The organism is Agrobacterium sp. 16-172Ci (genome assembly GCF_053522725.1).
Window position 1 is genome coordinate 55,625 of sequence record NZ_JBNWBW010000021.1, and the last position, 47,723, is coordinate 103,347.

Below are 47,723 nucleotides of genomic sequence, written 5' to 3' on the forward strand. Positions count from 1 at the left end.
ACAGGAATCAGTTGACCGGTGTATGGCGCGTAATCGAGGGGTTGGCAGGATATGGCTGATAGGATGTCATCGAAAACGATAGTCGATGTCGAGGACCTTTCGGGCGATGCCGTGGACCTGACCGAAATTACCGGCGTCGTGAAGTGGTTCGATGTCGCCAAGGGTTTCGGCTTCATCGTGCCCGACAACGGCACGCAGGATGTGCTGCTGCACGTCTCCTGCCTGCGCCGCGACGGTTACCAGACAATTCTTGAAGGCACGCGCATCGTCGCCCTCATCCAGCGGCGCGACCGCGGTTTCCAGGCCTTCCGCATCCTGTCCATGGACCAGTCGACCGCCGTTCACCCCTCGCAGCTGCCGCCGGTGCGAACCCATGTGCAGGTAACGCCTTCGAGCGGGCTTGAGCGCGCCATCGTCAAGTGGTTCAACCGCACAAAGGGTTTCGGCTTCCTGACGCGCGGCGAAGGAACGGAAGATATTTTCGTGCATATGGAAACCCTGCGCCGTTTCGGCCTGACGGAGCTTCGCCCAGGCCAGGTGGTGCTGGTGCGTTACGGCGATGGCGACAAGGGCCTGATGGCGGCGGAAATTCACCCCGACAACCCGGTTTCCATCGGGATGTCGCATTGATGCCCGCCCTGCCCCATATGGTGAAAAGCGCCGTTATGGCGCTTCTTTTTTTCACGCTGGCCGCCGCCGCCCAGGCTCAGCAACAGCAGACATTCACCTCCGAACCGCTGCAGATTGAAACCGCCGGGGGAAAGAGCCACGCTTTCACTGCCGAACTGGCGCTGAACAACGCCCAGCGCGAACAAGGCCTGATGTTTCGCAAGAGCATGCCGCTTGAAAACGGCATGCTGTTCGACTTTGGTGAGCCACGTGACGTCGCTATGTGGATGCGGAACACGCTTATTCCGCTCGACATGCTTTTCATTGGCCGTGACGGCCGCATTACCCATATTCACGAAAACGCGGTTCCGCATTCGGAAGCGATCATCAGCTCCCGCGGGCCAGTAAAATTTGTGCTTGAACTGAATGGCGGCACTGCGAAGCGCTATGGCATCAAGCCGGGCGATATGGTTCGCAGCGCGCAAATCGGCAACCGGAAATGACGTTGCCGCGTTATTGCGTCTGAAGGAGCCGGACGAGGTTTCGTCCGGCTGGCGCAATATTCAGTAGACCGGCTCGATATGGCTCAGAATCCTGCAATTGGAAATGGAAGCGGCAAGGTTGATGGCGATGTCGATCGCCTCGACCGAATCGGCAGTGCCTTCCAGATAGATCACATCATTTTCGACGGTTGCGGAAATGCGCGACTTCTCGAGACCAGATTCGAAAGCCAGAGCCGATGTGATTGCCTGGCATACGCCGGCCATGCGGTCTCCGAAGAAGCTTTCCTGAATGCCTGACAAATTGAACATATGCGTTCTCCTTCTTATGGACATAACAACGCCCTGAGGGCGGTTTTGTTCATCTCCGGTTCATCTATTTGTTCATCTTCCATTCATCTTGGAAAATTGGAACCCCCTGATCGATCACATTTTAGGTGATCGGGAACCATTTCGTGAGGCGGGCATTTCGCGCATGGGAGTGTGAAAGGCCTTCAAGGCAGGTAAAACAGGGAGGAGAATGACATGCTGATTAACAGAACGGAGCCGTGTCACCACGCCTCGTGGATGAAGCCGGTGGCAATCCACCTGCCGCTGTGCGTAGCCGTGGAAATCTACAGCCCGCTGGTGGCGCTGGACATGCTGATGTATCGTTGGCCCGAGGAACACGGGCCGGAATATGAAGAGGCGCGCAGGAACTGCCTCGATGCCATCGCCGGCAGATGCGACATCGAGAAAGCACGGGAATCGTTTCTCATAGCAAGCAGTCATGCCCATATCCTGAACGTCCACTAAAATTCATCGACCGTCATGACGATTGGGCCCTTCCATGCGGAGGGCTTTTTCTCTTGCGCGCGGCCTCTGCGACGCCTCCATGCACGGCGCAGCCTGCACACCGGCCGATGATGACATGTAACTGTCACGCAAACGTTATAATCGGCAGAGACGAATTCCATGGAATCGATTGGCGCGCAGACCGCCAAAAGCTTGGGAGTGGAACTGGCCAGCATGGAAACTGTCTTTGCCCTTTGCGCAATTCTGCTCCTCGGCTTCAATCTTCTCGGCATCGTTCTGGCCGGCTGGCGACTGACGAGACGGGACGCGGAAAACGATCTTGTCCGGCAAAAGCCGCCTGTCTCGCTTGTGGTGCCGCTGCGCGGCGTGGAGAACTTCACGCCCCTGACGCTGTCGCGCGCCTTCGAGCTCAACTGGCCCGATTATGAGCTGCTGTTCTGCGTCGCCGATGAATTCGATCCGGTGATCGAGGAGGTTCGCAAAGCGCAAGCCGCCTTCCCCTCGGTTTCCATGCAATTGCTCATTGGCGATGACCGCATCAGCGCCAATCCGAAACTGAACAATTGCGTCAAGGGCTGGCGGGCCGCCCGGCATGAGTGGGTAATTCTGGCCGATTCGAACGTGCTGATGCCAAAATCCTATATTGCCACGATGATGTCGGCCTGGCGGCAGGATAGCGGGCTCGTCTGCTCGCCGCCGCTCGGCTCAAGGCCTGCGGGTTTCTGGGCGCATGTGGAATGCGCCTTCCTCAACGGCTCGCAGGGCCGCTGGCAATATGCGGCGGAAGCCATCGGCATGGGTTTCGCACAGGGCAAGTCGATGTTGTGGAACAAGCCGTTTCTGGAAGACAATGGCGGCATTCGCGCACTGGCCGCTGAAATCGCCGAAGACGCCGCTTCGACGAAGCTGGTGCGAAGCACCGGGCGCAAGGTGCATCTGGTCAGCGCCCCCTTCGAACAGCCGCTCGGCCAGCGTCATGCCGGCGAGATCTGGTCGCGCCAGACCCGCTGGGCGCGGCTGCGACGCGTGACCTTCCCGCAATATTTCGCGCCGGAAATCCTCACCGGCGCGCTTCCCCCGCTTGTCTTCGCGCTCGCTGCCGCCGTCATGATGGATGTGAACCTCCCCGCAACCGCCTTTACCGTCCTCGCCCTCATGTACGTGCCGGAACTTGCGCTCGCGGCCCTCAACCGCTGGCCGATATCGCTCCATACGCTGCCGGCGATGATCGCCCGGGACATGATCATGCCCGTCGTCTGGGCGCGAAGCTGGATCGGCAGCGCGGTGGCATGGCGCGGCAATGTCATGACGATCGGCACGGCAGAGAGCACCCTGGCCGGTCCGTCCGCGGAATAAATCAGAGCTATTTGGAAGAAGTTACGCCGGAAAGCTGATGTTTTGCTTTAAAATGGTCGGAGTGGAGAGATTCGAACTCCCGACCCTCTGGTCCCAAACCAGATGCGCTACCAGACTGCGCTACACTCCGCCGAGGCGATGGCTGGGGAATACACGGTTCACCCGCAGTCCGCAACAGGGAAATTCATCTTTGTTCAGCCACGACCCCTATGAGCAAAACGTAACCTCGAAACGGCGGCGCAGGATCGGACGGCAAGGGGATAATCGTCTTGACTCTCACCTGAAGTCAGTCCATTTCAAATTCAACGTTCCTGACACGATTTGGTTATTCTATTCAGGTACGTGATGAATAATTCGGGGCGTTTCGCCCCGCTGTCCAACCGGAGCAGTTTCGACATGTCTGCGAAGATTTACCGCCCTGCAAAAACCGCCATGCAATCCGGCAAGGCGAAGACCAATGTCTGGGTTCTGGAATTCGACGCCGAGGTTCCGCGCAAGATCGATCCGATCATGGGCTACACTTCCAGTTCCGACATGAAGCAGCAGCTCAAGCTGACATTCGAAACGCAGGAACAGGCCGAAGCCTATGCCCAGCGCAAGGGCATCGAATACCGCGTCATCCAGCCGAAGGAAGCGACCCGCAAGGTGGTTTCCTACACCGACAATTTCCGTTTCAACCGCACCCAGCCCTGGACGCACTGAAACACGACGATCAAAGTTTTTGCCGGAGCATCGATTGCCCGGCATGACGGCCCCTTAGCTCAACTGGATAGAGCAACTGCCTTCTAAGCAGTAGGTCGCAGGTTCGAGTCCTGCAGGGGTCGCCATCTTTTCTGCAACGCCAGATACGTCCGGAATATCTCAAGGACCCCGAAACTCAGCGTCTGGCGCCTCTGGACTCATTCGGTTTGCAATAAGCCCCTCATCAGGAGGTCCGACACCTGTCGCAAGGGTGAGGATCAGCTACGCTTCGCTAACAGATTTGGCGCGGCTGCCACAGCCAGTCCCAATGCGGCGGAGATGAAGCCGATAAAGTCGGAGATCGTTTTCAGCTCACCTTCGAAACCCATCCCCTGCAGCAATAGGCTTGTTCCGTAAAATAGGGGCAAGACGAACCCAAAGACAGTTATCAGGAATAACGCAACTCTCTGGACAGCCAGCGTCGTCGGACGCGTTGGTTCCCACCGAAGCAGCAGGATGATGACGGCCAGAGCAGAAATGCTCAAGAAAGCGTCGATCACCAACTGAGCGTTCACGTTTATCAGGCTGTCATTCGTCCAGAAGTTTATTCCGGAGACAGATACGAGAAGAAAAAACACGATCGAAACCACGATCGCCTCTGTCTTGCTGGACATGCCTGGGTCAAAGACGAGAGCTCCGCAGACGATGCCTACGGTCATGGACAACGGCAAGAGAAGCATTCGCCCCCATTCTCCCGTGTTCGTGTTTTTGGTCACACCGGATACGGTTGGGGCAATTGCGTCTAAGAACCACCAGCCAACCCCAACGCCTAACAGGCTAAGCACCATAAACGCGCCGAGACTTACCAAAACTCCCACTGCGATAGCCCAAACCGCCCGCCCCATTTTGTCCCCCCGACCGTGGCGCTAATGCTATGCCGAACAATACTGTGGAATCGATCAAGATTAAATGACCGTGCTGAGGCGGCTCTATTCAATAACCGACGATAACTGGCGGCATCAATTGTCGCAAAGCGCCCAGATGCAGGAGGTGACTACGCTTCCGGTCGTGCAGATTCGCGGTTCATGCGCTCTCGAAAGACGCGCCTACCCCTGCCCAATCAACGTGAAATACCCCCACACCGCCACAAAAAACGCAATGACAGCCGCAATCGTCAGAGCCTTCTTCGCTTTCGGCCCTAACGGTTCGCGTGGCTTCTTCGGCGGCACCGGTTTGCGGAACTTCACCACATTGTCGTTCATTCTATCTTCGTCCTGACTATCGCTGCTGAAAGCTCAGCCGCGTTTATGGCATCGATCTTCCCGGATTTATCTCTAGCAGACCAGAGCTATCATAAATATTACCAAGTTTTCACTTCACCCTTGGGGAAAGCTATGTCACTTCCCACAATCAGAGGAATACAACGGCGACAGATGGACGGACAAACCGGAGAGCGGCGGCAACCCTCTGTGGTATTTTGAACTTTGCGGGTGACGAGAATGAATGACGCCAATAAGAGTGGCAGCGATACCGAAAACAGCCAGCCCGATCTGCGCGAGATTCTGGGAGCAAACAGAAACGGCCGCAAGAAAAAGTCGCGTCGGTATCTCTATGCCGCAGCAGCCCTTGTGCTGATTGGCGGGGGCCTTGGTTATTATTACCAGTCACGTGCGGCAGGCGTCGCCTATAGCTATACCACGGAAGCGGCGCGTCAGGGCGATCTCTCGGTCATCGTCACCTCTACCGGCTCGGTTCAACCAACGGATCAGGTCGATATATCGAGCGAACTCTCCGGCACCGTGCGCAAGGTCAACGTCACCTATAATACCCCGGTCAAGGCCGGAGACGTATTGGCGGAGCTGGATACCAACAAGCTGGAAGCCGATGTGCAAAGCGCCCGCGCCAAACTCGCCTCTGCCAAAGCCAATGTGCTGAAGGCGCGCGCCGATCTCGGCTCGGCAAAGACGTCCATGGAGCGCCTGCGATCGCTGGTGCAGAACCGTGTGTCCAGCCAGCAGGATCTGGATGCGGCACAGTTCACCCACGATGCCGCCGCTGCGACGCTGGAGGTGAATGAAGCAACCGTGCTTTCGGCGGAAGCGGATCTGAGGCTCGCCGAAGTCAATCTCGGCAAGGCGAAGATCGTCTCCCCCATCGATGGCGTCATCCTCACCCGCAGCGTCGATCCGGGCGCCACCGTCGCCTCCTCGCTCAACGCCCCGGTGCTGTTCACCATCGCAGGCGATCTGCGCCATATGGAATTGCAGGTGTCCGTGGATGAGGCCGATGTCGGCAAGGTCGAGACAGGGCAGAAGGCCACGTTTAATGTCGATGCCTATCCCGACCGCAGTTTCCCGGCCGAGATCGAGACCGTGCGTTTCGCTTCCGAGACCGTGTCGAATGTGGTCACCTACAAGGGCATATTGACCGTCGACAATGAAGAGCTGCTATTGCGCCCCGGCATGACGGCGACCGCCAATATCGTCGTCGAAGAGATCAAGGATACGCTGCTGGTCCCGAATTCCGCGCTTCGTTATACGCCGCCGCGCGAATCCGCCTCCCGTGGCGGCGGGCTGATGAGCCTGTTCCGCCCGCCGCGCATGGGCCGCTCGCAGAACCGCGATGCCGGCCAAGCCGCGCAGGCCAAAAGGACGGTCTGGGTGCTGCGCAACAACACGCCAGTCTCCGTCGCCATCGAAACCGGTTCCACCGACGGCCAGCATACCGTGGTGAAATCGGGCGAGTTGAAAGCCGACGATCAGGTGATTACCGACGCAACGGCCCGCAACGCCGGCTGACGGAGGACAAGCCCATGCAACAGCCGCCGCTTATCGAATTTCGCGATGTCGTCAAGCAATATGGCCGCGGCGAAGCGACCATCCGCGCGCTCGATGGCGTCAGCCTCTCCATTCATGAGAAGGAATTCGTCGCCATCATGGGGCCGTCCGGCTCCGGCAAATCCACCTCGATGAATATCATCGGCTGTCTGGATGTGCCGACATCAGGCGAATACCTGTTTCAGGGCGTGCAGACCAGCGGCTTCGATAATGAGCATCTGACGCTGCTGCGCCGGCATATGCTGGGCTTCGTGTTTCAGGGCTTCAACCTTCTCTCGCGCACCTCGGCGGTGGAGAATGTCGAGCTACCGTTGATCTATCGCGGCATGAAGGCCTCGGAGCGGCGCGCGCGCGCCATGGAGGCGCTGGCGCAGGTGGGCCTGAAAGGCCGCGAGGACCACACCACGCAGGAGCTTTCCGGCGGCCAGCAGCAGCGCGTGGCCATTGCCCGCGCCATCGTCACCCGCCCCGCTTTGCTTCTGGCCGACGAACCGACCGGCAATCTCGATACGAAGACCAGCATCGAAATCATGGAACTGATTACCGCGCTCAACCGCGACAGGGGCATCACGGTGGTCATGGTCACCCATGAAGAAGATATCGCCGCCCATGCCGGACGCCTCCTGCGTTTCGTCGATGGCCACCTCGCCTCCGACAGCGCGACGGACAAAAAGGAGACCGCCGATGTTCTTTGAAACGTCGCGTCTTGCGCTGCGCGCCATCAGTCGCAACCTGCTGCGCTCCTTCCTCACCGTGCTCGGTGTCGTCATCGGCGTGGCCGCCGTCATCGCCATGGTCACCATCGGCAACGGCACGACCGAACAGGTGAAATCGGAACTCTCGCGGCTCGGCACCAACATGCTGTTCGTTCGCCCCGGCCAGTTCGGCCCCGGAAGGGCCAGCACCGAAGCCAAGCGCTTCGATGACCGCGATGTCGAGGCCATCCGCAACCAGATAAGCGGCATCCGCGCTGTCGCTCCGCAAAACCGCAGCTCTGCCGCAACCGTCATCTTCGGCGGCAAGAACCACCAGACGAGCGTCATCGGCACCACCAACGATTACCTGATCGCGCAGGACTGGACTATCGCGCTCGGCCGCGATTTCCAGCCCGCCGAAGATCGCGGCGGCCAGATCGGCTGCATCATCGGCGAAACGGTGCGGCAGGAACTGTTCGGTGCGGAAAACCCGGTGGGGCAGACGATCCGCGTCAGCAACATCTCCTGCCCCGTTATCGGTGTGCTGGGCAGGAAAGGCCAGTCCGGCCTCGGCGACGATCAGGACGACACGATCATCATGCCGCTGAAAATCCATCAGCGGCGCATCGGCGGCACCACCACCATTTCCTCGATCATGGTCTCGGCGCAGGACGGCGTATCGACTGCCAAGGTGCAGAGCGACCTGCAAAACCTGCTGCGCGAGCGCCGCCGCATCGGCATCGGCCGCGAGGACGATTTCACCGTCAACGACATGACACAGATCGCCTCGGCCATGACCGGTACGACGACGCTGCTGACCGGTCTTCTGGGTGCCGTCGCAGCCGTCAGCCTGTTGGTCGGCGGCATCGGTATCATGAATATCATGCTGGTTTCGGTGACGGAGCGCACCCGCGAGATCGGCATTCGCCTTGCCATTGGTGCGCTGGAAAAACAGGTGCTGACGCAGTTTCTGGTGGAAGCCGTCATGCTGTCGGCCTTCGGCGGCCTTGTCGGCATCCTCACCGGCCTCGGCCTTGCCTATGCCGTCGTCGGTTATCTCAACGTGCCCTTCGTCACCAGCCCGTCGATCATCTTCCTCGCCTTCGCCTTTTCGGCGGCCATCGGGGTGATTTTCGGCTATTTCCCGGCACGACGGGCGGCGAGCCTGAGCCCGATAGAAGCCTTGCGGCATGAATGAAAGCCGGCGTTCAAACCGCAACCTGCTTTGTCTCTTCCCGGAGATTGACCCGATCCGCTTTAGTCGCTCACCGGGCAGCGTGCACTATCCACCCACTCTTCGAGCGCGCGCGCGATGTCGTCCTGACAGGACGGCAGGTTTTCCTTCTCGCTGATGGCGCGGAGATACATTTCCACGGCATTCCGTTGCAGCGGGGTCAGTAAGGAAAATTTCTCCTGACATCCGCGCAAATAGGGTGCGAATTCGTGCCTGTAGTCGCCATCGAGATCGGCGATCATATAGGCGGGCAAATGAAATCGCGTCCCTTCAGCATCAAGGAAGGCGGGGCTGCCGGAATGTCTGTTGATGTCCTTCAGCGGGATCGCGGACCAATCACTCTTCTCATCGCCAGCACGACATGCGGCGCGAACCTCATTGTTCGCATAATCGTCAAGCGCCTGCGCCTCGGAGAGGCCGACGCCGCCACCCAGTGTAACACCCGCGAATGCCTCTCGCACCGCGGCTTTCGCATTCGAAATATTATCGGGTTCCGGCTGCATCAAATCGTCTGCCTGTTCAATGATGGGCTCCCCCACTCCCGTCACCATGCGCTGTCGGCCAGTCTCCACCCTCGGTCCGTTCGAGCGGGGGGCTGTTCAACGCATCACCCTTGGATACCGCAGATCCCTTTATCTCCTCCCGGTAAAACGCAAGGCAAACAATACCGGCAATCAGCGTCAGGCCAGCCACGACGCTGGCGACGATCAGCCCTATCGTCCAGATATCAATCGAGGCGCTACTGATGTCCATTCCGGTTCACTCCCCACGATCAATCCCGCCGGCGATCCGAACGCCTTCCAGCATGGGCGGCGGGCGGTTCCGCACCTACCGCCAAACCTCGCAGAATATCCGATATCCGCGCTGACCTTGCGTCAGGGCGTCAATCGGATAGGCTCGCCCTCAAGTTTACCGGATGGAGTTTGGATGTTCAAATCGGTATCGGACAGCGCCGCTGCCGCAGACGGCGGCTCGCTCGCCCTCTTCGTCGAACGGATTGACGGACAGACGGAGCTGTTTGTGATCAATCGCTCCCTCGCGTCACGCGGGACGCCCGACTACAACAAGATCACTTCGAGCCTTCGGCCGCTTGCCAAGGAGGATTGCGCAATGATCGCGGCCGCTCTTGAGCCGCTGTTGACAACGACACCATCGATTCATCCGCTGGCGGATTTTATCGATACGCTGAAACAGCAATCATCCCGCTGATCGGAAATGCAGTGCGGCTAATCAAACGTTGGCCTCTGCCTCACGCTGCTTCGCCAGCGCCGCCAGATCGGCAGGCTTCAGCTCGACCGATTCACCGCAGCCGCAGGCGGATGTCTGGTTCGGATTATTGAAGGTGAAACCGGAGCGCATCTTGGTCACTTCGAAATCCATCTGGGTGCCGAGCAGATAAAGCACGGCGGAAGGCTGAACCCAGACCTTCGCGCCTTCGAACTCCACCAGATCGTCCTTCGCATCCGGCTCGGTCACGAGGTCGATGGTATATTCCATGCCCGCGCAGCCGCCCTTTTTGATGCCGACACGCACGCCCCTGGCATCCGGTCCGGAATTTTCGACGATTGCTTTAACGCGCGAGGCAGCAGCCCCGGTAATGGTCATGATTGCAAAGCCCATGTGCCCATTCTCCTTCGACAATCGAGTTCAAGGCTCGATGCTTATGGATTTCAATCTAATAGCGCCTGGGAGTGTCATCAAGGGATGACACCCGTCAAAATCACGTCAGTACCAGCCGACGGCGACCTGTGCTTCTTCCGACATGCGGTCCGGCGTCCACGGCGGATCGAAGGTCATTTCGACCACGACACCGGAAACACCTTCGACGGCGCCGACGGCATTTTCCACCCAGCCCGGCATTTCACCGGCCACCGGGCAGCCGGGGGCCGTCAGCGTCATGACAATTTTGACCATCCGGTCATCTTCGATATCGATCTTGTAGACGAGACCGAGTTCGAAGATATCCGCCGGAATTTCCGGGTCGTAGACGGTCTTAAGCGCCGCGATTACGTCATCGCTGAGGCGTGCAAGCTCGTCCGGCGGAATGGTGGACACCTTTTCCTGAGCTTCGGTCGCATCCTGGGTCTTTGCAGTGGCATCGGCAGTCATGGTCTTAAACCTCAATCCTGATTTCAAGCTGCGATATCAGGCGAAAAATTTGCGCGCATATTCCAGCGCCTCGACAAGAGAGTCTACTTCGGCGCGGGTATTGTAAAGGCCGAACGATGCCCGGCATGTGGAGGTGACGCCGAAGCGTTTCAAGAGCGGCATGGCGCAATGGGTGCCCGCACGTACCGCAACGCCGCGCCGGTCGATCACCATCGAGACATCATGGGCATGGATGCCCTCAAGTTCGAAGGAGAAGATGCCACCCTTGTCAGGCGCATTGCCGATGATGCGCAACGAATTGATCTCGCGCAGCCGCTCGGCGGCGTAAGCGGCAAGATCAGCCTCGTGTGCTGCAATCGCGGCGCGGCCGAGATTGTTCATGTAATCCAGCGCGTAACCAAGACCGATGGCCTGCACGATGGGTGGTGTGCCGGCTTCGAAACGGTGCGGCGGCTCGTTATAGGTGACATTGTCTTCGGTAACGTCGAGGATCATCTCCCCGCCGCCCTGGAACGGCCGCATCTCGCGCAGCCGGTCGGCCTTGCCATAGAGCACGCCGATGCCCGAGGGACCGTAAAGCTTGTGGCCGGTCATCACATACCAGTCGCAATCGATATCGCGCACATCGACCGGCATGTGAACCGCACCCTGCGATCCATCAATCAGCACCGGAATGCCGCGCTCATGCGCAATGCGGCAGATTTCCTTGACCGGAACGATAGTGCCGAGCGCATTCGACATATGGGTGATGGCAACGAGCTTGGTGCGCTCCGTCAGGCTCTTTTCGAAAGCCTCGATATGAAACGCGCCGTCATCATCCACAGGCACCCAGACGAGCTTCGCACCCTGCCGCTCGCGGATGAAATGCCACGGCACGATGTTGGAATGATGCTCCATGATCGAAATGACGATCTCGTCGCCCTCGCCGATCTTCGGCATGCCATAACCGTAAGCAACCGTATTGATCGCCTCGGTCGAGGATTTGGTGAAGATGATCTCGTCCACCGAACCGGCATTCAGGAAACGGCGCACCTTTTCGCGCGCCGCCTCATAGGCGTCGGTTGCGGCATTGGAGAGGAAATGCAGGCCGCGATGCACATTCGCATACTCATTGGCATAGGCATGCGAAACGGCGTCGATCACCACCTGCGGTTTTTGAGCGGACGCGCCGTTGTCGAGATAGACCAGCGGCTTGCCGTAGACCTCGCGCGACAGGATCGGAAAATCCTTGCGCACGGCTTCGATGTCATAAGGGGCCGCCAATGCGGCGCGTTCGCTCTCAGGCATGATGTTCCAGCCAGCCGGAGATGATCGTCTCCAGCGCCTCTACCAGATTTTCTTCTTCCAGTTCCTCGACGATCTCGGCGACGAAGGCGTTGACGAGCATCGCCCGTGCCTTCGCCCGCGGAACGCCGCGTGCCATCAGGTAGTAGAGATGGTTGTCGCTGATATCGGCAACCGTCGCACCATGGCCGCACTGAACGTCATCTGCGAAGATTTCCAGTTCCGGCTTTGCCGAGAACTCGCCATCGTCAGACATCAGCAGCGTATTGCAGGCCATCTTTGCGTCGGTCTTCTGCGCATCGGGTGCCACCCGGATCATGCCCTGGAAAATGCCCTTTGCACGGTCGAACACCACGTTGCGGAACACTTCCGTCGAGGTCGTGTTCGGCACGTTGTGGCCGAGAACCATCGTCACATCGGTATGGGTTTCACCACCCAGAAGGTTGACGCCGCGAACGATGAGGTCAGTGCCCTCGCCTTCCACATTGATGCGCAGTTCCTGCCGCACCAGCTTGCCGCCGGCATTGACAATGAACAGGCGAATCTTGGCGTCCGCGCCGATTTTCATGCGCAGCTGGCCAAGATGGATATCGGCTGCACCCTGTTGCTGCAGGATGATCCAGGTCACTTCCGCGCCATCCTCAACGACGATGTCGCTGACGGAGGAAACAAAGGCCGCGTCCGCAGTCACCGAAAGGTGACGCTCGATGACGGTTGCCTTGGAACCCTTGCCGAAACGGACCGGGAAGCGGCTGTGAACTTGGCCTGCGCCATGGATCGCCTGCAATTCGATCGGCTTCTCGATCTCGGCATCGGCCGGGATCTCGAGCACCAGGCCATCGCGCACGAAGCTGCCATTGATGCGGCCAATCGCGTCATCCTTGCTGGCTTCAGCGAGGCCGGCGGCAGCGGAACCGTCGAGCAGGCTTTCTGCAAAGCGCGAAACACGGACGTCCTCGATCTTGCCGATATCGGCCGCGCCATGCTGCACATAGGCAACCAGAGAACCGGCAACCGTCGGCGCCTGCTTCTCGATAACCGGCGCGGGCCGGTCTTCCGGGACGGCGCGCAGCAGGCTCTTCAGATCGGTATAGTGCCACGCCTCGATGCGGCGGGTCGGAAGACCGCCGGTCTTCAGATCGTCGAACAGCACGTCACGGGCGGCAACAACAGCGCCGTCGCCCGGCAATTCGCTGAACTTGGCGGTGTAAGCGTCGACCAGCGCGGTTTCCGCTGGCGTCAGCCGGTTGGTAGCTTGAATGTTCATGGACATCACCTCCTGGCCTTTGACTTAGGCCGCTTCACCGATGATGTCGGCGTAACCGTTGTTTTCCAGTTCCAGCGCAAGAGCCTTGTCACCCGAGCGGATGATCTTGCCCTTGTAGAGAACGTGAACGCTGTCAGGCACGATATAATCGAGCAGGCGCTGATAGTGGGTGATGACCACGGTGGCGCGATCCGGCGACTTCAGCGCGTTGACGCCGTCAGCCACGATCTTCAGGGCGTCGATGTCGAGGCCGCTATCGGTTTCGTCGAGAACGCAGAGCTTCGGCTCCAAGAGCGCCATCTGCAGGATTTCGGCGCGCTTCTTCTCACCGCCGGAGAAGCCGACGTTCAGCGGACGCTTCAGCATCTCCATGTCGATCTTCAGATCGCCGGCCGCTTCCTTGACGCGGCGGATGAAGTCCGGCGTCGTCAGCTCGGACTCGCCGCGCGCCTTGCGCTGCTCATTCATCGCAACCTTCAGAAACTGCATGGTGGCGACACCAGGAATTTCGACCGGATACTGGAAAGCAAGGAAAATGCCCTTGGCGGCGCGCTCGGCGGCATCCAGTTCCAGAATGCTTTCGCCGTTATAGAGAATGTCACCGGAGGTGACTTCATAATCTTCGCGGCCCGACAGGATGTAGGACAGCGTCGACTTGCCGGAACCGTTCGGCCCCATGATGGCAGCAACCTCACCGGCGGCAACCTTCAGGTTGAGACCCTTGATGATCTCGGTTTCGGTATCGGCGATCTTTGCGTGCAGGTCGATGATTTCAAGCATGGTATTGTTCCTGTTCATGGTGCGGTTTCAAGGACCGCCTCGTAGACCCTGTTTGCGGGTCGCTCTCAATTCTCACATCCGTCATCCTCGGGCTTGTCCCGAGGATCTAATCCGTTAATTGTAGTCGCCCCACTTCCGCGTATTTTCGTGCGGCCGATAGGCGTTGTCGATTTCGTTGATGCGCTCGTAAAGGTCCATCCAGGTTGGATTTAGCTCTTCTATCAACCGAATTTTCCATTCGCGCACGTAACGCTTCAACGATTTCTCCCGCTGGATAGCCAGCACGATATTTGGATGGGTTTCGAACCAGACGAGGTTCTTTGCCCTGTATTTCTCGGTATAACCCTTCTGCGACGCGGTGCGATGTTCATATATCCTTCCCGGCAGGTCGCTGGTGACACCGGTGTAGATCACACCTCGCGGCTTTTCGGACATCATATAGACGAAACCGCTCATCGCCGCATCCCACGTAGCAGATCCTCGGGACAAGCCCGAGGATGACGTCGAGCAAGAGTTAACCCACGGACCCTTCCAGCGAAATGCCGATCAGCTTCTGCGCTTCCACGGCAAATTCCATCGGCAGTTCCTGAATGACTTCCTTGACGAAACCGTTGACGATCAGTGCGATGGCCGCTTCTTCGGGAATGCCGCGCTGCAGGCAATAGAACAGCTGGTCTTCGGAAATCTTCGACGTCGTCGCCTCGTGCTCGAAATGCGCGGAGGAGTTCTTCGCCTCGATATAGGGCACCGTATGCGCACCGCACTTGTCGCCGATCAAAAGCGAGTCGCACTGCGTGAAGTTACGCGTGTTGGTCGCCTTGCGGTGGGCCGAAACCTGGCCGCGATAGACGTTTTCCGAAAAGCCGGCGGCGATGCCCTTGGCGATGATGCGGCTCGACGTGTTCTTGCCGAGATGGATCATCTTGGTGCCGCTATCGATCTGCTGATGGCCGTTGGAAACCGCGATCGAATAGAACTCGCCGCGGCTGTCGTCACCGCGCAGGATGCAGGATGGGTATTTCCAAGTAATCGCCGAACCGGTTTCCACCTGCGTCCACGAAATCTTCGAACGGTTGCCGCGGCAATCGCCACGCTTGGTCACGAAGTTGTAGATGCCGCCCTTGCCGTCCTTGTCGCCCGGATACCAGTTCTGAACGGTGGAATATTTGATTTCGGCATCATCAAGCGCCACGAGTTCAACCACGGCCGCGTGAAGCTGGTTCTCGTCGCGCTGCGGCGCGGTGCAGCCTTCCAGATAGGAGACGTAAGCACCCTCTTCGGCGATGATCAGCGTGCGCTCGAACTGGCCGGTGTTCTTCTCGTTAATGCGGAAATAGGTGGAAAGCTCCATCGGGCACCGCACACCCTTCGGCACGAAGACGAAGGAACCGTCGGTGAAGACGGCCGAGTTCAGCGTTGCGTAGAAATTGTCCGTCGTCGGAACGACAGAGCCCAGATATTTCTTCACCAGTTCCGGATGCTCGCGCACGGCTTCCGAAATCGACATGAAAATCACGCCGGCTTTCGCCAGTTCCGCCTTGAAGGTGGTGACGACCGAGACGCTGTCGAACACGGCATCCACGGCGACCTGGCGCTTTTCGACGCCGGCGAGGATTTCCTGTTCTTTCAGCGGAATACCGAGCTTCTCATAGACCTTCAAAAGCTCCGGGTCGACTTCATCGAGCGACTTCGGGCCGGGCGCGGTCTTCGGCGCGGCATAATAATAGAGATCGTTGAAGTCGATCTTGGGGTAGCTGACGCGCGCCCAGGTCGGCTCTTCCATCGTCAGCCAGCGCTTGTAAGCCTCAAGACGCCATTCCAGCATCCATTCCGGCTCCTGCTTCTTGGCCGAGATGAAACGGATCACCTCTTCCGAAAGGCCCTTCGGGGCCTTGTCGACTTCGATATTGGTTTCGAAGCCGTATTTATACTGGTCCACATCGATCTGGCGGACCTGATCGATCGTTTCCTGAACCGCTGCCATGTCGTTCTCCAATCTCGCCGGAGCCAAGGTCCGGTGGCTTGTCAACGTATCAAGGCGGAAAGCCGCCTTATCCATCTTCGGGCAATGTCACCGCGCCGTTAAGCGGGGCGGAGCTTATACCCATGTAAGTGCGGGATGGCGCTTTTCACACATCCCGGCAAGCGGAAAATTGCTATTCCGCAATTCTTTGCCGCATTTTAAGCGGCCTGACCGGAAAGCCTGCGCCGCCCGGCAATTTTCGCAAACGCCGCAAGCGTCCGTTCGATGTCCGCCTCGTCCGTCGCATGGCCAAGGGAAATCCGGAGCGCGCCAAGCTTGGGATCACGCCCCATAGCCGTCAGCACATGGCTTTCCCCCACCTTGCCGGATGAGCAGGCCGAACCGGCCGACAGCGCAATACCTTCGATATCGAAAGCGATCTGCCCCGTTTCCGCCTTCAGGCCCGGCAGGGTAAAAAACGTGGTATTACCGACGCGGGCAACGTCTTCGCCGTGGATGATCACATCCGGCGCGCGCGCTCGCATGCCGTCTTCCAGCCGCGCCCGCAGAGCGGCAAGACGCGCCGCTTCAACCTCGAGATTCTTGGCAGCAACAGCGGCAGCGGCGCCAAAACCGATAACCGACAGGGTATTTTCCGTACCGGAACGATGCCCCTTTTCCTGCCCGCCGCCATGAATAAGCGGCTTCGGCATCATCACCTCGCCGCGCGAGATGAGAGCGCCAGCCCCCTTGGGGCCACCGAGCTTGTGGGACGAGACAACAAGGAAATCGGCATCGAGAGCGTTGATATCGAGCGGAACCCTGCCTGCCGCCTGCACGGCGTCGATGACCATCAATCCACCCGCCGCATGCACCAGCCGCGCCGCTTCCGCCACCGGCTGGAGGATGCCGGTCTCATTGTTTACCAGCATGCAGGCAACCATCGGCAGGCCGGCGGAAGCATCGTGCGAAGACAGCAGCGTCTGAAGTGCCGCAAGATCGATGACGCCCGCTGACGTAACGGGAATTTCCGTAACGTCAGCCTTGCCGAACCGGCCGCCTTCGCGAAAGGCAGGATGCTCGATGGCTGAAACATAAAGATGGCCATAGCGCACTGGAGCGCGCCCCATCCTGAAATCCGGTGTCAGCACCAGATTGGCGGCTTCCGTCGCGCCGCTGGTAAAGGTGACATGGGCAGCCTCAGCGCCAACAAGTGCCGCAACCTCGCGGCGGGCGCCCTCAACGGCGGCGCGGGCGGCACGCCCTTCCCGGTGGACGGAAGACGGATTGCCGGCAAGATCGAGCGCGGAGACGAGAACATCGCGCACGGCGGGCAAAAGCGGCGCCGTCGCGTTCCAGTCCATATATGTCCGCGTCAAAACCGTCATGACGATGAGGCTTCATCCAATCTTCAATGCGCCAAAACGCATTTTTCTTGAAATTACAGTTGCGCTTGCCTTATGACACCACCCGAGTGCTTTAGCACACGCAAAGTTTCGAATTATTCTAAACTGCGTTCTAGAAAAGATGACACAGTTCGTCAAGTCTTCTCATCGGAAGAATGCGGTTGGAGAATGAAAAAACACGACCGGAGTACCAATGCCCGAAGTCATCTTTAACGGCCCTGCGGGTCGCCTCGAAGGCCGTTATCAACCCTCCAAGGAAAAGAGCGCGCCGATCGCGATCATCCTTCATCCGCACCCGCAGTTTGGCGGCACGATGAACAACCAGATCGTCTATCAGCTCTTTTATCTTTTCCAGAAGCGCGGCTTCACGACGCTCCGGTTCAATTTCCGCTCCATTGGCCGCAGCCAGGGCGAATTCGACCATGGCGCCGGCGAGCTTTCCGACGCCGCTTCCGCGCTCGACTGGGTGCAGAGCCTGCATCCCGATTCGAAAAGCTGCTGGGTCGCGGGTTACTCCTTTGGCGCCTGGATTGGCATGCAGCTTCTGATGCGCCGCCCGGAAATCGAAGGTTTCATGTCGATTGCGCCGCAGCCCAACACCTACGACTTCTCCTTCCTCGCCCCCTGCCCGTCGTCGGGCCTCATCATCAACGGCGATTCCGACAAGGTCGCGCCTGAGAAGGATGTGAACGGTCTGGTGGAGAAGCTGAAGACCCAGAAGGGCATCCTCATCACCCACCGCACCGTTCCCGGCGCCAACCACTTCTTCAACGGCAAGGTGGACGACCTGATGGGCGAATGCGAGGACTATCTCGACCGCCGCCTCAATGGCGAACTGGTGCCGGAACCGGCGGCCAAGCGCATTCGGTGATTGGCCGAGCATTGGCAGGGTAGGTTTTGATCTAAAGACAATGATCGATGGTGGGTGTGGCTTACCCCCCTCTGCCCTGCCGGGCATCTCCCCCTCAAGGGGGGAGATCAGCTAGACGCCTGCTCCTCGCCCAAGTTTCTACGTCGAAAATGACCGGAAGGTCGCCACGATTCGATCTCCCCCCTTGAGGGGGAGATGCCCGGCAGGGCAGAGGGGGGTGAGCCAAGCCCTCCGTTCTATACTATGATCGTCATTCCGATCGCACCAACACCCCCCCAGTCACCGGCTCCTTCACCCCCGTCGTACCGGGATAGGTCAGCGGCAAACCATTGACCGACCGAACCGCCAGATAGGCCCAGGCCTCCGCCTCCATCGCGCCGCCATCGAACCCCGCCTCTTCCGCCGCAATCACACGTGCGCCGACCTTGGCGGCAAGGTTACCAAACTCCTCCATGATCACCGGGTTCAACCGCCCACCACCACAGACCACGTAGGTCCTCGCCGCCTCCGGCAGATAACTTGCCGACTTCAGAATGGCAGCCCCTGTCAGATGAGCCAGCGTCCGCGCCCCATCCACCAGCGAGACCTCCCCCTTTTTCGGCGGCACGAAATCGCTGCGGTCCAGCGACCGACGGATATTGGCTGAAAAAAACGGGCTTTCCATATAACGCGCCACCAGCGACGCGACGACGCTGCCGCCCGCCGCCGTCTTGCCGCCCTTGTCGAAAGCCTTGCCCGTATGCGCCTCGATCCACTGGTCGATCAGCATATTGCCCGGCCCGCTGTCGAAAGCGGCAAGCCGCCCCGCCTCACCGATATAGGTGAGATTGGAAATGCCGCCGATATTGACGAAGACGGCCGGCGTTTCGAACCCATCGGGCAGATTGGCGGAAAGCGCCATGTGATAGGCCGGGATCAGCGGCGCGCCCTGCCCGCCATGGACCATGTCGTTTGCCCGCATGTCGTAGACCACATCGATGCCGGTCTCGGAGGCCAGAAGCGCGCCGTCGCCGATTTGCACGGTCAGCGCCTCGTCCGGGCGGTGCAGCACCGTCTGACCGTGAAAGCCGATCACATCGATATCGCCGGGCTGGAGGCGGTGACGATGGAGGAAGGATTTGACCGCCGCCGCATGGGCAAGCGTCAGCTTGCGCTCGGCTTCCGTCAGATCACCGGGACGTTCGCGCCGTTCACGAATGGCTTTGGCTGTGACCAATGCCTTCTGCCAGATGGCGCGCAGGCCCGGATCATAGGGGAAATACCCACTCGGCCCATGCCGAACCACGCTTTCGCCATCCGTGCGCAACAGGGCGATATCGATGCCGTCCATCGATGTGCCGCTCATCAGCCCGATTGCCGTTTTGACCTCGCCCACCTGCCGCTCCCCTGCAATCACGAATCATCATGGAGTGAATCCCGACATTCATGGCCGAAACGGGTGCACATTTCAAAAAACAATGATAAAGCCGCGACGGTCATTGGTTTTCGATGGCCGCAAAGATCAAACCAGAAAGTAAAAGGTTATGTCCAGGTTCAAGTCCGATTTCCTCCGCACGCTCGATGAGCGCGGCTTCATTCACCAGATCTCCGATGAGGCAGGTCTCGACGAACTGTTCGCCAAGGAAACCGTGACCGCCTATATCGGCTATGACCCGACGGCTTCGAGTTTGCATGTCGGCCACCTCACCCAGATCATGATGCTGCACTGGATGCAGAAGACCGGCCACCAGCCAATCTCGCTGATGGGTGGCGGCACCGGCATGGTCGGCGATCCCTCCTTCAAGGAAGAGGCCCGCAAGCTGATGACCATCGACATGATCGAAGACAACATCACCTCGCTCAAGCATGTCTTCGCCAACTACCTCGATTACGATCGCGCCGAGAACCCGGCGCTGATGATCAACAATGCCGACTGGCTGCGTGGTCTGAACTACCTCGAATTCCTGCGCGATGTCGGCCGCCATTTCTCGGTCAACCGCATGCTGTCCTTCGACAGCGTCAAAACGCGCCTCGACCGCGAACAGTCCCTGTCCTTCCTCGAATTCAACTACATGATCCTGCAGGCCTACGATTTCGTGGAGCTGAACCAGCGCACCGGCTGCCGCCTGCAGATGGGCGGTTCCGACCAGTGGGGCAACATCATCAACGGCATCGATCTCGGTCACCGCATGGGGACACCGCAGCTCTACGCCCTGACCTCGCCGCTTCTGACCACCTCCTCCGGTGCGAAAATGGGCAAGTCGGCTTCCGGCGCGGTGTGGCTGAACAAGGACCTGCTGCCGGTCTATGATTTCTGGCAATACTGGCGCAACACGGAAGATGCGGACGTGGTTCGCTTTGCGAAACTCTTCACCACGCTGCCGATGGATGAGATCGCCCGGCTCGCCGCCCTTGGCGGATCGGAGATCAACGAGGCGAAGAAAATCCTCGCGACCGAAGTGACGGCTATCCTGCATGGCCGCGCAGCGGCAGAAGAAGCGGCCGAGACGGCGCGCAAGACCTTCGAAGAAGGTGCGCTCGCCGAAAACCTGCCCTCCATCGAGGTTCCGGCATCCGAACTCGATGCCGGCCTCGGCGTTCTCTCGCTCATCGTCCGCGCCGGTCTCGCCGGCTCGAACGGCGAGGCCCGCCGCCATGTTCAGGGCGGTGCGGTAAAGATCAACGACATTGGCGTTTCGGATGAGCGCCAGACGGTCGGTTCCGGTGAAATCACCGGCGACGGCGTCATCAAGCTGTCGGTCGGCAAGAAGAAGCACGTTCTGGTTCGCCCGGCGTAACACCCGCGCCAGACCCGTTACCAAGGGCCGCGAAAGCGGCCCTTTTTTATTGGAACTCGAAAATCTGCCGGAAGACGCCCGGCGCGATCAGCGACAGCGGATTGATCGTCAGCTTCGGCTGGTCCGTCTGGCCGGAGAGCTTGAAGGTGATGCCGAGCAAGCCCCGGTCGCGGCCATTGCCGAGGAAGATGCCGATGAAGGGTAGCTCGCCGAACAGCCGGTTCAGGCCGTAGGCGGGCATGAAGGTGCCGGTCATGTCCATGCGGCCGCTCTGGTCCTTCAAAAGCCCCTGGAAAGTCGCACCGATCTGCTCGCCGCGCACGACGCCGTTTTCCACCGCCACCGAACCGTTGACGTAAACGACCCGGGCAAAACCGCGCTGGAATTTTTCCGAGCTGACATCGATATTGCGGCGCACCGCATTGTTGAGGCTCCTGCCGTCCTCGCCCGTCGGCGTGGCGACGATGTCCTGCAGCTTGGCTTCGTTGACGACGGCAAAATTGCGCAGGTCGAGCGATCCGCTCCAGTCGCTGCCATTGGAGGTCGTCAGCGCAAGGTTGAGAAGGCCGCCACGAATGCGGCTGTAGATATTGGCGAAACGGGCAAGCGAACCCGCATCGCTGCTGGTCAGCGTCACGGTTCCCGTCGCCCCGCGATTGACGGTCTGCGCCACCACCGCCTGGCCATTGCCGGTGACGCCACGGAAATCGATGGAGCGAACCTTGCCATCCCGCACGCTGACATCGGAACTGACATTGGCAAGGATTTCATCGTTGAACCCGTAGACCTTGTCGAATTGCGTCTTGATGGCAAGGGATGGCTGCGAACGCGACGTCCCGTCGCCGCTGCCGGAAGAGCTGCGAAGCTTCGAGAGGAAAGGCCTGACATCGGCGGATTTCCCCGATGCATTGATGATATAGCCGTTCTTCGAAGCGGCGACCGAAACGGCGTAATTATCGGAGGGCGAAAGCTGCACGCGGCTGAGATCGGCGGAAATCAGCCCGTTCTTGCTGAAGGCGATATCGCCGGCAGCGCCGAAGCCGTCGCCGTCGAGCGAGAAGTCGCTGATCGTCGTGCGCCCGTCTCCCATTTCCATGGTGAAGGCGGCGCTGGCGGGAATGCCGATGCCCTTGCTCCAGCCAAGCCCCGGCAGAATGATCGACGCCTTGGTCAGATCGAGCCGGATATCCTGGCGTTTCGGGTCGGCGCCGTCGATTTCAATCGCCGTCGTGCCGCCGAGGACCGTGGAAAGTTCCGGAGCGAGCTTGGCAACCTGCGTTTCGTTCAGGCTTGCCTTCAGCGACAGCGTCGGCGCGATATCGCTGTTCTTACTCACCGGCTCCGTCATCACGATGTCCATCGGGACGTCGTCCACGCGGCCCCTGCCCTCCAGTTTGAGCTGGCGGTCGTCCAGCGTCATGAAACCGTCGAGCGCAGTCACCTTGTGGCCCGCAAAGGGCTTGGTCAGCGACAGGTTCTTCAGATCGAGATCGGCCGTCCACACCGGCGGAGGCGGGTTATGGCTGGAAAGCAGGCCAACGGTCAGGTTAGCATGGGCTTTGACATCGCCGGTGAAATCCTCCGGCTTGAACTGCGTATTCTTGAGCGCATTGATGGGTTTGAGCGCCGCAAGCTCGGCCACGGCATCGGCCGAGCCCGAAACGTTCAGTTCGAGATTTCCGAGCAGCGGCTTGTCGTAAACAGCGGAAATGAGAAAACGGCTATTTTCCAGCGCAAGCGACCGGTTCGACGGGAAATAGGATGTTCCCCGCTTGATATCGACGGCCATTTTGCCGCCCACGAGATCGAAATGCGCGTCGACATCGCGCAACGGTGGAATGTCGCCGGTGGTATTGAGACGCGTATCGTCTATATCGAAGCGGATCTGCATTTCGCTTTCGCCGAGCACCAGCGGGCAGCCGGGGCCGCACATCCGCCCCTGCGGGATGAAGACAGCGATTGAACCATTGGTGACGGTGCCGCCGTAGAGATTGGAGACCACCCAGTCGCGCGGCTTGTGCGCCATCCAGAACGGCCAGAGCTGCTTGACCGCCGTGGCCTCCATCTTCGGAATCTGCCCGCCGAAACTGATTTCCGGCGACCCCTGGCCGAACCGGATTTTCAGCGATCCCGCCATGTCTCCGAGCGGGCCTGTCACATAAAGCGAGGGAACGTCGAGCTGCTTCGTCGCCGCCGTAAAATGTCCGTCCGCCTTCAGGCTGAAAGGAACCGGGGCCTCGCCCGAAGCTTCGGACGAAGCAACGGCGTTATCGATCCGCAGCGAAAGGCCGAAACCTTCTTCCGTATCGCTGATTTCACCGGCGACCGGAAGAATTGTCCGCCCAAGCTCCAGCCGCGAATTGTCGATGACAAGGGTGCTTTTGGCAAAGTCATAACGCGCGTGGACGTTGCCAGCCGTAAAGGTCTGGGACTCACCGCCGATCATCAGCGTTCCATTGCCGAGGCCGAGCGCAATTTCCAGCTGTGGCTCCTGCCCTTCCATGGCGCGCCGAGCGACAATATTGATACCCGTCTTGACGTTCAGGCCTTCATGGAGATTTCCGTCGGGATCGTATTTCTCAAGAAACGGGCCGATATCGAAACCGTCGATGCGGGCTTCAAAACCGTCTATCCGGCCGCCCGATCCCGAAGTCTGCAGCGACACGCTGGCAATTTCACCGTTGAATAGCGTTTCTCCATCGAGCGAATATCCGCCCTGCTGATCGGGCGTCAGCGACAGTTCACGCACTTCGACGGTGCGCGGCTTGCCCAACTCTCCGGGTGGCAGGTGAATCGAAACGCTGGAAATATCGATTTCCTCGGTTCCGCTGCTCAGAAAAGCCTGAGCGAGCTTGTCGAGCTGCCCGAAGGCCTCCTGCAATTGCTGCGGCACGGCGTCGAGCTTGACGCTGGCGAGATCGAACCCGTTACCCTTGGGCAAAAGCGCCGTATCGAGCTCCATCCCGTCGGCCTCGAGGCTTTCCACCGAGACACGGCCGGTCAGAAGCGCAAGCGGATCGAGCGCCATGCCGATTGCCCGCGCCCGGCTCATATGCTGGCCGGATTCCTTCTCGATGATATCCACGTCCTCCGCCACCAGCGCAAGGCGCAGCCCGGTGGAAAACCTGATCGCCGAAGAACCGATCCGCGCGCTGTAATGGGGGCCGAGCGCCCTTTCCAGCGCCTGCTGCGCCTGGCTGGAAAGCGTCGCGTCGATCGATCCTGTCTCGACGGAAAGAATGATGCCGCCGATGGACAGGAAGGCCAGCACGAAAAGCGCTGCGAAAATCTTGATGAAGGCGCGCACCATGGAGCGCGGCGCCGGGCAATGCACGATGATGGGATCTTCGGCCTGCGCCGAAGGAAGATCGTGCAGCGCAATGATATCGCGTCTGCCGAACTTGACCTTTTCACCCCTGACTTCAGCCATACGCCCGTGTTTGCCCTTGAATAGCTTTGTTTCGCCGCAACACCGAAGCGGGATGGCGAAAAGTGTAAGCGGTTTTCGTCCGGAATCCCGCTTTAATTCTTTAGCCCGGATAACGATTGAGATTTAAGATCGTTCGACCTGAAATCTAAATAGTGATCTGGACGACGCGCGGTTTCGCTATATATCGAATGTGGCGACTTTTCCTCAACATCCCGGCGAAAGAAAGGTAGATTATGACAGACTTGACGATTGGCGGCCCGGCTCCCGATTTTACTTTGCCCCGCAACGGTGAAGGGACGGTGACATTGTCCAAACTGCAAGGCAAGGCCGTCATCCTCTATTTCTATCCGAAGGACGATACTTCCGGCTGCACCGCAGAAGCCATCGACTTCAGCGCGCTGGGCGGCGAATTCGAGGCAGCCAACGCCGTCGTCATCGGCATTTCGCCCGACAGCGTTAAAAGCCACGACAAGTTTGCGGCAAAACATTCGCTATCCGTCATGCTCGCTTCCGACGAGGAGAGGAAGGTTCTGGAAGCCTATGGCGTCTGGAAGGAAAAAAGCATGTATGGCAAAAAATACATGGGTGTCGAACGCACGACCGTCCTCGTTGCCCCGGATGGAAAAATCGCGGAAATCTGGAACAAGGTTAAGGTCGCGGGCCATGCCCAGGCCGTTCTCGAGGCCGTGAAGAAGCTCTGAGGGACCAACCCGTCGTGACGCCCCCGTTCAAAATCATCTCGCTGCGAGGCGGCGCGACGGATGCCATCGTGAGCGCCGATCTCGACAGAAAGACCGCACTCGCGCAGGAAACGGCGACACGCTGGTTCGAGCGCCGTCTGTCGCTGCGCTCGCCTCTCGACCCGCCGCTGCCTGAGCGGCCGGGCAGGCCGCAGAAGCCGGAACTCGTGCCGCCAACCGCCGTGGAACGCCGCTCCCTACACAGCGTCAGGGGCCGCATCGCGCTGCTGCACGCCATAGCCCATATCGAACTCAACGCCGTCGATCTCGCGCTCGATATCGTCGCCCGTTATGCCAGCGAGCCGGTGCCGCATTCCTTTTTCGACGGTTGGATGCAGGTCGCCTTCGAGGAGGCGAAACATTTCCGGCTGGTGCGGGACAGGCTGAGAAGCCTCGGCGCCGACTATGGCGATCTGCCGGCCCATGACGGGCTCTGGCAGGCCGCGCATTCCACCCGCAACGATCTCACTGCACGGCTCGCCGTCGTCCCGCTCATCCTGGAAGCGCGCGGACTGGACGTCACCCCTTCCCTGCAGGCGAAGATGCGTGAGACTGGCGATCTCGAAAGCGCCGCCGTTCTCGATGTCATCTATAATGACGAAAAGGGCCATGTCGCCATCGGCGCGAAATGGTTCCGGTTCCTGTGCGCCCGTGAAAAGAAGGACCCGGCCGCAACCTTCAGGCAGCTGGTGCGCGCGAATTTCCGCGGCCCTTTGAAACCGCCCTTCAACGACATCGCCCGCGCCGAGGCCGGCCTGACGCCTTCCTTTTACCGCTCGCTCACATCCGTCAGCCAATAGCCGACACCGCCAAAAAGCCTCTCCGGCAAAACTTCGTTAACCTTAACGAATTATGATTTCCCTTAAGAAATCGGCCAGTCCGGAGAGAGATTGTGACTGATACGGCGGAAAACCGGGTATTCGGCAAAAAGCGTGAGCCTCACGTGCTCATTCTCGCGCGCGGCGACAGGGTGCGGCACATGACCATCCGTCCGTGGATGGCGGCGCTTGCCGGCTGCACGATCGGCCTTTTCTCGCTCGGTTATCTCGGAGCCACAGGCTATCTCATTTTGCGTGACGACCTGATCGGCGCGACCATGGCCCGCCAGACCCGCATGCAGAACGACTATGAAGACCGCATTGCAGCGCTGAGAGCTCAGGTGGACCGTGTCACCTCCCGGCAATTGCTCGATCAACAGGTCGTTGAAAAGAAAGTGGAAAAGCTGCTGGAACAGCAGGCGGCGCTGACCTCGCGGCACGGCCGAATGAGCGAATTGCTGGAGCGCGCCGAAAATTCCGGCATCGCCGCCTCCCCGGCCGCACCCTCTTCTCTTTCGAACGCCATGGCGCCGGAAAAACGCGCTGACCTCTCCGGCGGCCTTTCAGCCATCGAAAAGCTGATGACGCCACGCAAGCCGCAGGTGGAAAAGCCGGCCACATCGGACAGACGCGCCGCCTATGTACCCGAAGCCGGCGAAACGCCGTCCGACCGGGCCGACCGGGTGTTTTCCAAGGTGACCCTGTCGCTGAAGGATATCGAACGCCAGCAGATATCGCGCATCGCCAGACTAACCAGCGACGCCGAGGACAAAGCGAATGCGATGCAGGACATCATCCGGCAGGCGGGCCTGAAAATCGAAGAGAACGGCAATGACGACATAGGCGGCCCCTATGCCGACCCCGAGCGCGGGGACACCGATCCTTTCAACCTGTCGCTCACCAATCTCGACAATGCGCTGAACCGGCTCGACATCGTCAAGGAAACCGCGACCACCCTGCCCTTCGGCAACCCGGCCCCCGGCCGGGCGATCACCAGCCGATTCGGCAACCGGATGGATCCGTTTCTCGGCCGCCCGGCCCTGCATACCGGCATCGATTTTCGTGCTGAAACCGGTGCTGACGTCAAATCCACCGGCGCGGGCAAGGTGACGGTCGCGGAAAATTCCGGCGGCTACGGCAATATGGTAGAAATCGATCACGGCCAGGGCGTCTCGACGCGATTCGGCCATCTCTCCGCGATTCTGGTGAAAGCCGGCGACAGGGTCGAGGCCGGCGACGTCATCGGCCGCGCCGGCAGCACCGGCCGCTCCACCGGTCCGCATGTGCATTACGAGGTGCGCCGCAACGATACGCCAGTCGATCCGATGCGGTTCCTGATCGCCGGAACGGAACTCAAAACCTATTTAAAATAGCAGCCCGATTTTAATGCTTTTTTTGCGCTTTTTACTATAAATCGCTGAAATCTGCACCAAAGGCCAAGATGCCCCGCCCGAACCCCGCTGTTTCGCGCGCTTTTCCCGTTGTTTCCTTGACTTTCCGGCAATTTGGGCATATCCCCGCGCCAAGTCTTTGCAAGTGCCGTCGCGGCACGCAGGTGTTCTTACCGAACCAGAACGGAAAAAGTTCTTCCTTTGACAACATTCTCTGATCTTGGCCTGAGCCAAAAAGTTCTTTCCGCTATTGCAGATGCCGGCTACACGACGCCGACACCCATTCAGGCTGGCGCCATTCCGCCGGCACTGGAAAAGCGTGATATCTGCGGTATCGCACAGACCGGCACGGGCAAAACCGCGTCCTTCGTTCTGCCGATGCTCACCCTGCTCGAGAAGGGCCGCGCCCGCGCCAGAATGCCGCGCACGCTGATCCTTGAGCCGACCCGTGAGCTGGCAGCGCAGGTGGCGGAGAACTTCGAGAAATACGGCAAGAATCACAAGCTGAACGTCGCGCTCCTGATCGGCGGCGTTTCCTTCGAAGACCAGGACCGCAAGCTTGAGCGCGGCGCCGATGTGCTGATCTGCACCCCCGGCCGCCTTCTCGACCATTGCGAGCGCGGCAAGCTTTTGATGACCGGCGTGGAAATCCTCGTCATCGACGAAGCCGACCGTATGCTGGATATGGGCTTCATTCCCGATATCGAGCGTATCGCCAAGATGATCCCGTTTACCCGGCAGACGCTGTTCTTCTCGGCCACCATGCCGCCGGAAATCCAGAAGCTGGCCGACCGGTTCCTGCAGAACCCCGTTCGTGTCGAGGTCGCCAAGCCCTCCTCCACGGCAAAGACCGTTGCCCAGCGCATCGTTGCCGCGCACAACAAGGACTATGAAAAGCGCGCCGTGCTGCGCGATCTCGTCCGCGCCGAAGAAGCCGAACTGAAGAACGCCATCATCTTCTGCAACCGCAAGAAGGATGTGGCCGACCTCTTCCGTTCGCTCGACCGTCACGGTTTTTCCGTCGGCGCGCTGCATGGCGACATGGACCAGCGTTCGCGCACCACCATGCTGCAGAACTTCAAGGACGGCAATCTGAAGCTGCTCGTCGCCTCCGACGTTGCCGCACGCGGCCTGGACATCCCCGATGTCAGCCACGTCTTCAACTTCGATATTCCCATTCATTCGGAAGACTATGTCCACCGCATCGGCCGTACCGGTCGTGCCGGCCGCTCGGGCAAGGCCTTCACCATCGTCACCAGGAGCGACACGAAGTATCTCGACGCGATCGAAAAGCTGATCGGCGAAAAGATCGAGTGGCAGAACGGTGACCTCTCCACCCTTCCCGCGCCCATGGAAAGCTTTGAAAGCAATTCCGGCCGCCGGGGCAAGGAACGGGGCGGCAGGGGCCGCGACCGCAACCGTCGCGACGCAGCGCCGGTCGAAAACATCAATCAGGGTGCACAATCCGCTGCGGACACGGACATCGCGGCTCATGGAGACGACAAGGTGAAAGCAGAACGCAAGCAGGAAAAGACCCCGCGCAATTCCGACCGCAACAGCCGCAATCCGCTGCACGCCAATGACGACAACCGCGACCGCCGCCGCCATTATCGCGACCATGACGATGGCCCGACACCGGTTGGCTTCGGCGACGACATCCCCGCTTTCATGCTGATCGTGGCCAACGCCAAGGCCTGACCGCGGGAATGGACAGCATGACGCCGACCTCCAGGCCAGGTCTCGATTTTCCGGGTGTCGGCGTCGGCCTCGCCATCATGCGTGACGGCCGCGTGCTTTTATGCCGGCGTCTGAAGGCGCCGGAAGCCGGATACTGGAGCATTCCGGGCGGCAAGGTCGATCACCTTGAAACTTCCCTCGCCGCGGCACGCCGCGAGGCCGAAGAAGAAACCGGGCTCAAGATCGGCAACGTCGAATTCCTCTGCCATAGCGAATTCATCGATCCGGAAGATCGCCACCACTGGGTTTCGCTGATCTTCGTCACCCACGATGCGCAGGGTGAGCCGGCACTGACCGAACCCGACAAGCTTTCCTCCATCGGCTGGTTCGATCCGGATAAGCTTCCCGAACCCATCTCCGCCTTTGCCAGGGACGCCCTGGCCGCCCTGAAATAAAGCCGCACAGACGGCCGACCGAACTCGCTCGCGGGCGAAAATGTCCGTCAACCGGCATATCAAGCAGTTATGTTGATGTGGACTTCGGAGCCGGCTTCGCTCCCTCCGCGCGATATCTTTTCCATAAATTCGAAAATGAAAGAACGTCTTTGCGCAGGAGTTTCCTAATTCAATTTTAAATTGCTTAAATTAGCTCCACGTAAAAAACCGCCCCAGTTTCCCGAAGCGGTTTATACGTAATGAAAAAAATAGAATATGAAACCCAATATAGTCTGGCAGTGCTTATATTCGGAACACTTTCCGAGGCCTATTACAGCCAATTTCAGTCGTCCCCTGAAACAGTTACATCTAAGCTAATCATTTACTTTCCGTCAAGCAAATCTTCTCGCAAATGCGAAAAAACCGCGAGGAAAAACTTGCCCACGCCATGAAGCTTTACATATTTTGAATATATATCAGCAAGTTAGGAAAATGGGAATAAAATGTGCATTTTTGTGGGCTGCACTCTAGAAGGCAGACTTAATAGCTCACGTTTCCCAAATTGCATCTCTACTCCACAAATATAATAGTTTTATAAAGCAATACCGTCGTTCATCCTCGCTGACGTCTTCCCGCCTTGGAAACAGGTAGATGATTAAGATTCTGTGGGAAATCAACGACAACGATCATCTTCAGCCTCCGGCGGTAAAAACAACTTAAAATTGACGCATGTGGCGTTTTTTCCGACGCAGACTCGAGGCTGCACGGAGGCAACATCCCATTGCGATGTTAAATCCCTGAATTCATGCAGTTACAGCTTCGATATAATCAGTCGGATGCCAAGAATGATAAGCCCCCACATTAAAATGGAGACGATTAAAACCAATAATAAAAACCTGCACCTAAAATAAAGTATGATATTTTTGGCAATATTCTCCATTTTCTTTCCATGATGGTACGCCGTTGGCTGCCAAATACATTTGGCGTGGAAGAAATTCCGATCAGTGATGTCTTTCTTCTCTTGGCTTTATCGCGGGGGAAATCACGACCATCGCCATCACGACAATCGCGAACAACAAAATAAATGGGCACAAAACGAGCATTGCAAGGCCCTTAGTCGCCGAACCGAATACTTTGCGTAGCAACCCTGACCTTTCAACGCGCATCGCGGCCGCCTTTTTAGAGATCTGTGTCTCCAGAAATTGTCGTCAACGCTTCACAATCGAATCGTCTTGAAGACCGCGAACGATCATCAAGCATTCAACGGCGAGATATTTGATTCTATGCAATGGAACGAAGCGTGCTCTCTATCTTGCTGATGCCTTTAACACAGTGCTAAATAACCTATTAAAACAAGTGCGTCCTGGCAGACGCGCTCCCAATGGATGACATGCGAACACAGAGAGGATTAAATTACATTTGGATTTTTGTAAACTCCATTTGTGATTTAATTTAAAGGAATTTGGCCAGGAAAGAAGTCGAGCCCAAGACAGCCCTAGGAAAACGCCTCCGCGCTGTGAGGGCGGCGTTCGATATCGATGACCGGGATGTCTTCGCCAACCGACTGGCAATCAGCAAAAGCGGGCTGGCGCATTATGAGCGGGGCGAACGCGTGCCCGATGCCGAACTGCTTTCCGCGTACCACCGGGAATTTGGCGTGAACATATCATGGCTGGTGACGGGACATGGAGATATGTTCGAAGGTGGGCAATCGGCGAGCGCAGACTATAGCTCACATCAGCTTTTAGTGGATCTGATCAATCCTCTCGGAAGATTGATCAACAAAGTTTACCGCGACCATGAGGTGAGGATAACCGACGATCAGCGCTTCGCGGAGTTGACCAGATGGCATAATAATTTGACCCGCCGCGCCGGCTCATCCTTCGATTGGAACGATCTTATGTCCCAGTTGCCGTGGGTAGAGCAAAGCCTTGGAGAGGAGTTGCTCTCCAGGCGCACAAGCCCGGAAACCAGCAAAAGATCGGCGAGCTGATCCTCACAAACAATGCAGACACACGGGGCAATATGATGGTTTTGCGGGAATGTCCGTGAAGCGCGCGTATTTTTCCTTTGGAAAACCGGTTGTTGCCGATAAACATCAAGCCGGGACAACAGGATTTCTATCACGTCATGCTTTCACTTCGCCTGCTAACGATCATCGCCGGTTTTGCCCTTGCGGGCTCAGCAAGCGCGGCATCGATTGGCATTGTTGCGCCCCAGAGCGGTCCTTACGAACTTCTGGGGCAGCAGGTACGGCAGGGCGCGAAGGCGGCGGCGGCAAAGCTCGGGCTGGATGTCGTCGAAATCCATGAAAGCTGCGAAGATGGCAGCGGCGGCGCGATAGCCGATGGCCTCGTGGCCGCCAAGGTCAGCACCGCAATCGGTTTCTTGTGCACCGAAACGCTTCAGGATGTTCTGCCACCGCTGAAAGCGGCCGCCATTCCCGCCATCACGCTTTCCAGCCGCGCGCCGATCCTGATGGAAGACGCCCTGAAGTATGGCTGGCCGCTCTTTCGCCTCGCCCCGTCTGACAGGGCCGAATCGGACAGGATCGCGGAGATCATCCTGCGCGACTGGAAGGGACATTCCATCGGACTTGTGGATGACGGCACGATCTACAGCCGCGAGCTGGTCGACCGCATCCGCTCGTCGCTCGAGGAAAACGGCCTGAAGCCCACCCTTGCCGATACGATGCGTCCCAACCAGGAACAGCAGGTGGCGCTGGTGCGCCGGCTGGCGCGCACCGGCATTTCCCATGTCTTCGTCGGCGCGGAACGCAACGACGTCGCCATCATTGCCAGAGACGCGGGGTCGGAGAACATTCCCCTCACCCTCATGGGCGGCGATGCCATGAATGCGGCCAACAATCCGGTCCCCTTGGCCGCGAATGTGCTGGCGGTCACCCGCCCGGCCTATGATACCCTGCCATCGGCCCAGGCGGTTGCCGGCGAACTGCGCGGCGCCGGCATCGAGCCGGAAGGTTACGTCCTGCCGGCCTATGCGGCAGCGGAACTCACCGCCGCCCTTGCGGAAGCCACACAGGCGCAGTCGAAACCCGCGCCGGAGATACTGGCGGGCGGCACCCTTTTCAAAACCGTTCTCGGCGATCTCGGCTTCAACCCGTCGCATGATCTTTCGGACAATCCCTATCGCCTGCAGCGATGGAACGGCCAGCGCTTCGAACCGGCGGACAAGGCTGAAAGACAATAGGCGAAACCCGCGCCGCCGAAAATTCGAGGAAACGCAGCTGAAAACCGCCGGCAACCGCGCGACCGGCCGTTTCAAACCCCGATACTTGGTGTTAAAGGCAGCTTACGCAACGCGTCGAGAGGAGTTTGCCCCATGTCCCTGCCCATCCGCATAGCCCCGTCCATTCTGGCTGCCGATTTCGCCAAGCTCGGACAGGAAGTCGCCGATGTCACGGAAGCGGGCGCGGACTGGATTCATCTCGATGTGATGGATGGCCATTTCGTCCCCAATATCTCCTTCGGGCCGGATGTCATCAAGGCGCTGCGGCCGCACAGCATGGCGTTCTTCGACTGCCATCTGATGATCGCGCCCGTCGATCCCTATCTCGAAGCCTTCGCCAAGGCGGGCTGCGACAGCATCACCGTGCATGCCGAAGCCGGGCCTCACCTGCACCGCTCGCTGCAGACGATCCGCGGGCTCGGCAGAAAGGCCGGCGTGACGCTCAACCCCGCAACACCGCTTTCAGTTATCGAAAACGTTCTTGATGACGTCGATCTCGTCCTGATCATGAGCGTCAACCCCGGTTTTGGCGGGCAGAAGTTCATTCCGGCCATGCTGGACAAGATCCGCGCGGCAAAGGCCATGATCGGCGACCGGCCCATCGAACTCGAAGTGGATGGCGGCGTGACGGCGGAAACCGCAGGCGCGATCGTTGCCGCCGGTGCGAATGCGCTGGTGGCCGGCTCGGCCATCTTCAAGGGCGACGGCGTTGCCGACTACCGCAAGACGGTCGCGCAACTGCGCCACGCAGCGGAAGCCGCGCGGACATAACCGCCGCCGCCGAAGGGCGCACGGCAAGCCGTTGGGGGATCGGCATGGAAAGCGACAGGCGGGGTTTCCGTGACACGGCTTCGGCAGCGCTGTTTCCGCTGCTCGGCGCGCTTGTCTGGGCCGTCTGTTCCAGCGCCGCCGCCGCTATCGGCCTCTATGTCAGGAACCGGCTGGAAACCGACCATGCCGCCGACATAATCATGCTTTTCTTCGCGGGCGGCCTCTTCGGCTGGCTGCTGGCCATGGCGGCGCTGCACCTTCTCCCTGCTTCAGCCGCCCTGCCGCTGCGTTTCGTGGCGGCCTGTCTTGCCATCGCTTTTTTCACGCTGGCAGTTGCGGCGGCGTTTTTCGCTTTCGAATACCGTATTTTTTATGCGCAATGGCACGCGCCGGCATTCTCCCGCATCTGGTTTTTCCAGCAGCTCTTCACATCGCTCGGCGCGATTTACCAGTTCTGCATTCTCGGCCCTGGCTTATATTTTCCCTTTGCCATCGTTCCGCTCCTGCCTGCGGGCGCGATCCTCTGCCGACGTGCGCAACGAGCAACAGAGGCATGTAGCTTGATAGATTGAGATTACCGGAACACTTTGCTAAACGGGCAGCAAATTTCCTCCACAAAGAAAGTCATTGCCATGATCCCTCGTTATTCCCGGCCGGAAATGGTCGCCATCTGGTCGCCGGAAACAAAGTTCCGCATCTGGTTCGAGATCGAGGCATATGCCTGTGACGCACTTGCCGAACTCGGCGTTATCCCGAAGTCCGCTGCCCAGACCATCTGGGAAAAGGGCGGCAGCGCCACCTTCGACGTCGCCCGCATCGATGAGATCGAAGCCGTCACCAAGCATGACGTCATCGCCTTCCTCACCCATCTTGCCGAATTTGTCGGTCCCGACAGCCGTTTCGTGCATCAGGGCATGACCTCGTCGGACGTGCTCGATACCACGCTCAACATCCAGCTCGTACGCGCCGCCGATCTGCTGCTCGCCGATATGGACCGGGTGCTGGCGGCGCTGAAGACCCGCGCCTTCGAACACAAGAACACGGTGCGCATCGGCCGCAGCCACGGCATCCATGCCGAGCCGACCACCATGGGCCTGACCTTTGCCCGCTTCTATGCCGAGATGTACCGCAACCGTGAGCGCCTCGTTAATGCCCGTGCGGAAATCGCCACGGGTGCGATCTCCGGCGCCGTCGGCACCTTCGCCAATATCGACCCGCGCGTCGAAGAACATGTCTGTGCCAAGCTCGGCCTAATTCCCGAGCCGGTCTCCACGCAGGTCATCCCGCGTGACCGCCACGCCATGTTCTTCGCAACCCTCGGCGTCATCGCTTCGTCGATTGAAAACGTCGCCATCGAAATCCGCCACATGCAGCGCACCGAGGTTCTGGAAGCGGAAGAGTTCTTCTCTCCCGGCCAGAAGGGCTCGTCCGCCATGCCGCACAAGCGCAACCCGGTTCTGACCGAAAACCTGACCGGCCTTGCCCGTCTGGTGCGCATGTCGGTCGTTCCGGCCATGGAAAACGTGGCTCTGTGGCACGAGCGCGATATCAGCCACTCCTCCGTCGAACGCGCCATCGGCCCCGACACCACTGTCACGCTGGATTTCGCGCTGAACCGCCTGGCCGGCGTCATCGAAAAGCTGGTGATCTATCCGGACAACATGCTGAAGAACATGAACAAGTTCCGCGGCCTCGTGCATTCGCAGCGCGTTCTCCTGGCGCTGACGCAGGCCGGCGTATCGCGCGAAGACGCTTACCGTCTGGTACAGCGCAACGCCATGAAGGTCTGGGAACAGGGCGCCGATTTCCTTGAGGAACTGCTGGGTGACGAAGAAGTGCGCGCCGCACTTCCCGAAGAGGTGATCCGCGAAAAGTTCGACCTCGGCTACCACACCAAGCATGTCGACACGATCTTCACCCGCGTCTTCGGCAACGCCTGAGACTTGAGCTGAGTTTGAGACCTTGAAGTTAATGCCGCCGCGACCTTGATCGCGGCGGCATCGCAACACAGATATGGGCGCATGAAAGTTTCAGAAGCAGATATCCTGATCGTCCCCGGTTATACCAATTCCGGCCCCGACCACTGGCAGAGCCGCTGGGAGCGCAAGCTTTCCACCGCCCGCCGCGTCGAGCAGGCCGAATGGTCCAAACCCGTGAAGGAAGACTGGGTCGCCCGGCTGGTGGAAGAGGTCAATGCCTCCACCAAACCCATCGTCCTCGTCGCGCATTCGCTCGGTGTGCCGACCGTCATCCATGCCTTGCCGGAAATCGGCAAGAAGGTGTCCGGCGCGCTGCTCGTCGCGCCGCCCGATGTCGCCAATCCCGATATCCGGCCGAAGCACCTGATGACCTTCGGGCCTTACCCGCGCGATCCGCTGCCTTTCCCGGCGATCACCATCGCCAGCCGCAACGATCCTTTCGGCTCTTATGAACATGCCGATGACATTGCCGCCGCCTGGGGCTCGCTTTTGATCGACGCCGGCATGTCCGGCCATATCAACACCGAGTCGGGCCATGGTCCGTGGCCGGAAGGCGGTATGGTCTTCGCGCAGTTTTTGAGCCGGCTGAAGGCTGTCGAGCCCTGACGGCACCGGCCCTGCGGACCGCCTCCCCTTCGATCAGCCACGGAAGCCTCATTTCAGGGCGCAGCGGTTTCCCCGGCCTGTCACAAGAATTGAAGGGAAATATGCGAGCCGCATTGTAGAATGCACTCTTTTCCTTTATGGGACCGCTTCAAAGACCAAACGCAACGCCACCAGAATCGGCGTCAACCAAGAGACCTGCAATTATGAACCGTCGCCGCCGTATTTACGAAGGCAAGGCCAAGATCCTCTACGAGGGTCCGGAGCCAGGCACGCTTATCCAGTTCTTCAAGGACGATGCGACCGCCTTCAACAAGAAGAAGCATGAAGTCATTGACGGCAAGGGCGTGCTGAACAACCGTATCTGCGAATACGTCTTCACGCATCTGAACAAGATCGGCATTCCCACGCACTTCATCCGCCGCCTCAACATGCGCGAGCAGTTGATCAAGGAAGTGGAGATGATCCCGCTCGAAGTCGTCGTGCGCAATGTCGCTGCCGGCTCGCTGTCGAAGCGCCTCGGTATCGAGGAAGGTGTGGTTCTGCCGCGCTCCATCATCGAATTCTATTACAAGTCGGATGAGCTCGAAGACCCGATGGTCTCCGAAGAGCACATCACGGCTTTCGGCTGGGCCAACCCCGCCGAGCTTGACGACATCATGGCGCTCGCCATCCGCGTCAACGACTTCCTGTCCGGCCTGTTCCTCGGTGTCGGCATCCAGCTCGTCGATTTCAAGATCGAATGCGGCCGCCTTTTCGAAGGCGACATGATGCGCATCATCCTCGCCGACGAGATTTCGCCCGATAGCTGCCGCCTGTGGGACATCGAAACTCAGAAAAAGATGGACAAGGACCTGTTCCGCCGCGACATGGGTGGGCTTCTCGAAGCCTATTCCGAAGTCGCGCGCCGTCTCGGCATCATCAATGAAAACGAACCGATCCGCGGCACCGGCCCTGTCCTCGTGAAGTAATATCGGCCTCGTGAAATAATATCGACACCGCAAGGGTAAAATCAGGAGAAGATCAGGTGATCAAGGCACGGGTGACTGTTACGCTGAAGAACGGCGTTCTCGATCCGCAGGGCAAGGCAATCGAAGGCGCGCTCGGCAGCCTCGGTTTCGGTGGCGTCGGCCATGTCCGTCAGGGCAAGGTCTTCGACCTGGAGCTGGAAGGCGCCGACAAGGCCAAGGCCGAGACCGACCTGAAGGCAATGTGCGAAAAGCTGCTGGCCAACACGGTCATCGAAAACTACGCAATCGCCATCCTCTGAAGCCCAGGAGCCGCCGTCCATGAAATCCGCTGTCGTCCAACTTCCCGGCCTCAACCGCGACCGCGACATGATCGCGGCTCTGACGAAAATCTCCGGTCAGGCGCCCGTCACCATCTGGCAGACGGAAACGGACATTCCCGATGTCGATCTGATCGTCATTCCCGGCGGCTTCTCCTATGGCGACTATCTGCGCTGCGGCGCCATTGCCGCCCGCATGCCGGTCATGCAGGCCATCCGCGAAAAGGCGGAAAAGGGCGTCAAGGTTCTCGGCGTCTGCAATGGCTTCCAGATTCTGGTCGAGGCGGGCATGCTGCCGGGCGCGCTGATGCGCAACGCCTCGCTGAAATTCGTCTGCCGCGAAGTGAAGCTCGAAGTCGCCAATAACGACACGGACTTCACCCGCGCTTACGACAAGGGCCAGATCCTGCGCTGCCCCGTCGCCCATCACGACGGCAACTACTTCCTTGATGCGGATGAGCTGAAGTCGGTTGAAGGCAACGGCCAGGTGGTGTTCCGTTATGCCGAGGGCACCAATCCCAACGGCTCGCTGAACGACATTGCAGGCGTCATCAACACCAAGGGCAACGTTCTCGGCATGATGCCACACCCGGAAAACCTGATCGAAGCCGCCCATGGCGGCAATGACGGCCGCGGCCTCTTCGCTTCGGCGCTTGGCGTCATCGCAGCCTGATAGACCAAGGCGGGTTTCAAGCCCGCCTTTTTTGATGCCGGCTTCCGGCTATGTTTCGGCTCTTCTTCTGGATGACCTGATGCCCCGCATTCTTCGATACGATGCCTATAAAGCCACCGGACTGATCCTCGCTGCCGCCGCACTCGCTGCCTGCCAGCCGAAACCGCAGCCTTCCTCCTCCGTCTCCCGCGCGGCCCTGCCGACCATGGAACGGATCGCGCTTGGCGCGAATGCCTGCTGGTTCAAATCGGGCGACGCGGCGTTCAAGGCCTATCGCCTGGCGCCGGAACTCAACTCCTTCTCCGGCCGTCCGCGCATCCTGCTCGTGCCGCGCAACAGCCCGGAATCGCGCCCCATGCTGGTGGTTCAGGCAGAAGGCAACCCGGCAAAGCTCGATGCTTTCGGCCCCGTGATGAACGAAGCCCTTTCCGGCCGCATCGCAACCGACGTCAAGCGCTGGGCGAACGGCGGCAAGGGCTGCTGATCGACAGGCACCGGCACCCCGTGAGAACGCGGTCGGCATAAAAAAACCCGCCAGCGCCGGTTGGGATTGGCGTGGCGGGTTGCCGAATGGCTGCTTGGCGCCGGGGAAAGAAGGCGCCGCTCTCCGACAAAAAATCAAAGGGGCCGCGGCGGCCAGGAGAAGAGCCGGGATTTTGCCGCCTCCCTCAAGGCTTCATCCCGCGTAACGCCGATATCGTCTAGCAGATCGTCCGAAAGCTCCCGCAGGGCGAAGCGCCCCTGACGTTTCCGCTGCCATGAGGATATGCCCGCAATCAGGCGACCAATAAGCGTGCGGGCGATCTTGGCCGGAAAGGGCGCCGGTGCGACCATGTCGCCGGCATCGCGGAACACGCGTTCCCGTTCGTAGCTATCAGGATAGAGTGTATCCGCTGTCGAAAGGTATTGATCCATCTTGCGCATATTGCACCTATTGTCTCCGTGCGTTTAGCCTCACTCAATGCAGACAATAAATACAATTGACTTGAGGATAGATACAATGCATAAATTGTCACCATGACAAATTGGCTTCCCGACATTACCGAGGGCGATGGCCCGATTTACCTGCGCCTCGCCGACAGTATCGAAGGCGCGATTTCCGACGGCACCCTGCAGGCCGGCTCGAAACTGCCGCCGCAGCGCAATCTTGCTTACGATCTCGGTGTGACAATCGGCACAATCAGCCGGGCCTATGCGCTCATCCACGAGCGCGGGCTCGTCAGCGGTGAGGTCGGACGCGGCACCTATGTCAATGAGCGCAAGACCCCTGCCCCGTCATTGCCCATGGAGTCGGCAACGGCCGCCTTCGGCAGCACGCGCCATGCCGTCGACACCAGCGCCGAATTCCGGTTGAACACCACCGCTGCGCCGGATGTCGGCCAGAGCGTGCTGATCGCCAGACACATCGAGGCGGTAACCAGAGAGCATCTTCAGGACATTACCAATTATGCCCGCTCTTTTCCCGACAACTGGTGCATGGCGGGCGTTCGCTGGCTTTCCCAGAATGGCTGGTCGCCGAAGCCGGAAAACATCGTTTCGACGCTTGGCGCCCATGCGGCGGTGATGAGCGTGATGTCGGCGATGACGGCGCCGGGCGACCGCATCGTCTTCGAACCCGTCACCTATTCCCACATCAGCCGCAGCGCCGCCCTTGCCGGCCGGCGGGTGACGCTGGTGGAGGCGGATGAGAACGGCATTGTCCCTGACGATTTCGAACGCGTCTGCGCCCAGCAGCACCCCAAGATGATCTTCCTGATGTCGGCCGGCCAGAACCCGACCTGCGCCACCCTGCCGGAAGAGCGCCGCCGCGCGATTGCCGATATCGCCCGCCGTTACGGCGTGTGGATCGTCGAGGACAATCTTTATGGCGCGATGACGCGCGATGCGATCCCGCTGATCGCAGAATTTGCGCCCGACATTACCTTCGTCGTCGGCGGCCTGTCGAAATCCGTCGCCGCCGGCGTGCGCGGCGGCTGGGTCGCCTGCCCCGCGCAATATTCCTCGCGCATCCGTATTTCCCACTCGATGATGACGGGCGGCCTGCCCTTCATGCTGGCCGAACTGAATGCGCGCCTCGTCAATAGTGGCGACGCCGACGCCATTCGCAAGGATTGTATCGCCGAGATCAATGAGCGGGAGGCGATTGCCCGGCGGGCCTTCGCCGGACTGGATTTCAATTCGCTGCCCGATATCGCCTTCCTGTGGCTGAGACTGCCCGAACCCTGGCTTTCCGGCACGTTCCGAAACGCGGCGATGAAAGAAGGCGTGCTGATAGATGACGAGGACGAGTTCAAGGCCGGCCGGACGGACAAGGTTTTCCATCGGGTGCGCGTCAGCCTTTCTGGTCCATCGAACCAGCAAGAGTTGACCCATGCCCTCGGCATCCTGCGCCACCTGCTCGACAACGGCTCCGCCGGTTACGAAAGCGTTGCCTAGAGGACGGAGAGTCTTTCCTGCAACACCCGGCCTAATTCAGTAACTTATCATTTACCACGCCGACAAACCTGCCATCCTTTCCGCATTCGAGGTGGGGAATGATTCGATGGCAGCATTCGGTTCCACATGTATGAGGGCGTGTTTCGCGCTGGCGATCCTTCTCGCGACATGTGTCTTCATCGGCATCATGCCCGCCACTGCTGCGGAAGGCACCGTCTTCGACGAATTGCGCTTCGGCGCAACCACCTCGATTTCCAATCGCGACAATGGCGGCGAGGATGGCATCTTCCCGGCCTTCACCGCCTATTTTGATCCCTTCGCCAGTGCATCTGCGGTAACGCTCGGCCAAAAGCTCTCCCGCCCGCGGCTGCATATCGGTGGCGAGATCGGCACTGAGGGCTCGGCGAATACCATTTACGGCGGTGTCAACTGGACCTTCGATCTCAACCCGAAGATCTTTCTCGATTTCGGTTTTGGCGGCCTCTGGCACGATGGCAAGCTGAGAAACAGCGCCGGCGAAACCGGTGCGGAATTCGGCTGCCGGGTGCTTTTCCACGAATATGCGGCGATCGGCTATCGTTTCGATAATAACTGGAATATTTCGACCCAGATCGAGCATGCATCACACGCCAATCTGTGCGACGGCCCGAATGACGGACTGACCCGCGTCGGCCTCATGGTCGGCTATAGGTTCTGAAGAAGCCAAGAAAGCAGCGTTTTGCGGGTAAAACCGCGCATTTTCCTGTCGCACCATCGAGCCTCTTGCGCTAAAGAACCGGAAACTTTCCTCGGCTCGAACCGCGTGAGACCTATGTCTATCTCAAACTCCATCAAGATCACCCCGGAACTCGTTGCATCCCACGGGCTGAAGCCCGACGAATACCAGCGTATCCTCGACCTGATCGGACGGGAGCCGAGCTTTACCGAGCTTGGCATCTTCTCGGCCATGTGGAACGAGCACTGCTCCTACAAGTCCTCCAAGAAGTGGCTGAAGACGCTGCCGACCAAGGGTCCGCGCGTCATTCAGGGCCCCGGCGAGAACGCCGGCGTGGTCGATATCGACGATGGCGACTGCGTCGTCTTCAAGATGGAGAGCCACAACCACCCGTCCTATATCGAGCCCTATCAGGGCGCGGCAACGGGCGTTGGCGGCATTCTTCGTGACGTCTTCACCATGGGCGCTCGCCCCATCGCAGCCATGAACGCCCTGCGTTTCGGCGCGCCTGACCATCCGAAGACCCGCCACCTCGTGGCCGGCGTCGTCGCCGGTGTCGGCGGTTACGGCAATTCCTTCGGCGTGCCGACCGTCGGCGGCGAAGTGGAATTCGACCCGCGTTATAACGGCAACATCCTCGTCAACGCCTTTGCCGCCGGTCTTGCCAAGTCCAACGCGATCTTCCTTTCGGAAGCCAAGGGCGTCGGCCTGCCGGTCGTTTATCTCGGTGCAAAGACCGGCCGCGACGGCGTCGGCGGCGCGACCATGGCGTCCGCCGAATTCGACGAATCCATTGAGGAAAAGCGCCCGACGGTTCAGGTCGGCGACCCCTTCACCGAAAAGTGCCTGTTGGAAGCCTGCCTTGAACTGATGAAGACCGGTGCGGTCATCGCCATTCAGGACATGGGTGCGGCCGGCCTCACCTGCTCGGCTGTTGAAATGGGCGCCAAGGGCGATCTCGGCATCGAGCTTGACTTGAACGCCGTACCGGTGCGCGAAGAGCGCATGACGGCTTATGAAATGATGCTGTCGGAAAGCCAGGAGCGCATGCTCATGGTTCTCGAGCCTTCCAAGGAAGAAGTCGCCAAGGCGATCTTCGTCAAGTGGGGTCTGGACTTCGCCATCGTCGGCAAGACCACCGACGACCTGCGTTTCCGCGTGCTGCACAATGGCGAGGAAGTCGCCAACCTGCCGATCAAGGAACTGGGCGATCAGGCCCCGGAATATGACCGCCCGTGGACGCCCGCCAAGGTGCCTGCGCCGCTTTCGGAAAACGACGTGCCCGCCGCCGATATCGCCGATGCGCTGGTATCGCTGGTCGGTTCGGCCAACAATTCCTCGCGCCGCTGGGTTTACGAGCAGTATGACACGCTGATCCAGGGCAATTCGCTGCAGCTGCCGGGCGGCGATGCCGGCGTTGTTCGTGTCGAAGGTCATGACAAGAAGGCACTCGCCTTCTCCTCCGACGTCACACCGCGTTATGTCGAGGCCGATCCCTTCGAAGGCGGCAAGCAGGCCGTGGCCGAATGCTGGCGCAACATCACCGCCACCGGCGCTCTGCCGCTTGCGGCCACCGACAACCTCAATTTCGGCAATCCGGAAAAGCCCGAGATCATGAGCCAGCTGGTCCATGCCATCAAGGGCATCGGCGAAGCCTGCCGTGTGCTGGAGTTCCCGATCGTTTCCGGCAACGTCTCGCTCTATAACGAGACCAACGGTCAGGCGATCCTGCCCACCCCCACCATCGGCGGTGTCGGCCTGCTGAAGGACTGGGGCCGCATGGCGCGCATCCGTTTCGCCGCCGCTGACGAAGTGGTGCTGCTCGTCGGCGCCCCTGCCGGTCTCGGCACGCATATCGCCCAGTCGGTTTACATGCGTGACATTCATGGCCGAACCGATGGCCCGGCGCCGCATGTCGATCTGGCCGCTGAAAAGAACAACGGCGATTTCGTCCGCAGCCTCATCACCGACGGTCTTGCCACCGCCGTTCACGATTGCTCCTCGGGCGGTCTGGCACTTGCAGTCGCCGAAATGGCGATTTCGTCGGGCATCGGCGCGACCATCGACGCGGTCGAAGGCCACAACCCGGTCCTTACCTTCTATGGCGAAGATCAGGGCCGTTACGTTCTGACGGTCAAAAAGGCCGATCTCGACGAGGTGCAGACTGCAGCGAAGGCGGCGGGCGTTTCCTGCCCGGTCATCGGCGTTACCGGCGGTTCCACCGTAAAGCTGGGCACGGCGCGGGCTGTCGAGATTAAAGAATTGCACTTGGCCTATGAATCGTGGTTCCCTCAATTCATGGACGGCGAAACTTTGCTCGCCGCAGAATGAATTAAGGAGAAACACCATGCCCATGAAACCCGGCGACATTGAAGACATGATTAAGGCGGGAATTCCCGGGGCAAAGGTCACGATCCGCGATCTGGCCGGTGATGGCGATCATTACGCGGCGGAAGTCGTTGCGGAAGCATTCAAGGGCAAGACCCGCGTGCAGCAGCACCAGATGGTCTATGACGCGCTGAAGGGCAATATGGGCGGCGTTCTGCATGCTCTTGCCCTGCAGACCTCGGCTCCCGAATGATAACGCCCGTGAAAGCGGTTCCGGCAACAGACCGTCTCTGTCCCGCCTGCGGCAGAGCGTGAAACCTGCGGAATAAATCAAGGCCCGCGTGATACTCTCACGCGGGCCTTTTTCATGTTCGGCCGAATGGGTCGTCGCCGCTTACAAAACGGGCGGCGTCTGCGAATCCAGAGCGGCGAAGGAGGCCGCAGGCAAAGGTCCTGCCGTCAGCAGGGTAAAATCGTAACCGGATCTGCGGTCCGGCCCCAGAACATATTGCCGATGCATGCGCAGGAAGTTGCGCTTGTTCTTCTTATAACGGTCCGGCGAGAGCGAATGCTTGAAACGGATCGGCACGATCTTCGGCTGCGGCGCATCCCTGTGACCGGTCAGGGCCACGGTATTGCACCGGTAGAGATGAATAGGATCGGTCAGGCACTGGATATCGAACCATGTCACCTCTGGGTGACGAGCAATCGTGCCGACGCTTTGGCGAAGCCGGTCGGCGCTCGACAGGAACGCACATTGCAGCGCCGCCCCGCCCAAGGTCGCAAAGGACAGTTTCCGGCCATCCAGCGCATTCGGCTTCGGCTCCAGCACGCGGCCGATCACGGCGAGCGCAAGGCTGGCACCCATGCTGTGGGAAACCACCAGAACCTCGTCCGAGGGCTGCTCCAGCGCCGTCAGAACAAGTGCCGCCCTCTCCTCGATCCAGTCACGGGCAATCGGCTCATCGCGGCCGACCGCGAGCGCGAACCGCCAGTCCGCATAAAGATGCAGGGTGTGAAACCGCTCCGCAAACGGCAGGAAAGCCTTCACGAAAAACAGGGCGGCGACGGGAAGGCTGATCGCCAAGAGCCAGAGAGGTAGAGCGAAAAGCCACGGCGACAGGGCAATAGCCGCCGCAAGGGCGCCGCCGACAAGCATCAGCAGGAACGGGAAGATGAAGAACAGCCCAAAACGCCAGGCGTGGCGGAAGTAACGCGCCGCACCGCCCTCGGCGATGATGCCGGCTCCGGCCTTGAAACCGAGCCAGATCTGCCGCCAGACGGGCGCATCCCGCAATTGCGATATCACCGCATTATGGTCGTAAACGAAAATGTCGGAGCGGGTCCGCCAGTCGCCCGCCGAGGCCTCAACCGTGAATGTTTCGCCCCCGGCCACATTCTCCAACGGCCCCACGGCATAATCGACATCCCATGTCTTGCCGGAGAGCGCCGCCGCCCGCTGGTAACGCAGATGATGGGCGGCCGCATCGAGCGGATCGAAACCGGGGAAATAAAGAACAAGTCGTGACTTGACGGCTGGCATGCATGAACCTTCGGCCGGAGCATTTCCAGTAAAAGCGCAATCGCTTTTACCTCAGGACAATGCGTAAAAACAAAGAGATAGCGCGCTTTTGCATTTCGGAAGAAAGCAAATGCGCGCTAGAGACACCCGAAAGGATCGCTTGATACAGCGGGCGATGCACGTATAGTAAAAATCGCGACGGAAATGTGATTTATTTATCGGTGAGGGAAATTTGTCTGGCATCGTCGATCAAGTGCTCAACGGCGTCGTCAAGGGCGCGCTCTCTGAAATCCTCACCAAGACCGGCATCCGCAAGACGCGCCGTGCGCGTCGGACGAAAAGCACCGGCTCGCTTGCCGGCGGCATCGTCGGCTCGGTTCTGGAAGCCGCGATCAACGCCGCCATAAAACCCAAGCCGGCCAAGAAGCAGGTGAGCAAAAGACGCACAGTCGCCGCCCGCAGCCGGCAGAGATATCGCTGAACCGTCACAGGCCGATATTTGGCATGTCGTGCACCCCATCAGGGACGGATTTTTTACGCTTTCCGGGTGGAAATCGCGCCACGACATGTTATCTAGGAACAAACAGAAAGCAGCGGCCTTGAACCGCATGTGAAAGGAATAGGCCTATGAGCGGCATTCACGACATGATCGACAGCGAAGTGAAGAGCAACGATATCGTTCTTTTCATGAAGGGCACCCCGCAATTTCCGCAGTGCGGTTTTTCCGGCCAGGTGGTACAGATCCTCGATTATCTCGGCGTCGACTACAAGGGTATCAACGTGCTTGCCGATGCAGATATCCGCCAGGGCATCAAGGACTACTCCAACTGGCCGACCATCCCGCAGCTCTACGTCAAGGGCGAATTCGTCGGCGGCTGTGACATCGTAAGAGAGATGTTCCAGTCTGGCGAACTTCAAAACCACTTCCAAGAACAGGGTATCAGCGTCCGCGGCGCGGCCTGATTTCGGCCGGTTCATCCGGCCCACCCTGATTGTCAGAAATTTATGCCAGGCGTTGCTTCATGCAACGCCTTTGCCGTTCTTTTTGGGGCAATCCTGTGACAAATCTTTCACAATCCACCGCTTCGCGCGCAGGCTCGATGGGGCGCACGGAATTCATCGCGCTTGCCGCGATGCTCATGGCGCTGAACGCGCTTGCCATCGACATCATGCTGCCCGGTCTTCAGGAAATCGGCGCTTCGCTCGGCGTCGAGAACGAAAACCACCGCCAATATGTGATTTCTGCCTATCTTCTCGGCTTCGGCATCGCCCAGCTTCTGTACGGACCGATTTCGGACCGTTTCGGACGCCGCAAGCCGATGTTCGTCGGGCTCGCCATCTACATCGTTTCAGCCATTGCCGTGGTCTTCGTACCGTCCTTCTCCGGGCTGCTGATGCTGCGCTTCATTCAGGGCATCGGTTCGGCGGCCACGCGTGTCATCACGGTCTCAATCGTGCGTGATATCTATGGCGGACGGCAGATGGCGGAAGTCATGTCGCTGATCATGATGGTCTTCATGGTCGTGCCGGTCATTGCGCCCGGCACCGGCCAGATCGTGCTGTTTTTCGGTGACTGGCACCTGATCTTCGCTTTCATGGCGGCCATTGCCGCCGTGGTGACGGCCTGGATGTATTTCCGCCTGCCGGAAACCCTGCATCCGGACGATATCCGCCCCCTGACCGCAAGCTCCATCCTCGGCGGTTTCAAGATCGTGCTCACCAACCGTATCGCGCTCTGTTATACGCTCTCCAGCACCTTCATCTTCGGGGCGCTGTTCGGCTTCATCAACTCGGTCGAACAGGTCTATAAGGGCATTTACGGGCTCGGCGCATGGTTTGCGGCGGCCTTTGCGGGCGTGGCGCTGTTCATGGCCTTCTCGTCCTTCGTCAATGCAAGGCTGGTCGGCCGGTTCGGCATGCGCAAGCTGTCGCACGGCTCGCTGCTCGGCTTCATCGCCATCACCTTCGTCTGGCTGCTGGTGCAGGTGCTGGGGCCGGAACCGATGCCCTTTGCCATCTTCATCGTGTTCTTTGCGCTCGCCATGTTCCAGTTCGGCTGGATCGGCTCGAACTTCAACTCGCTGGCGATGGAACCGCTCGGCCACGTCGCCGGCACCGCATCGTCCGTCATGGGCTTCATGGGGACCGTCGGCGGCTCGCTGATCGGCGCGGCCATCGGCCAGTCTTTCGACGGCACGGCGCTGCCCATGGTGGCGGGCTTCTTCGCCGTCTCCATCGTCGGCCTCATCTTCGTGCTGATCGGTGAAAAGGGCGTGCTGTTTCAGGCGCATAACAAGCCGACCCGCTGAGGGGCGATAGACAAATGAAAGGGCGCGGAATTCTGTTCCGCGCCCTTAATGTTATGACAAGTCTGCTTTCACACTCAACGTCATCCTTGGGCTTGTCCCACTACTGTCCGGTTTAAATTTGCGGCCATTGGAAGGCCATCTGGTTTTGGTTTCTGGGTTTGTCCGGTGGCGGGTCGAGAAGCCGATCGGTGCGTCG

At 59.5% G+C, this 47,723-nt stretch carries 49 protein-coding genes and 2 tRNA genes; 34 read left to right on the forward strand and 17 right to left on the reverse strand.

What is annotated here, in order from left to right:
• Positions 1 to 51 precede the first annotated feature (51 nt).
• Complete coding sequence (locus tag ACQZ40_RS18195) at positions 52 to 630, forward strand: cold-shock protein (protein ID WP_004442353.1); 579 nt, start codon at positions 52 to 54, stop codon at positions 628 to 630.
• Complete coding sequence (locus tag ACQZ40_RS18200; RefSeq protein WP_065655179.1) at positions 630 to 1,112, forward strand: DUF192 domain-containing protein; 483 nt, start codon at positions 630 to 632, stop codon at positions 1,110 to 1,112. Before ACQZ40_RS18195 ends, ACQZ40_RS18200 begins: the two co-directional genes overlap by 1 nt.
• Before the next feature lie 60 nt (positions 1,113 to 1,172).
• Here the strand turns inward: ACQZ40_RS18200 and ACQZ40_RS18205 are convergent, their stop codons facing one another.
• A complete protein-coding gene (locus ACQZ40_RS18205) occupies positions 1,173 to 1,421 on the reverse strand; it encodes a BON domain-containing protein (protein WP_003522642.1) in 249 nt (82 codons plus the stop codon).
• Between the two features lie 213 nt (positions 1,422 to 1,634).
• Here ACQZ40_RS18205 and ACQZ40_RS18210 point away from each other — a divergent pair, with 213 nt between their 5' ends.
• Complete coding sequence (locus ACQZ40_RS18210; protein WP_003522644.1) at positions 1,635 to 1,904, forward strand: DUF982 domain-containing protein; 270 nt, start codon at positions 1,635 to 1,637, stop codon at positions 1,902 to 1,904.
• 213 nt (positions 1,905 to 2,117) lie between these two features.
• The gene (locus ACQZ40_RS18215; RefSeq protein WP_448748405.1) at positions 2,118 to 3,260 is read left to right on the forward strand and encodes a ceramide glucosyltransferase; all 1,143 of its coding nucleotides are present in this window, start codon (positions 2,118 to 2,120) and stop codon (positions 3,258 to 3,260) included.
• A 53-nt stretch (positions 3,261 to 3,313) separates the two neighbouring features.
• Here the strand turns inward: ACQZ40_RS18215 and ACQZ40_RS18220 are convergent.
• A tRNA-Pro gene (locus ACQZ40_RS18220) sits at positions 3,314 to 3,390 on the reverse strand.
• Between the two features lie 266 nt (positions 3,391 to 3,656).
• Between ACQZ40_RS18220 and ACQZ40_RS18225 the strand changes: the two genes are divergently transcribed.
• Both ACQZ40_RS18225 and ACQZ40_RS18230 read left to right on the forward strand, forming a co-directional pair.
• Positions 3,657 to 3,962 carry an ETC complex I subunit gene (locus ACQZ40_RS18225; protein WP_003507982.1) on the forward strand — a complete coding sequence of 102 codons (306 nt, stop codon included), beginning with the start codon at positions 3,657 to 3,659 and terminating at the stop codon, positions 3,960 to 3,962.
• A 48-nt stretch (positions 3,963 to 4,010) separates the two neighbouring features.
• Positions 4,011 to 4,087: transfer RNA gene (locus ACQZ40_RS18230), tRNA-Arg, on the forward strand.
• Between the two features lie 132 nt (positions 4,088 to 4,219).
• Here ACQZ40_RS18230 and ACQZ40_RS18235 read toward each other — a convergent pair.
• Together ACQZ40_RS18235 and ACQZ40_RS18240 are read right to left on the reverse strand one after the other, a co-directional pair.
• Positions 4,220 to 4,681 (reverse strand): hypothetical protein, encoded by a 462-nt coding sequence (locus ACQZ40_RS18235; protein WP_236774877.1) that lies wholly within the window; start codon positions 4,679 to 4,681, stop codon positions 4,220 to 4,222.
• 366 nt (positions 4,682 to 5,047) lie between these two features.
• Positions 5,048 to 5,203 carry a hypothetical protein gene (locus ACQZ40_RS18240; protein WP_174044532.1) on the reverse strand — a complete coding sequence of 52 codons (156 nt, stop codon included), beginning with the start codon at positions 5,201 to 5,203 and terminating at the stop codon, positions 5,048 to 5,050.
• A gap of 237 nt (positions 5,204 to 5,440) precedes the next feature.
• On the opposite strand from ACQZ40_RS18240, the gene ACQZ40_RS18245 reads away from it, so the two are divergent.
• From ACQZ40_RS18245 to ACQZ40_RS18255, 3 genes are read left to right on the forward strand one after another with little or no spacing between them, the layout of a single operon-like run.
• Positions 5,441 to 6,739, forward strand: a complete 1,299-nt coding sequence (locus ACQZ40_RS18245; RefSeq protein ID WP_448748406.1) for an efflux RND transporter periplasmic adaptor subunit — start codon at positions 5,441 to 5,443, stop codon at positions 6,737 to 6,739.
• A gap of 14 nt (positions 6,740 to 6,753) precedes the next feature.
• Positions 6,754 to 7,473 carry an ABC transporter ATP-binding protein gene (locus ACQZ40_RS18250; RefSeq protein ID WP_448748407.1) on the forward strand — a complete coding sequence of 240 codons (720 nt, stop codon included), beginning with the start codon at positions 6,754 to 6,756 and terminating at the stop codon, positions 7,471 to 7,473.
• On the forward strand, positions 7,463 to 8,671 hold the full coding sequence (locus ACQZ40_RS18255) for an ABC transporter permease (protein ID WP_065655182.1): 1,209 nt from the start codon (positions 7,463 to 7,465) through the stop codon (positions 8,669 to 8,671). Before ACQZ40_RS18250 ends, ACQZ40_RS18255 begins: the two co-directional genes overlap by 11 nt.
• A gap of 59 nt (positions 8,672 to 8,730) precedes the next feature.
• On the opposite strand, the gene ACQZ40_RS18260 is transcribed toward ACQZ40_RS18255, so the two are convergent.
• A complete protein-coding gene (locus ACQZ40_RS18260; RefSeq protein WP_448748408.1) occupies positions 8,731 to 9,258 on the reverse strand; it encodes a DUF6714 family protein in 528 nt (175 codons plus the stop codon).
• Positions 9,259 to 9,634: 376 nt separating this feature from the next.
• Between ACQZ40_RS18260 and ACQZ40_RS18265 the strand changes: the two genes are divergently transcribed.
• The gene (locus ACQZ40_RS18265) at positions 9,635 to 9,916 is read left to right on the forward strand and encodes a hypothetical protein (RefSeq protein ID WP_065655185.1); all 282 of its coding nucleotides are present in this window, start codon (positions 9,635 to 9,637) and stop codon (positions 9,914 to 9,916) included.
• 21 nt (positions 9,917 to 9,937) lie between these two features.
• Here the strand turns inward: ACQZ40_RS18265 and sufA are convergent, their stop codons facing one another.
• From sufA to ACQZ40_RS18305, 8 genes are all read right to left on the reverse strand, one after another.
• Positions 9,938 to 10,327, reverse strand: coding sequence for a Fe-S cluster assembly scaffold SufA (sufA, locus tag ACQZ40_RS18270; protein WP_448748409.1), 390 nt, complete (start codon positions 10,325 to 10,327; stop codon positions 9,938 to 9,940).
• Positions 10,328 to 10,432: 105 nt separating this feature from the next.
• Positions 10,433 to 10,816: an SUF system Fe-S cluster assembly protein gene (locus ACQZ40_RS18275; protein ID WP_065655187.1), complete on the reverse strand. Its 384-nt coding sequence runs from the start codon at positions 10,814 to 10,816 to the stop codon at positions 10,433 to 10,435.
• 36 nt (positions 10,817 to 10,852) lie between these two features.
• Positions 10,853 to 12,103 (reverse strand): cysteine desulfurase, encoded by a 1,251-nt coding sequence (locus ACQZ40_RS18280; protein WP_448748410.1) that lies wholly within the window; start codon positions 12,101 to 12,103, stop codon positions 10,853 to 10,855.
• Positions 12,096 to 13,367 carry a Fe-S cluster assembly protein SufD gene (gene sufD, locus ACQZ40_RS18285; protein ID WP_142845091.1) on the reverse strand — a complete coding sequence of 424 codons (1,272 nt, stop codon included), beginning with the start codon at positions 13,365 to 13,367 and terminating at the stop codon, positions 12,096 to 12,098. Before sufD ends, ACQZ40_RS18280 begins: the two co-directional genes overlap by 8 nt.
• Positions 13,368 to 13,391: 24 nt before the next feature.
• The gene (sufC, locus tag ACQZ40_RS18290; protein ID WP_003522658.1) at positions 13,392 to 14,147 is read right to left on the reverse strand and encodes a Fe-S cluster assembly ATPase SufC; all 756 of its coding nucleotides are present in this window, start codon (positions 14,145 to 14,147) and stop codon (positions 13,392 to 13,394) included.
• Between the two features lie 114 nt (positions 14,148 to 14,261).
• Positions 14,262 to 14,603 carry a GIY-YIG nuclease family protein gene (locus ACQZ40_RS18295; protein WP_174036131.1) on the reverse strand — a complete coding sequence of 114 codons (342 nt, stop codon included), beginning with the start codon at positions 14,601 to 14,603 and terminating at the stop codon, positions 14,262 to 14,264.
• A 58-nt stretch (positions 14,604 to 14,661) separates the two neighbouring features.
• A complete protein-coding gene (gene sufB / locus ACQZ40_RS18300) occupies positions 14,662 to 16,131 on the reverse strand; it encodes a Fe-S cluster assembly protein SufB (protein WP_448748411.1) in 1,470 nt (489 codons plus the stop codon).
• A 197-nt stretch (positions 16,132 to 16,328) separates the two neighbouring features.
• The gene (locus tag ACQZ40_RS18305; RefSeq protein WP_220318710.1) at positions 16,329 to 17,498 is read right to left on the reverse strand and encodes a cysteine desulfurase family protein; all 1,170 of its coding nucleotides are present in this window, start codon (positions 17,496 to 17,498) and stop codon (positions 16,329 to 16,331) included.
• Between the two features lie 211 nt (positions 17,499 to 17,709).
• Between ACQZ40_RS18305 and ACQZ40_RS18310 the strand changes: the two genes are divergently transcribed.
• Entirely contained in the window at positions 17,710 to 18,387 is a 678-nt protein-coding gene (locus ACQZ40_RS18310; protein WP_035263309.1) for an alpha/beta hydrolase, read from the forward strand.
• Between the two features lie 250 nt (positions 18,388 to 18,637).
• On the opposite strand, the gene ACQZ40_RS18315 is transcribed toward ACQZ40_RS18310, so the two are convergent.
• Positions 18,638 to 19,762 carry an anhydro-N-acetylmuramic acid kinase gene (locus ACQZ40_RS18315; RefSeq protein WP_448748412.1) on the reverse strand — a complete coding sequence of 375 codons (1,125 nt, stop codon included), beginning with the start codon at positions 19,760 to 19,762 and terminating at the stop codon, positions 18,638 to 18,640.
• 148 nt (positions 19,763 to 19,910) lie between these two features.
• Between ACQZ40_RS18315 and tyrS the strand changes: the two genes are divergently transcribed.
• Positions 19,911 to 21,164, forward strand: coding sequence for a tyrosine--tRNA ligase (gene tyrS, locus ACQZ40_RS18320; protein ID WP_065655193.1), 1,254 nt, complete (start codon positions 19,911 to 19,913; stop codon positions 21,162 to 21,164).
• Between the two features lie 46 nt (positions 21,165 to 21,210).
• On the opposite strand, the gene ACQZ40_RS18325 is transcribed toward tyrS, so the two are convergent.
• A complete protein-coding gene (locus ACQZ40_RS18325; RefSeq protein ID WP_065655194.1) occupies positions 21,211 to 24,594 on the reverse strand; it encodes a YhdP family protein in 3,384 nt (1,127 codons plus the stop codon).
• 233 nt (positions 24,595 to 24,827) lie between these two features.
• Between ACQZ40_RS18325 and ACQZ40_RS18330 the strand changes: the two genes are divergently transcribed.
• The 15 genes from ACQZ40_RS18330 to ACQZ40_RS18400 all read left to right on the forward strand — a co-directional run bounded on the left by ACQZ40_RS18330 (position 24,828) and on the right by ACQZ40_RS18400 (position 38,701).
• The gene (locus tag ACQZ40_RS18330) at positions 24,828 to 25,295 is read left to right on the forward strand and encodes a peroxiredoxin (RefSeq protein WP_020810868.1); all 468 of its coding nucleotides are present in this window, start codon (positions 24,828 to 24,830) and stop codon (positions 25,293 to 25,295) included.
• A 14-nt stretch (positions 25,296 to 25,309) separates the two neighbouring features.
• A complete protein-coding gene (locus tag ACQZ40_RS18335; RefSeq protein ID WP_174036136.1) occupies positions 25,310 to 26,134 on the forward strand; it encodes a ferritin-like domain-containing protein in 825 nt (274 codons plus the stop codon).
• Positions 26,135 to 26,226: 92 nt separating this feature from the next.
• Positions 26,227 to 27,525, forward strand: a complete 1,299-nt coding sequence (locus ACQZ40_RS18340) for a M23 family metallopeptidase (RefSeq protein ID WP_220318712.1) — start codon at positions 26,227 to 26,229, stop codon at positions 27,523 to 27,525.
• 219 nt (positions 27,526 to 27,744) lie between these two features.
• Positions 27,745 to 29,241 (forward strand): DEAD/DEAH box helicase, encoded by a 1,497-nt coding sequence (locus ACQZ40_RS18345; protein ID WP_003520451.1) that lies wholly within the window; start codon positions 27,745 to 27,747, stop codon positions 29,239 to 29,241.
• A gap of 8 nt (positions 29,242 to 29,249) precedes the next feature.
• Entirely contained in the window at positions 29,250 to 29,675 is a 426-nt protein-coding gene (locus tag ACQZ40_RS18350) for an NUDIX domain-containing protein (RefSeq protein WP_448748413.1), read from the forward strand.
• A gap of 1,441 nt (positions 29,676 to 31,116) precedes the next feature.
• Positions 31,117 to 31,647, forward strand: a complete 531-nt coding sequence (locus tag ACQZ40_RS18355) for a helix-turn-helix domain-containing protein (protein WP_078052784.1) — start codon at positions 31,117 to 31,119, stop codon at positions 31,645 to 31,647.
• An 89-nt stretch (positions 31,648 to 31,736) separates the two neighbouring features.
• A complete protein-coding gene (locus tag ACQZ40_RS18360) occupies positions 31,737 to 32,864 on the forward strand; it encodes an ABC transporter substrate-binding protein (RefSeq protein WP_174036137.1) in 1,128 nt (375 codons plus the stop codon).
• Positions 32,865 to 32,996: 132 nt separating this feature from the next.
• Entirely contained in the window at positions 32,997 to 33,674 is a 678-nt protein-coding gene (gene rpe / locus ACQZ40_RS18365) for a ribulose-phosphate 3-epimerase (RefSeq protein WP_003520447.1), read from the forward strand.
• A 44-nt stretch (positions 33,675 to 33,718) separates the two neighbouring features.
• Positions 33,719 to 34,246 carry a hypothetical protein gene (locus ACQZ40_RS18370; protein ID WP_078052783.1) on the forward strand — a complete coding sequence of 176 codons (528 nt, stop codon included), beginning with the start codon at positions 33,719 to 33,721 and terminating at the stop codon, positions 34,244 to 34,246.
• Between the two features lie 60 nt (positions 34,247 to 34,306).
• A complete protein-coding gene (gene purB / locus ACQZ40_RS18375) occupies positions 34,307 to 35,614 on the forward strand; it encodes an adenylosuccinate lyase (RefSeq protein WP_142845083.1) in 1,308 nt (435 codons plus the stop codon).
• An 81-nt stretch (positions 35,615 to 35,695) separates the two neighbouring features.
• On the forward strand, positions 35,696 to 36,259 hold the full coding sequence (locus ACQZ40_RS18380; protein WP_174044550.1) for an alpha/beta hydrolase: 564 nt from the start codon (positions 35,696 to 35,698) through the stop codon (positions 36,257 to 36,259).
• 203 nt (positions 36,260 to 36,462) lie between these two features.
• On the forward strand, positions 36,463 to 37,227 hold the full coding sequence (gene purC / locus ACQZ40_RS18385; protein ID WP_003520440.1) for a phosphoribosylaminoimidazolesuccinocarboxamide synthase: 765 nt from the start codon (positions 36,463 to 36,465) through the stop codon (positions 37,225 to 37,227).
• Between the two features lie 56 nt (positions 37,228 to 37,283).
• Positions 37,284 to 37,526: a phosphoribosylformylglycinamidine synthase subunit PurS gene (purS, locus tag ACQZ40_RS18390; RefSeq protein ID WP_003507918.1), complete on the forward strand. Its 243-nt coding sequence runs from the start codon at positions 37,284 to 37,286 to the stop codon at positions 37,524 to 37,526.
• Positions 37,527 to 37,545: 19 nt separating this feature from the next.
• Positions 37,546 to 38,217 carry a phosphoribosylformylglycinamidine synthase subunit PurQ gene (purQ, locus tag ACQZ40_RS18395; protein ID WP_137410602.1) on the forward strand — a complete coding sequence of 224 codons (672 nt, stop codon included), beginning with the start codon at positions 37,546 to 37,548 and terminating at the stop codon, positions 38,215 to 38,217.
• 79 nt (positions 38,218 to 38,296) lie between these two features.
• Positions 38,297 to 38,701, forward strand: a complete 405-nt coding sequence (locus tag ACQZ40_RS18400) for a hypothetical protein (protein ID WP_065655218.1) — start codon at positions 38,297 to 38,299, stop codon at positions 38,699 to 38,701.
• 134 nt (positions 38,702 to 38,835) lie between these two features.
• On the opposite strand, the gene ACQZ40_RS18405 is transcribed toward ACQZ40_RS18400, so the two are convergent.
• On the reverse strand, positions 38,836 to 39,141 hold the full coding sequence (locus tag ACQZ40_RS18405; RefSeq protein WP_448748414.1) for a DUF1127 domain-containing protein: 306 nt from the start codon (positions 39,139 to 39,141) through the stop codon (positions 38,836 to 38,838).
• A gap of 93 nt (positions 39,142 to 39,234) precedes the next feature.
• Between ACQZ40_RS18405 and ACQZ40_RS18410 the strand changes: the two genes are divergently transcribed.
• The 4 genes from ACQZ40_RS18410 to ACQZ40_RS18425 all read left to right on the forward strand — a co-directional run bounded on the left by ACQZ40_RS18410 (position 39,235) and on the right by ACQZ40_RS18425 (position 43,949).
• The gene (locus tag ACQZ40_RS18410) at positions 39,235 to 40,653 is read left to right on the forward strand and encodes an aminotransferase-like domain-containing protein (protein ID WP_448748415.1); all 1,419 of its coding nucleotides are present in this window, start codon (positions 39,235 to 39,237) and stop codon (positions 40,651 to 40,653) included.
• Positions 40,654 to 40,759: 106 nt separating this feature from the next.
• Positions 40,760 to 41,350 (forward strand): acyloxyacyl hydrolase, encoded by a 591-nt coding sequence (locus ACQZ40_RS18415; RefSeq protein ID WP_448748416.1) that lies wholly within the window; start codon positions 40,760 to 40,762, stop codon positions 41,348 to 41,350.
• Positions 41,351 to 41,464: 114 nt separating this feature from the next.
• Positions 41,465 to 43,699 carry a phosphoribosylformylglycinamidine synthase subunit PurL gene (gene purL, locus ACQZ40_RS18420; protein ID WP_078052779.1) on the forward strand — a complete coding sequence of 745 codons (2,235 nt, stop codon included), beginning with the start codon at positions 41,465 to 41,467 and terminating at the stop codon, positions 43,697 to 43,699.
• 16 nt (positions 43,700 to 43,715) lie between these two features.
• Positions 43,716 to 43,949: a BolA/IbaG family iron-sulfur metabolism protein gene (locus ACQZ40_RS18425; protein WP_003507909.1), complete on the forward strand. Its 234-nt coding sequence runs from the start codon at positions 43,716 to 43,718 to the stop codon at positions 43,947 to 43,949.
• A 141-nt stretch (positions 43,950 to 44,090) separates the two neighbouring features.
• On the opposite strand, the gene ACQZ40_RS18430 is transcribed toward ACQZ40_RS18425, so the two are convergent.
• A complete protein-coding gene (locus tag ACQZ40_RS18430; protein ID WP_448748417.1) occupies positions 44,091 to 45,239 on the reverse strand; it encodes a hypothetical protein in 1,149 nt (382 codons plus the stop codon).
• Between the two features lie 211 nt (positions 45,240 to 45,450).
• Between ACQZ40_RS18430 and ACQZ40_RS18435 the strand changes: the two genes are divergently transcribed.
• From ACQZ40_RS18435 to ACQZ40_RS18445, 3 genes are all read left to right on the forward strand, one after another.
• Entirely contained in the window at positions 45,451 to 45,699 is a 249-nt protein-coding gene (locus tag ACQZ40_RS18435; protein ID WP_220318719.1) for a hypothetical protein, read from the forward strand.
• Between the two features lie 146 nt (positions 45,700 to 45,845).
• The gene (gene grxD, locus ACQZ40_RS18440) at positions 45,846 to 46,181 is read left to right on the forward strand and encodes a Grx4 family monothiol glutaredoxin (protein ID WP_003520429.1); all 336 of its coding nucleotides are present in this window, start codon (positions 45,846 to 45,848) and stop codon (positions 46,179 to 46,181) included.
• Between the two features lie 137 nt (positions 46,182 to 46,318).
• The gene (locus ACQZ40_RS18445; RefSeq protein WP_065655211.1) at positions 46,319 to 47,527 is read left to right on the forward strand and encodes a multidrug effflux MFS transporter; all 1,209 of its coding nucleotides are present in this window, start codon (positions 46,319 to 46,321) and stop codon (positions 47,525 to 47,527) included.
• The last annotated feature ends 196 nt before the right edge of the window (positions 47,528 to 47,723 follow it).

Bases quoted from the DNA above. Each gene is read 5' to 3' on its own strand.
- ACQZ40_RS18250 (WP_448748407.1), top strand. From the start codon at position 6,754: ATGCAACAGCCGCCGCTTATCGAATTTCGCGATGTCGTCAAGCAATAT.
- ACQZ40_RS18205 (WP_003522642.1), bottom strand. From the start codon at position 1,421: ATGTTCAATTTGTCAGGCATTCAGGAAAGCTTCTTCGGAGACCGCATG.
- ACQZ40_RS18405 (WP_448748414.1), bottom strand. From the start codon at position 39,141: ATGCGCAAGATGGATCAATACCTTTCGACAGCGGATACACTCTATCCT.
- ACQZ40_RS18245 (WP_448748406.1), top strand. From the start codon at position 5,441: ATGAATGACGCCAATAAGAGTGGCAGCGATACCGAAAACAGCCAGCCC.
- ACQZ40_RS18445 (WP_065655211.1), top strand. From the start codon at position 46,319: ATGGGGCGCACGGAATTCATCGCGCTTGCCGCGATGCTCATGGCGCTG.
- ACQZ40_RS18295 (WP_174036131.1), bottom strand. From the start codon at position 14,603: ATGAGCGGTTTCGTCTATATGATGTCCGAAAAGCCGCGAGGTGTGATC.
- ACQZ40_RS18255 (WP_065655182.1), top strand. From the start codon at position 7,463: ATGTTCTTTGAAACGTCGCGTCTTGCGCTGCGCGCCATCAGTCGCAAC.
- sufC (WP_003522658.1), bottom strand. From the start codon at position 14,147: ATGCTTGAAATCATCGACCTGCACGCAAAGATCGCCGATACCGAAACC.
- ACQZ40_RS18425 (WP_003507909.1), top strand. From the start codon at position 43,716: ATGCCCATGAAACCCGGCGACATTGAAGACATGATTAAGGCGGGAATT.
- ACQZ40_RS18410 (WP_448748415.1), top strand. From the start codon at position 39,235: ATGACAAATTGGCTTCCCGACATTACCGAGGGCGATGGCCCGATTTAC.
- ACQZ40_RS18240 (WP_174044532.1), bottom strand. From the start codon at position 5,203: ATGAACGACAATGTGGTGAAGTTCCGCAAACCGGTGCCGCCGAAGAAG.
- ACQZ40_RS18330 (WP_020810868.1), top strand. From the start codon at position 24,828: ATGACAGACTTGACGATTGGCGGCCCGGCTCCCGATTTTACTTTGCCC.
- purB (WP_142845083.1), top strand. From the start codon at position 34,307: ATGATCCCTCGTTATTCCCGGCCGGAAATGGTCGCCATCTGGTCGCCG.
- ACQZ40_RS18265 (WP_065655185.1), top strand. From the start codon at position 9,635: ATGTTCAAATCGGTATCGGACAGCGCCGCTGCCGCAGACGGCGGCTCG.
- ACQZ40_RS18210 (WP_003522644.1), top strand. From the start codon at position 1,635: ATGCTGATTAACAGAACGGAGCCGTGTCACCACGCCTCGTGGATGAAG.
- ACQZ40_RS18415 (WP_448748416.1), top strand. From the start codon at position 40,760: ATGGCAGCATTCGGTTCCACATGTATGAGGGCGTGTTTCGCGCTGGCG.
- ACQZ40_RS18325 (WP_065655194.1), bottom strand. From the start codon at position 24,594: ATGGCTGAAGTCAGGGGTGAAAAGGTCAAGTTCGGCAGACGCGATATC.
- ACQZ40_RS18280 (WP_448748410.1), bottom strand. From the start codon at position 12,103: ATGCCTGAGAGCGAACGCGCCGCATTGGCGGCCCCTTATGACATCGAA.
- ACQZ40_RS18370 (WP_078052783.1), top strand. From the start codon at position 33,719: ATGGAAAGCGACAGGCGGGGTTTCCGTGACACGGCTTCGGCAGCGCTG.
- purQ (WP_137410602.1), top strand. From the start codon at position 37,546: ATGAAATCCGCTGTCGTCCAACTTCCCGGCCTCAACCGCGACCGCGAC.
- ACQZ40_RS18235 (WP_236774877.1), bottom strand. From the start codon at position 4,681: ATGCTTCTCTTGCCGTTGTCCATGACCGTAGGCATCGTCTGCGGAGCT.
- ACQZ40_RS18380 (WP_174044550.1), top strand. From the start codon at position 35,696: ATGAAAGTTTCAGAAGCAGATATCCTGATCGTCCCCGGTTATACCAAT.
- ACQZ40_RS18195 (WP_004442353.1), top strand. From the start codon at position 52: ATGGCTGATAGGATGTCATCGAAAACGATAGTCGATGTCGAGGACCTT.
- ACQZ40_RS18310 (WP_035263309.1), top strand. From the start codon at position 17,710: ATGCCCGAAGTCATCTTTAACGGCCCTGCGGGTCGCCTCGAAGGCCGT.
- ACQZ40_RS18350 (WP_448748413.1), top strand. From the start codon at position 29,250: ATGGACAGCATGACGCCGACCTCCAGGCCAGGTCTCGATTTTCCGGGT.
- sufA (WP_448748409.1), bottom strand. From the start codon at position 10,327: ATGGGCTTTGCAATCATGACCATTACCGGGGCTGCTGCCTCGCGCGTT.
- purL (WP_078052779.1), top strand. From the start codon at position 41,465: ATGTCTATCTCAAACTCCATCAAGATCACCCCGGAACTCGTTGCATCC.
- ACQZ40_RS18275 (WP_065655187.1), bottom strand. From the start codon at position 10,816: ATGACTGCCGATGCCACTGCAAAGACCCAGGATGCGACCGAAGCTCAG.
- ACQZ40_RS18430 (WP_448748417.1), bottom strand. From the start codon at position 45,239: ATGCCAGCCGTCAAGTCACGACTTGTTCTTTATTTCCCCGGTTTCGAT.
- tyrS (WP_065655193.1), top strand. From the start codon at position 19,911: ATGTCCAGGTTCAAGTCCGATTTCCTCCGCACGCTCGATGAGCGCGGC.
- ACQZ40_RS18260 (WP_448748408.1), bottom strand. From the start codon at position 9,258: ATGGTGACGGGAGTGGGGGAGCCCATCATTGAACAGGCAGACGATTTG.
- rpe (WP_003520447.1), top strand. From the start codon at position 32,997: ATGTCCCTGCCCATCCGCATAGCCCCGTCCATTCTGGCTGCCGATTTC.
- ACQZ40_RS18400 (WP_065655218.1), top strand. From the start codon at position 38,297: ATGCCCCGCATTCTTCGATACGATGCCTATAAAGCCACCGGACTGATC.
- grxD (WP_003520429.1), top strand. From the start codon at position 45,846: ATGAGCGGCATTCACGACATGATCGACAGCGAAGTGAAGAGCAACGAT.
- ACQZ40_RS18215 (WP_448748405.1), top strand. From the start codon at position 2,118: ATGGAAACTGTCTTTGCCCTTTGCGCAATTCTGCTCCTCGGCTTCAAT.
- ACQZ40_RS18225 (WP_003507982.1), top strand. From the start codon at position 3,657: ATGTCTGCGAAGATTTACCGCCCTGCAAAAACCGCCATGCAATCCGGC.
- sufB (WP_448748411.1), bottom strand. From the start codon at position 16,131: ATGGCAGCGGTTCAGGAAACGATCGATCAGGTCCGCCAGATCGATGTG.
- sufD (WP_142845091.1), bottom strand. From the start codon at position 13,367: ATGAACATTCAAGCTACCAACCGGCTGACGCCAGCGGAAACCGCGCTG.
- ACQZ40_RS18305 (WP_220318710.1), bottom strand. From the start codon at position 17,498: ATGACGGTTTTGACGCGGACATATATGGACTGGAACGCGACGGCGCCG.
- ACQZ40_RS18200 (WP_065655179.1), top strand. From the start codon at position 630: ATGCCCGCCCTGCCCCATATGGTGAAAAGCGCCGTTATGGCGCTTCTT.
- purC (WP_003520440.1), top strand. From the start codon at position 36,463: ATGAACCGTCGCCGCCGTATTTACGAAGGCAAGGCCAAGATCCTCTAC.